General features: G+C 62.9%; 62 protein-coding genes and 1 pseudogene (1 of these 63 only partly in view). 29 read left to right on the forward strand and 34 right to left on the reverse strand.

Going from position 1 to position 53,952, the window contains the following annotated elements:
* From BM083_RS19045 to BM083_RS19060, 4 genes and pseudogenes are all read right to left on the reverse strand, one after another.
* Positions 1 to 164: pseudogene (locus BM083_RS19045) on the reverse strand (IS5/IS1182 family transposase); the annotation flags it as partial.
* 137 nt (positions 165 to 301) lie between these two features.
* Entirely contained in the window at positions 302 to 1,084 is a 783-nt protein-coding gene (locus tag BM083_RS19050) for an ABC transporter ATP-binding protein (protein ID WP_245756950.1), read from the reverse strand.
* Entirely contained in the window at positions 1,081 to 1,962 is an 882-nt protein-coding gene (locus BM083_RS19055; protein WP_089871677.1) for an ABC transporter permease, read from the reverse strand. Before BM083_RS19055 ends, BM083_RS19050 begins: the two co-directional genes overlap by 4 nt.
* Entirely contained in the window at positions 1,959 to 3,029 is a 1,071-nt protein-coding gene (locus BM083_RS19060; RefSeq protein WP_089871680.1) for an ABC transporter substrate-binding protein, read from the reverse strand. Before BM083_RS19060 ends, BM083_RS19055 begins: the two co-directional genes overlap by 4 nt.
* 264 nt (positions 3,030 to 3,293) lie before the next feature.
* On the opposite strand from BM083_RS19060, the gene BM083_RS19065 reads away from it, so the two are divergent.
* Positions 3,294 to 4,415 (forward strand): pyridoxal phosphate-dependent aminotransferase, encoded by a 1,122-nt coding sequence (locus BM083_RS19065; protein WP_089871683.1) that lies wholly within the window; start codon positions 3,294 to 3,296, stop codon positions 4,413 to 4,415.
* A gap of 56 nt (positions 4,416 to 4,471) precedes the next feature.
* On the forward strand, positions 4,472 to 4,777 hold the full coding sequence (locus BM083_RS19070; RefSeq protein WP_089871685.1) for a hypothetical protein: 306 nt from the start codon (positions 4,472 to 4,474) through the stop codon (positions 4,775 to 4,777).
* 57 nt (positions 4,778 to 4,834) lie between these two features.
* Here the strand turns inward: BM083_RS19070 and BM083_RS19075 are convergent, their stop codons facing one another.
* The 3 genes from BM083_RS19075 to BM083_RS19085 all read right to left on the reverse strand — a co-directional run bounded on the left by BM083_RS19075 (position 4,835) and on the right by BM083_RS19085 (position 7,157).
* Entirely contained in the window at positions 4,835 to 5,632 is a 798-nt protein-coding gene (locus BM083_RS19075; protein ID WP_089871687.1) for a DUF7537 family lipoprotein, read from the reverse strand.
* A 93-nt stretch (positions 5,633 to 5,725) separates the two neighbouring features.
* On the reverse strand, positions 5,726 to 5,905 hold the full coding sequence (locus BM083_RS19080; RefSeq protein WP_089871689.1) for a hypothetical protein: 180 nt from the start codon (positions 5,903 to 5,905) through the stop codon (positions 5,726 to 5,728).
* Positions 5,906 to 5,975: 70 nt separating this feature from the next.
* Positions 5,976 to 7,157, reverse strand: coding sequence for a redox-regulated ATPase YchF (locus BM083_RS19085; protein WP_089871691.1), 1,182 nt, complete (start codon positions 7,155 to 7,157; stop codon positions 5,976 to 5,978).
* Between the two features lie 204 nt (positions 7,158 to 7,361).
* Here BM083_RS19085 and BM083_RS19090 point away from each other — a divergent pair, with 204 nt between their 5' ends.
* Positions 7,362 to 7,571, forward strand: coding sequence for an HVO_0649 family zinc finger protein (locus BM083_RS19090; protein WP_009365519.1), 210 nt, complete (start codon positions 7,362 to 7,364; stop codon positions 7,569 to 7,571).
* 4 nt (positions 7,572 to 7,575) lie between these two features.
* On the opposite strand, the gene BM083_RS23520 is transcribed toward BM083_RS19090, so the two are convergent.
* On the reverse strand, positions 7,576 to 7,746 hold the full coding sequence (locus BM083_RS23520; RefSeq protein WP_177197706.1) for a hypothetical protein: 171 nt from the start codon (positions 7,744 to 7,746) through the stop codon (positions 7,576 to 7,578).
* Between the two features lie 162 nt (positions 7,747 to 7,908).
* Here BM083_RS23520 and BM083_RS19095 point away from each other — a divergent pair, with 162 nt between their 5' ends.
* Complete coding sequence (locus tag BM083_RS19095) at positions 7,909 to 8,661, forward strand: AsnC family transcriptional regulator (protein WP_089871693.1); 753 nt, start codon at positions 7,909 to 7,911, stop codon at positions 8,659 to 8,661.
* A 144-nt stretch (positions 8,662 to 8,805) separates the two neighbouring features.
* Here BM083_RS19095 and BM083_RS19100 read toward each other — a convergent pair whose 3' ends face one another.
* Both BM083_RS19100 and BM083_RS19105 read right to left on the reverse strand, forming a co-directional pair.
* Positions 8,806 to 9,120 carry a DUF8055 family protein gene (locus BM083_RS19100; RefSeq protein ID WP_089871695.1) on the reverse strand — a complete coding sequence of 105 codons (315 nt, stop codon included), beginning with the start codon at positions 9,118 to 9,120 and terminating at the stop codon, positions 8,806 to 8,808.
* 120 nt (positions 9,121 to 9,240) lie between these two features.
* Positions 9,241 to 10,098: a polymer-forming cytoskeletal protein gene (locus tag BM083_RS19105; RefSeq protein WP_089871697.1), complete on the reverse strand. Its 858-nt coding sequence runs from the start codon at positions 10,096 to 10,098 to the stop codon at positions 9,241 to 9,243.
* Between the two features lie 115 nt (positions 10,099 to 10,213).
* Between BM083_RS19105 and BM083_RS19110 the strand changes: the two genes are divergently transcribed.
* The gene (locus BM083_RS19110) at positions 10,214 to 10,417 is read left to right on the forward strand and encodes a DUF5800 family protein (RefSeq protein WP_009365514.1); all 204 of its coding nucleotides are present in this window, start codon (positions 10,214 to 10,216) and stop codon (positions 10,415 to 10,417) included.
* Between the two features lie 92 nt (positions 10,418 to 10,509).
* Here the strand turns inward: BM083_RS19110 and BM083_RS19115 are convergent, their stop codons facing one another.
* The 3 genes from BM083_RS19115 to BM083_RS19125 form a co-directional block, all read right to left on the reverse strand.
* On the reverse strand, positions 10,510 to 11,685 hold the full coding sequence (locus BM083_RS19115) for a DUF3179 domain-containing protein (protein ID WP_089871699.1): 1,176 nt from the start codon (positions 11,683 to 11,685) through the stop codon (positions 10,510 to 10,512).
* Positions 11,686 to 11,759: 74 nt separating this feature from the next.
* Positions 11,760 to 12,017, reverse strand: a complete 258-nt coding sequence (locus BM083_RS19120) for a DUF8002 family protein (RefSeq protein WP_009365511.1) — start codon at positions 12,015 to 12,017, stop codon at positions 11,760 to 11,762.
* A 47-nt stretch (positions 12,018 to 12,064) separates the two neighbouring features.
* A complete protein-coding gene (locus BM083_RS19125) occupies positions 12,065 to 12,808 on the reverse strand; it encodes a ribonuclease H-like domain-containing protein (protein WP_089871700.1) in 744 nt (247 codons plus the stop codon).
* 118 nt (positions 12,809 to 12,926) lie between these two features.
* Between BM083_RS19125 and BM083_RS19130 the strand changes: the two genes are divergently transcribed.
* Positions 12,927 to 13,640: an SOS response-associated peptidase gene (locus tag BM083_RS19130; RefSeq protein WP_089871701.1), complete on the forward strand. Its 714-nt coding sequence runs from the start codon at positions 12,927 to 12,929 to the stop codon at positions 13,638 to 13,640.
* 40 nt (positions 13,641 to 13,680) lie between these two features.
* Here the strand turns inward: BM083_RS19130 and BM083_RS19135 are convergent, their stop codons facing one another.
* The 5 genes from BM083_RS19135 to BM083_RS19155 form a co-directional block, all read right to left on the reverse strand.
* Positions 13,681 to 14,856, reverse strand: coding sequence for an AI-2E family transporter (locus BM083_RS19135; protein ID WP_177197707.1), 1,176 nt, complete (start codon positions 14,854 to 14,856; stop codon positions 13,681 to 13,683).
* Positions 14,857 to 15,435: 579 nt separating this feature from the next.
* Entirely contained in the window at positions 15,436 to 16,512 is a 1,077-nt protein-coding gene (locus BM083_RS19140; protein ID WP_089871703.1) for a tyrosine-type recombinase/integrase, read from the reverse strand.
* Complete coding sequence (locus tag BM083_RS19145) at positions 16,502 to 16,891, reverse strand: DUF5805 domain-containing protein (RefSeq protein ID WP_089871959.1); 390 nt, start codon at positions 16,889 to 16,891, stop codon at positions 16,502 to 16,504. Before BM083_RS19145 ends, BM083_RS19140 begins: the two co-directional genes overlap by 11 nt.
* A gap of 367 nt (positions 16,892 to 17,258) precedes the next feature.
* Positions 17,259 to 17,738 (reverse strand): DUF7970 domain-containing protein, encoded by a 480-nt coding sequence (locus tag BM083_RS19150; RefSeq protein ID WP_089871706.1) that lies wholly within the window; start codon positions 17,736 to 17,738, stop codon positions 17,259 to 17,261.
* On the reverse strand, positions 17,738 to 18,598 hold the full coding sequence (locus BM083_RS19155) for a ParA family protein (RefSeq protein ID WP_089871708.1): 861 nt from the start codon (positions 18,596 to 18,598) through the stop codon (positions 17,738 to 17,740). The genes BM083_RS19150 and BM083_RS19155 overlap by 1 nt, the downstream gene beginning before the upstream one ends.
* A gap of 747 nt (positions 18,599 to 19,345) precedes the next feature.
* Between BM083_RS19155 and BM083_RS19160 the strand changes: the two genes are divergently transcribed.
* Positions 19,346 to 19,774: a CopG family ribbon-helix-helix protein gene (locus tag BM083_RS19160; RefSeq protein ID WP_009365503.1), complete on the forward strand. Its 429-nt coding sequence runs from the start codon at positions 19,346 to 19,348 to the stop codon at positions 19,772 to 19,774.
* Positions 19,775 to 19,777: 3 nt separating this feature from the next.
* Here the strand turns inward: BM083_RS19160 and BM083_RS19165 are convergent, their stop codons facing one another.
* Positions 19,778 to 20,677 carry a phosphoribosyltransferase HisG-related protein gene (locus BM083_RS19165; protein ID WP_089871710.1) on the reverse strand — a complete coding sequence of 300 codons (900 nt, stop codon included), beginning with the start codon at positions 20,675 to 20,677 and terminating at the stop codon, positions 19,778 to 19,780.
* A 99-nt stretch (positions 20,678 to 20,776) separates the two neighbouring features.
* On the opposite strand from BM083_RS19165, the gene BM083_RS19170 reads away from it, so the two are divergent.
* Entirely contained in the window at positions 20,777 to 21,619 is an 843-nt protein-coding gene (locus tag BM083_RS19170; protein ID WP_009365501.1) for a DUF502 domain-containing protein, read from the forward strand.
* A gap of 32 nt (positions 21,620 to 21,651) precedes the next feature.
* Here BM083_RS19170 and BM083_RS19175 read toward each other — a convergent pair whose 3' ends face one another.
* The 3 genes from BM083_RS19175 to BM083_RS19185 form a co-directional block, all read right to left on the reverse strand.
* Positions 21,652 to 23,415 (reverse strand): coiled-coil domain-containing protein, encoded by a 1,764-nt coding sequence (locus BM083_RS19175; RefSeq protein ID WP_089871712.1) that lies wholly within the window; start codon positions 23,413 to 23,415, stop codon positions 21,652 to 21,654.
* A gap of 196 nt (positions 23,416 to 23,611) precedes the next feature.
* Complete coding sequence (locus BM083_RS19180; RefSeq protein WP_089871714.1) at positions 23,612 to 24,547, reverse strand: pre-peptidase C-terminal domain-containing protein; 936 nt, start codon at positions 24,545 to 24,547, stop codon at positions 23,612 to 23,614.
* Positions 24,548 to 24,722: 175 nt separating this feature from the next.
* Positions 24,723 to 25,556: an MBL fold metallo-hydrolase gene (locus BM083_RS19185; protein WP_089871961.1), complete on the reverse strand. Its 834-nt coding sequence runs from the start codon at positions 25,554 to 25,556 to the stop codon at positions 24,723 to 24,725.
* A 290-nt stretch (positions 25,557 to 25,846) separates the two neighbouring features.
* Here BM083_RS19185 and BM083_RS19190 point away from each other — a divergent pair, with 290 nt between their 5' ends.
* Together BM083_RS19190 and BM083_RS19195 are read left to right on the forward strand one after the other, a co-directional pair.
* Positions 25,847 to 26,611 carry an NAD-dependent deacylase gene (locus BM083_RS19190; protein WP_089871716.1) on the forward strand — a complete coding sequence of 255 codons (765 nt, stop codon included), beginning with the start codon at positions 25,847 to 25,849 and terminating at the stop codon, positions 26,609 to 26,611.
* 76 nt (positions 26,612 to 26,687) lie between these two features.
* Positions 26,688 to 27,131 (forward strand): TIGR00725 family protein, encoded by a 444-nt coding sequence (locus BM083_RS19195; protein WP_089871718.1) that lies wholly within the window; start codon positions 26,688 to 26,690, stop codon positions 27,129 to 27,131.
* A 225-nt stretch (positions 27,132 to 27,356) separates the two neighbouring features.
* On the opposite strand, the gene BM083_RS19200 is transcribed toward BM083_RS19195, so the two are convergent.
* From BM083_RS19200 to BM083_RS19210, 3 genes are all read right to left on the reverse strand, one after another.
* Positions 27,357 to 27,818, reverse strand: a complete 462-nt coding sequence (locus BM083_RS19200; protein WP_089871720.1) for a CBS domain-containing protein — start codon at positions 27,816 to 27,818, stop codon at positions 27,357 to 27,359.
* Between the two features lie 217 nt (positions 27,819 to 28,035).
* A complete protein-coding gene (gene dph2, locus BM083_RS19205) occupies positions 28,036 to 29,082 on the reverse strand; it encodes a diphthamide biosynthesis enzyme Dph2 (RefSeq protein ID WP_009365491.1) in 1,047 nt (348 codons plus the stop codon).
* An 86-nt stretch (positions 29,083 to 29,168) separates the two neighbouring features.
* Positions 29,169 to 29,957, reverse strand: coding sequence for an HpcH/HpaI aldolase family protein (locus BM083_RS19210; RefSeq protein ID WP_089871722.1), 789 nt, complete (start codon positions 29,955 to 29,957; stop codon positions 29,169 to 29,171).
* 635 nt (positions 29,958 to 30,592) lie between these two features.
* On the opposite strand from BM083_RS19210, the gene BM083_RS19215 reads away from it, so the two are divergent.
* The 6 genes from BM083_RS19215 to BM083_RS19240 all read left to right on the forward strand — a co-directional run bounded on the left by BM083_RS19215 (position 30,593) and on the right by BM083_RS19240 (position 35,269).
* Positions 30,593 to 31,249, forward strand: a complete 657-nt coding sequence (locus BM083_RS19215) for an alpha/beta hydrolase (RefSeq protein ID WP_089871724.1) — start codon at positions 30,593 to 30,595, stop codon at positions 31,247 to 31,249.
* A gap of 93 nt (positions 31,250 to 31,342) precedes the next feature.
* On the forward strand, positions 31,343 to 31,717 hold the full coding sequence (locus tag BM083_RS19220; protein ID WP_009365488.1) for a YlbF/YmcA family competence regulator: 375 nt from the start codon (positions 31,343 to 31,345) through the stop codon (positions 31,715 to 31,717).
* A gap of 68 nt (positions 31,718 to 31,785) precedes the next feature.
* Complete coding sequence (locus BM083_RS19225) at positions 31,786 to 32,685, forward strand: glycosyltransferase (RefSeq protein ID WP_089871726.1); 900 nt, start codon at positions 31,786 to 31,788, stop codon at positions 32,683 to 32,685.
* Positions 32,686 to 32,737: 52 nt separating this feature from the next.
* Positions 32,738 to 33,400 carry a MinD/ParA family ATP-binding protein gene (locus BM083_RS19230; RefSeq protein WP_089871963.1) on the forward strand — a complete coding sequence of 221 codons (663 nt, stop codon included), beginning with the start codon at positions 32,738 to 32,740 and terminating at the stop codon, positions 33,398 to 33,400.
* A 21-nt stretch (positions 33,401 to 33,421) separates the two neighbouring features.
* Positions 33,422 to 34,048 carry an RAD55 family ATPase gene (locus BM083_RS19235; protein WP_089871728.1) on the forward strand — a complete coding sequence of 209 codons (627 nt, stop codon included), beginning with the start codon at positions 33,422 to 33,424 and terminating at the stop codon, positions 34,046 to 34,048.
* A 138-nt stretch (positions 34,049 to 34,186) separates the two neighbouring features.
* Positions 34,187 to 35,269, forward strand: a complete 1,083-nt coding sequence (locus tag BM083_RS19240) for a hypothetical protein (protein WP_089871731.1) — start codon at positions 34,187 to 34,189, stop codon at positions 35,267 to 35,269.
* Positions 35,270 to 35,328: 59 nt separating this feature from the next.
* On the opposite strand, the gene BM083_RS19245 is transcribed toward BM083_RS19240, so the two are convergent.
* The 3 genes from BM083_RS19245 to BM083_RS23525 all read right to left on the reverse strand — a co-directional run bounded on the left by BM083_RS19245 (position 35,329) and on the right by BM083_RS23525 (position 37,489).
* Positions 35,329 to 35,601: a DUF8049 family protein gene (locus tag BM083_RS19245; protein WP_009365483.1), complete on the reverse strand. Its 273-nt coding sequence runs from the start codon at positions 35,599 to 35,601 to the stop codon at positions 35,329 to 35,331.
* Positions 35,602 to 35,663: 62 nt separating this feature from the next.
* On the reverse strand, positions 35,664 to 36,638 hold the full coding sequence (locus BM083_RS19250) for an FKBP-type peptidyl-prolyl cis-trans isomerase (protein ID WP_049893403.1): 975 nt from the start codon (positions 36,636 to 36,638) through the stop codon (positions 35,664 to 35,666).
* 95 nt (positions 36,639 to 36,733) lie between these two features.
* Positions 36,734 to 37,489, reverse strand: a complete 756-nt coding sequence (locus tag BM083_RS23525) for a YbhB/YbcL family Raf kinase inhibitor-like protein (protein ID WP_177197708.1) — start codon at positions 37,487 to 37,489, stop codon at positions 36,734 to 36,736.
* A 96-nt stretch (positions 37,490 to 37,585) separates the two neighbouring features.
* On the opposite strand from BM083_RS23525, the gene cyaB reads away from it, so the two are divergent.
* From cyaB to BM083_RS19285, 6 genes are all read left to right on the forward strand, one after another.
* Positions 37,586 to 38,137, forward strand: coding sequence for a class IV adenylate cyclase (gene cyaB / locus BM083_RS19260; RefSeq protein WP_089871733.1), 552 nt, complete (start codon positions 37,586 to 37,588; stop codon positions 38,135 to 38,137).
* A 59-nt stretch (positions 38,138 to 38,196) separates the two neighbouring features.
* Positions 38,197 to 39,429 (forward strand): methionine adenosyltransferase, encoded by a 1,233-nt coding sequence (locus tag BM083_RS19265; protein WP_089871735.1) that lies wholly within the window; start codon positions 38,197 to 38,199, stop codon positions 39,427 to 39,429.
* Positions 39,430 to 39,455: 26 nt separating this feature from the next.
* Entirely contained in the window at positions 39,456 to 40,643 is a 1,188-nt protein-coding gene (locus tag BM083_RS19270; RefSeq protein WP_089871737.1) for a tRNA sulfurtransferase, read from the forward strand.
* A gap of 52 nt (positions 40,644 to 40,695) precedes the next feature.
* Positions 40,696 to 40,953, forward strand: a complete 258-nt coding sequence (locus tag BM083_RS19275) for a hypothetical protein (RefSeq protein WP_009365477.1) — start codon at positions 40,696 to 40,698, stop codon at positions 40,951 to 40,953.
* 62 nt (positions 40,954 to 41,015) lie between these two features.
* Positions 41,016 to 41,468: a DUF5804 family protein gene (locus BM083_RS19280; protein WP_089871739.1), complete on the forward strand. Its 453-nt coding sequence runs from the start codon at positions 41,016 to 41,018 to the stop codon at positions 41,466 to 41,468.
* 30 nt (positions 41,469 to 41,498) lie between these two features.
* The gene (locus tag BM083_RS19285) at positions 41,499 to 42,380 is read left to right on the forward strand and encodes an alpha/beta fold hydrolase (RefSeq protein WP_089871741.1); all 882 of its coding nucleotides are present in this window, start codon (positions 41,499 to 41,501) and stop codon (positions 42,378 to 42,380) included.
* Here the strand turns inward: BM083_RS19285 and BM083_RS19290 are convergent.
* A complete protein-coding gene (locus tag BM083_RS19290) occupies positions 42,377 to 43,297 on the reverse strand; it encodes a PLP-dependent cysteine synthase family protein (RefSeq protein ID WP_089871743.1) in 921 nt (306 codons plus the stop codon). The two genes, BM083_RS19285 and BM083_RS19290, sit on opposite strands and share 4 nt — an antisense overlap.
* Before the next feature lie 232 nt (positions 43,298 to 43,529).
* Between BM083_RS19290 and BM083_RS19295 the strand changes: the two genes are divergently transcribed.
* From BM083_RS19295 to BM083_RS19310, 4 genes are all read left to right on the forward strand, one after another.
* A complete protein-coding gene (locus tag BM083_RS19295; RefSeq protein ID WP_089871745.1) occupies positions 43,530 to 43,895 on the forward strand; it encodes a thioredoxin family protein in 366 nt (121 codons plus the stop codon).
* A gap of 263 nt (positions 43,896 to 44,158) precedes the next feature.
* Positions 44,159 to 45,082, forward strand: coding sequence for an SMP-30/gluconolactonase/LRE family protein (locus BM083_RS19300; RefSeq protein ID WP_143085774.1), 924 nt, complete (start codon positions 44,159 to 44,161; stop codon positions 45,080 to 45,082).
* Positions 45,083 to 45,158: 76 nt separating this feature from the next.
* The gene (locus BM083_RS19305) at positions 45,159 to 45,392 is read left to right on the forward strand and encodes a hypothetical protein (protein ID WP_089871749.1); all 234 of its coding nucleotides are present in this window, start codon (positions 45,159 to 45,161) and stop codon (positions 45,390 to 45,392) included.
* A gap of 100 nt (positions 45,393 to 45,492) precedes the next feature.
* Entirely contained in the window at positions 45,493 to 46,455 is a 963-nt protein-coding gene (locus BM083_RS19310) for a winged helix-turn-helix domain-containing protein (protein WP_089871751.1), read from the forward strand.
* Positions 46,456 to 46,464: 9 nt separating this feature from the next.
* Here BM083_RS19310 and BM083_RS19315 read toward each other — a convergent pair whose 3' ends face one another.
* The 3 genes from BM083_RS19315 to BM083_RS19325 all read right to left on the reverse strand — a co-directional run bounded on the left by BM083_RS19315 (position 46,465) and on the right by BM083_RS19325 (position 50,229).
* Positions 46,465 to 47,190 carry an archaeal proteasome endopeptidase complex subunit alpha gene (locus BM083_RS19315; protein ID WP_177197709.1) on the reverse strand — a complete coding sequence of 242 codons (726 nt, stop codon included), beginning with the start codon at positions 47,188 to 47,190 and terminating at the stop codon, positions 46,465 to 46,467.
* Positions 47,190 to 47,891 carry an Ntn hydrolase family protein gene (locus BM083_RS19320; RefSeq protein ID WP_089871755.1) on the reverse strand — a complete coding sequence of 234 codons (702 nt, stop codon included), beginning with the start codon at positions 47,889 to 47,891 and terminating at the stop codon, positions 47,190 to 47,192. The genes BM083_RS19315 and BM083_RS19320 overlap by 1 nt, the downstream gene beginning before the upstream one ends.
* Positions 47,892 to 48,048: 157 nt before the next feature.
* The gene (locus BM083_RS19325) at positions 48,049 to 50,229 is read right to left on the reverse strand and encodes a thioredoxin domain-containing protein (protein ID WP_089871757.1); all 2,181 of its coding nucleotides are present in this window, start codon (positions 50,227 to 50,229) and stop codon (positions 48,049 to 48,051) included.
* Between the two features lie 166 nt (positions 50,230 to 50,395).
* Between BM083_RS19325 and purD the strand changes: the two genes are divergently transcribed.
* The 3 genes from purD (at position 50,396) to BM083_RS19340 (ending at position 52,839) form a co-directional block, all read left to right on the forward strand.
* Positions 50,396 to 51,679 carry a phosphoribosylamine--glycine ligase gene (purD, locus tag BM083_RS19330; protein ID WP_089871759.1) on the forward strand — a complete coding sequence of 428 codons (1,284 nt, stop codon included), beginning with the start codon at positions 50,396 to 50,398 and terminating at the stop codon, positions 51,677 to 51,679.
* A 79-nt stretch (positions 51,680 to 51,758) separates the two neighbouring features.
* Positions 51,759 to 52,187 carry a hypothetical protein gene (locus BM083_RS19335; protein WP_089871762.1) on the forward strand — a complete coding sequence of 143 codons (429 nt, stop codon included), beginning with the start codon at positions 51,759 to 51,761 and terminating at the stop codon, positions 52,185 to 52,187.
* A 109-nt stretch (positions 52,188 to 52,296) separates the two neighbouring features.
* Positions 52,297 to 52,839, forward strand: a complete 543-nt coding sequence (locus BM083_RS19340) for an acyltransferase (RefSeq protein ID WP_089871763.1) — start codon at positions 52,297 to 52,299, stop codon at positions 52,837 to 52,839.
* A 17-nt stretch (positions 52,840 to 52,856) separates the two neighbouring features.
* Here BM083_RS19340 and BM083_RS19345 read toward each other — a convergent pair whose 3' ends face one another.
* Both BM083_RS19345 and dacZ read right to left on the reverse strand, forming a co-directional pair.
* Positions 52,857 to 53,627, reverse strand: a complete 771-nt coding sequence (locus BM083_RS19345) for a mechanosensitive ion channel family protein (protein ID WP_089871765.1) — start codon at positions 53,625 to 53,627, stop codon at positions 52,857 to 52,859.
* A gap of 1 nt (position 53,628) precedes the next feature.
* Positions 53,629 to 53,952, reverse strand: the end of a protein-coding gene (gene dacZ / locus BM083_RS19350) for a diadenylate cyclase (RefSeq protein ID WP_009365465.1). 486 nt of this gene lie beyond the right edge of the window; only the last 324 of its 810 coding nucleotides appear in the window; its start codon lies off the right edge, out of view; it ends in the stop codon at positions 53,629 to 53,631.

A 53,952-nucleotide genomic window follows, 5' to 3' on the forward strand; every position in this document is an offset into this window, starting at 1 on the left:
CGATATGATTTCCCGAATTCGATGCGGAGTGCATGAAGCGCGAGCATCGCCCATTCGGCGAACCCGCCGCCCCCTGCGGGGGCGGCAGGTTCGTCAGGATTAGCGACAACTAGTTTAGCTTTCGCGACCGCATTACGGGTGAAGAGGCGGATCTCAGATACCACAGCAATCTGCCTCTTCGTATTCTACGGCAATAACGCGGTTGTAGCCCTTCCGTCTAGCGAAGCTACAGAGCCCTATATTCAGCACACAAAACCAGACAAAAATTTGGCATTCCCATCTCCCCGAAACCGTACTCCGACTACTCCCCGATGAGCCCTCGAATGTGCTCGACGTACTCTGCGAACTCGGCGTCAGTTCGCTCGCGGGGGCGAGCCAAATCCACGTCGACGACTTCGCGGACACGTCCGGGGTCGGCGGCCATGACGACGACGCGGTCCGAGAGCGTCACCGCCTCCTCGACGTCGTGGGTGACGAACAGCACGGTCTTCTCCGTCTCCGACCAGATGCTCAGTAGCTCCTCGTGGAGCATGTCGCGGGTCTGGGCGTCGACTGCGCCGAACGGTTCGTCCATCAAGAGAAGTTCCGGGTCGACGGCGAGCGCCCGAGCGATGCCGACACGTTGTTTCATCCCGCCGGAGAGCTCCCGCGGGTAGGCGTCGGCGAACTCGTCGAGGCCGACGAGTTCCAGCATCTCGCTGGTCCGTCGGCCACGCTCGGCTTTCTCGACGCCCTGCTCTTCGAGGCCGAAGGAGACGTTCTCCCGGACTGTGCGCCACGGGAAGAGGCCGTACTCCTGGAAGACCATCCCTCGGTCCGTCCCGGGGCCTTCGACGGGCGTACCGTCGAGGCGAACGGCCCCGGTAGTCGGGTCTTCGAGACCGGCGATGAGTCGGAAGAGCGTCGTCTTCCCACATCCCGAGGGGCCGACGATACAGACGAACTCGCCGTCGTCGACGCCGAAGTTCACGTCCTGCAGAGCCTGAACGGTCTGTCTGTCGGACTCGTAGCGCTTGCCGAGGCCGTCGACGTGGACTTTCTGGGCGTTCTGGGCGTTCTGGACGCCCTGTTCTTCCGTGCTCATGCTCTCCACTCCAGGACGTTCTGCTCGACGCGCCGGAACACGCCGTCGCTCACGAGGAACACCGCACTGATGACGAGCATGTAGGCGACCGAGACGTCCATCGAGAGGTTCTGTGCGGCGTTGATGATCTGAAAGCCGACGCCGGGCGCGCCGAACAGTTCGGCGGCGACGACGATCATCCAACACTGACCGATGCTCGTTCGGATGCCCGTCATAATCGAGGGCGACGCGGCCGGGAGGACGACCTTCCGAATCATCGTCAGGTCGTCGTCGACGCCGAGGCTGGCGGCGACTTCCTTCAGGTCCGTCGGGACGCCTTCGACGCCCGAGTAGGCGTTGTAGAAGTTGATCCAGAACGCGCCGATGCCGACGATGAACGCCGCGCCGTTGTGGTTGACGCCGAGCCAGATGATGGCGAAGGCGATCCACGCCAGCGGCGGAATCGGTCGCAGGACGCGCGTGACTGGTGTCAGCGCCGCGTCGAGCGACCCACTCCACCCCATCGCGACGCCCGAAGCGATACCGAGAACGCTCCCAATGAGGAGACCCGGGATGTAGTGATAGAGGCTCTCGACGAGTTTGACCGGGAGCCTCGTCGCTGGAATCTCCGTCCCGAGGACGGGGAGCACGAACGTCACCGGCGCGGTGAGTTCCGTTAGGAACGCTTGGGCGACGGCGAGCGGCGTCGGCAGGAGAATCCCACCGACCGCGAGCGCCCCGAGGTGCCAGACGAGGAGGAAGGCGACGGTGCCGAGGAGACCGAGGCCGACGTTGCGGAGGCCGGACTCGTCACCGAACAGGCGAGAGCGAAGCGACTCCTCGTCGCCCGCACCGACACTCACACCCGCGACACCGACGGTTCCACTCTCCTTGCTCATAGTGAGTCGTAGACGCCGTAGTCGAACATCTCGTCGACGGTCAACTGTTTCTCTATCTTGCCAGCGCGCTCGGCGTACTCGCTGAAGATCTTCGCCCCATCTTCGATCTCGTGGGGGTCGGTGATGAACGCCGACGCGCGCGACTCCATCGCCTTTTTCGCCGTCTCGACGGGGAGCGCCTCCTCGCCGATGACCGTCGAGGCGTGCTGTGCCGCTTTGTCGGGACTGTTCAGCGCGAAGTCCGTCGCCTTCTGGTGCTGCTCGACGAACGCCTTCGCGACGTCGGGGTTGTCCTCGCGGAGTCGGTCGTGCATCAGCGTGACCGCCGCCGGTTGGCCGGGCATGAAGTCACCCGCCCACGCGATTGGCTGGAACGGGGCGTCCCGCGACTCGATGACCGTCGGCACGGGTTCCATGATGCTCGTCCCGTCTATCTTGCCCGAGAGGAGCGCCTGTCGAACCGGGCCTGCGCCGCCGAGCGCCGTGATCTCGACGTCGTTCTCGGGGTCGACACCGACCGTGTCTTGGAGCCAGTAGCGGAGCAGGATGTCCGGTACCGACCCCGGCGGGAACGTCCCGAACTTGAACTTCCGGCCCTTCTCCTCTTCGAACTTCGTGAACGCCTCCTTACCGTACTCGTCCCACATCCCGGCGAACTCGTCGGTGGCGAGAATCTCCATCGCGTCTCGGATGTTCGCGGCGGTAATCTTCGAGGGGATGCCTTTGTCCATGACGATCATCGCCGGGACGATACCGAACATCATCACGTCGAAGTTCCCCTTCGCAGACGCCTGCACGATGCTCGGGCCGTCGGAGAAGAGTTTACCCGAGACGTCGACGGAGAGTTCGTCGAAGTACCCCTCTTCCTGCATGACGAAGTACTGCATATCCGGATAGATGGGCATGTAAGCGACGTTGAGTTCGTCGAGGCCGCCCCCGCCGCTTCCACCACTGCCACCGCCGACCGCTCCGGTACAACCAGCGAAGCTAGCCAGTCCTGCTGCACCCGCCGCCTGCAAGAACCGTCGTCGTGAGCGCGATGCGCCGCTACTGCGTGAGTCAGTCATTAGTCCGTGTTAGCGGTGAGTACTTAATCCGCACTCGTCTGCGGTAACTGTCATGGCAAAGCTGTCGTCCCGGGAAACGGCGGAATACGACGGTATCAGCCCGTCAATCCCACAGAATCCAGTGTTCGGCTGGTCTCGTTCGTCATAGCTATCGGCAATAGTTTCCCCATATTGGGGTGGATAGAGTACTCCGTTTGAGAGGTTCGCGGTGAAGAGACCCCGTAGGTGGCAAGAACTATCTCGGCGGAGGACGCGGGGTAGCGTATGACGACGTTCTCCAACCGCGTCGAGCAGATTTCTATCAGCGGCATCCGCGAAGTGTTCGAGGCAGCGGGCGACGACGCCATCAATCTCGGACTCGGGCAACCGGACTTCCCAGCACCCGACCACGCCCACCAAGCCGCCGTCGACGCTATCCAAGCCGGGAAAGCAGACGCCTACACGGAGAACAAGGGGATGTACGAACTACGCGAGGCTATCTCGGCGCGCTACAGCCAGGACCTCGACGTCGACGTCGACCCGGACGACGTCATCACCACCGCCGGCGGGAGCGAAGCGCTCCACCTCGCGATGGAGGCCCACGTCGAAGAGGGGGAGGAGGTCATCTTTCCCGACCCCGGCTTCGTCGCCTACGACGCGCTGACCAAACTCGCCGGCGGGAAACCGGTTCCCGTCCCGCTGCGTGACGACCTGACCATCGACCCCGAGGCAATCGAGGAGGCAATCACCGAAGACACGGCGGCGTTCGTCGTCAACAGCCCCGGGAATCCGACGGGTGCGGTGTCCACGGAGGAAGACGTTCGAGAGTTCGCCCGCATCGCCGACGAACACGACGTGCTCTGTATCTCCGACGAGGTCTACCAGTACTTCGTCTTCGACGGCGAGCACTACTCACCCATTCAGTTCGCCGAATCGGACAACGTCGTCGTCGTCAACGGCTGTTCGAAGGCCTACTCGATGACTGGCTGGCGACTCGGCTGGATTACCGGGTCGAGTCGCCGCATCGAGCGTATGATTCGCGTCCACCAGTACATCCAGGCGTGTACCTCCGCACCGGCGCAGTTCGCCGCCGAAGCGGCCCTCTCTGGGTCCCAAGACGTCGTACAAGAGATGAGCGACACGTTCGAAGAACGTCGTGACCTCGTCGTGAACGGTCTCGAAGAGATGGGACTCGACGTGCCGACGCCGAAGGGTGCGTTCTACGTGATGCCCGAGGTACCCGAGGGGTGGGTCGACGAGTGTATCTCTCGCGGCCTCATCGTCGTCCCCGGCGAAGCGTTCGGCGAACAGGGTGAGGGCTACGCGCGACTCTCCTACGCGACGAGCACGGAAGAGTTGGAAGAGGCGCTAGAGATTATGCGCGAAGCGACGGAAGCGGTGCAGTAAGTCGGACTATCCTGTCGTTGCGAAGTCACTTTGTACACGCCGTCTGACAGCCAGCTATGGCCCTCCCGTCACTGATAGACGCAGTCGAGATGTTCGTGTTCGTCGCGTGGGGTGGAATCCTCGGCGTGACCGTCGTTCGGTATCGGCGTAAAGCGATACGGCGAACGAAAGCGTACGGTCTGGGAGCGGTGTCGGTTCTGTGGCTCGCGTACAGCCTGTTTCAGCTTTCCGAGCAGGTAGCCGGAGTCACCGCGCCAGCAGTACAACTGGTTGGGTTAGTCGTCTTTCTCGCCGGCCTCGCTATCGGTGTTCTTTGGTGGCAAATCCGAAGCGCCGAGTCGACCACGGCGGCTTCTAACTGACGTTAAAAAGGATCACACCTCGTTTCCGCTGAAATATCCCGATTGTTCAGGTTTCGTTCAGGCTGCCGTCCGGTTGGCGAGTGCCCTGTCAGACCACGACGGTCGCTCGACCGTCTGGACGCTCGTCTCCGTGAGTTTGTAGCGGAGGTCCACCGTCTGGGTGCCCTGCTGGCTCTCGACGACGGCGTGTTGCGTCGCCTCGTGGATGCGGCCCGACGACCCGACGACGAGCGTCGCGTTGTAGGACGTCACACCCTCCAGTGTCGCGTTCGGTTCCGTCGCGGTCAGCGTGACGAGTGTCTCGCTGCCCGAGCGGTCGACGCCGGTGACGGAGAAGTTGCTGGCGCTGATGACCTGTTCGAGGTACTGTTCGTCGGGTGCGTACAGTTGGTTCTGGCCCGGAATCTGGTCGAGGGCGACGTACTGGGTGCTCCCGCCCGACGAGATGCGTGCGAGGGTCGTCGAGTCGTTCCACCAGTAGGCGACGCCCTGCGACTGGTTCCCCATCGCGCTAGAGATGTTCGTCCGGGCGGTGACGAACGCGGGGCGACCACCTGCCTCTGCACGAGAGGTCTGTGAGAGACTCGTCTCGTAGGCCGTCGAACTCTCGTTTCCGGACCCGGTGGCGACCGTTCCACCGAGGGTGATACGGTAGGCGTAGCCCGATTCGTTGAGCGCGTCGGTGTGGGCGGCGACGAGCGCCGAGGCGTTCTCGACACCGGACTGCGAGACGCCGGGCGGGAGTTCTTCGTCGGTCGGTTCGTTCGGACTGGTCAACTGGTTCGTACCCGCACAGCCTGCCAGCGTGAGGAGGACTGCCAAGAGCACGGGGAGGACCGCCTGTCTACGTTGCATTCGTCGAGACTTTCCGCTCCTCGGATAAGTGTCTTCGGAGCGGTCGACGAGGATGGTCACTCGTCGCCAGTGGATGACTGACAGCGGGAGGTGCTAGTCCGCAATCGACGGTTCTGGGTCGCGTTCGATGTCCTCGTTGAGGAGCGCGATGAGGTTCGTGTACGGGATGAACGCGAGGAACTCGTCGTCTTCGTCGTAGAGGTCGACGCCGTAGTCGGTGTGTTCGTAGCGGTCACACTGGATGTCGCCGTCGGGGAAATGTGCGCGGAACATACCTCCTGTGTGGACCGCCAGTTGCATCAATGTGTGCCCGGGGGAGTGTGAAGTGGTTCAGTCGCCTCGGTCACTTCGCCGTACTCACGATTTTGACCACGTCACCCTCCTCCAGCACGTAATCGTCGGAGATACGCCGACTGGACTTGGCGTTGACCGCGTGCAGGTAGCCCTCGCCGATGTCCGAGTGAACGGCAAAGGCGAGGTCCTTCGGCGTCGACCCCTGTGGGAGCAAGAACGCGTCTGGAAGGACGTTTCCCGTGCCGTCGGTCCACTTCGACTCGTTCTGGACGGGGAAGGCGGTGAGGTGGTCCAGTAGGTCGTAGACGGCGGTATCGAGCGCTTCTTGGACGCCCGTCCCACCGTACTCGGCCATCACGTCCCGAATCTGTTCGAGGCCCTTCTCTTGAGCACCGCTGAGGTCGCCGAGAATCTCGAAATCCGGGTCGCCGGGGTCGTAGTCGACGACGCCCGCCTCGACGCCCTTGCGAAGCGCGAGTTCGCCGTCGGCCGTCGTCGGGATGACCGGTTTCCCCGTCTCACGGAGGCGCTCGATGTTCTCCTCGGGCGCGATGTCGGCCTTGTTGGCGACGAGGATGATGGGCTTGGTCCGAGCGCGGATGTCGCGGGCCAGTGTCTCTCTGTCCTCGTCGGTCCACGACAGCGGACTCTCGGGGTAGTCGAGGTCACGGAGACTGGCGGCGACTTCGGCCTCCGTCGCACCGAACCCGGTGAGCAGTTCGGTCAACGTGTCGTCCATGTCGAAGTCGGGCGAGCGAGACTTGCGCTCGACGGACTCCCAGTTGCGGTCGATGATGCCCGCCAGCCACTGGTCCATCTCCTCCTCGATGAAGTCGACTTCCTCGACTGGGTCGTAGGTGCCGACTTCGACCGGTTCGCCCTCTTCGTTCGTCCCGCCGGAGGCGTCGACGACGTTGATGATGACGTCGGCGTTCGTCAACGCGTCGAGGAACTGGTTGCCCAGGCCACGCCCCTCGTGTGCGCCGGGGACGAGTCCGGCGACGTCGAGCAATTCGACGGGGACGTACCGTTTCCCGTCGTGGCAGTGCTCGTTGCCGCAGCGTTCCTCCTGTTCGAGACAGGGACAGTCGGTACGAACGTGGGTGACGCCGCGGTTCGGGTCGATAGTCGTGAAGGGGTAGTTCCCGACGTCGACGTCGGCCATCGTCGCGGCCTTGTAGAACGTCGACTTGCCCGCGTTCGGTTTGCCCGCGAGCGCGATAGACAACATAGCCCTCACTTTACCCGTCCGGGAAAACTGCCTTTCGGTCCCGCCGGCCCTCGGAGCGCACGAGAGGGAGCGTCTGTTTGGCGCGGTGTCACGTCTTCGAGGACGACCACGGGACAACTTAACTCAGCCACTCCTGAGCACATCTATTGGATTTACTGCAATATACCCCCAGACTTATTCCATTGAATCCATTCTACTCGAGTGATGAGTCAGAACAGAGATCACGAACGTAGCCCGTTCGAGAAGTTGAAGCATCACTACGAAGAGACCGACCTAGAGTGCCACGAGTGCGGGTACGACGATACGGAAGGTGAGTGGCAGACGCAGACGACCGGAGATACCGTCGAGTACCGTCACGTCTGCCCGAGTTGCGGCGCGATTCAGCGAAGAACTCTCTCAGTTGGAGAAGAGTAGACGCTCACTCACCGAAGTACGAACAGTTCGTACGACCCGAACAGCGGTTCAGCGGGTCGAGAGCGGCGAGTCCCGTACGGACGAACAGACTCTCGCGAAAGAAGAGCAGCCACGACTCGGATAACTCCGGGTACATCTCGTTTGCGTCGAAGGTAGCCGCCCATGAGAGGAACATTCAACGCGGTCTCTCCGTCGGTCTTCCAGACCGAGTCGTTCAGCGACCCAACAGACATAGCGTCCTTGGCCCGACTCCGGACTGCTCTCACAGCGTCACTGTTCGGTACTTCTCTCGGAGATATTCCGAACGTATTCGTCGCTGGCTCTTCAACCCTGTTGCATGACGTACCGGTTGGACGAAATCGACAAACGCATTCTCTATCATCTCGCTCGGGATGCACGAAGAACGACGGCCAGAGAGATCGCCGCAGAGGTCGACGTTTCGCCTGGTACCATCGGAAATCGAATCGAGAAACTGGAGGACCAGAAGATAATCGAGGGGTACCACGCCACAGTGAATTACGAGAAGGCGGCGAACTTACTCACGCATCTCTACATCTGCAACGCGCCGAGTTCCGAAAGAGAGCGTCTCGCGAGAGAGGCGCTCGAAGTGCCAGGCGTGATAAACGTCCGGCGGGCGATGACCGGCCGGGAGAACCTCCACGTGATGGCCGTCGGAAAAGACACGAAAGACATCGGTCGACTCAGCCAAGCGCTCACAGAACTCGGTTTGAAAGTCGAAAAGGAGGGCCTTCTCGAAGAGGAGTACTTCCATCCGTACCATCCGTACGGTCCAGATAGTGACCCCGGCCAGGCGGGGAAGAGCTTCATGAGTCTCGCAGGAGATGCCGAACTCACGGAACTCCGTCTTCTAGAAGAGGCACCTGTCGTGGGCGTCACCATCGCCGAGGCCGCGACTGATGGTATCTTGTCCGACGACGTACTCGTCGTCGCGATCGAACGAGGCGATTCGATGGTGACACCGAAAGGTGATGCCGAGTTCCAGCGCGGAGACATCGTCACCCTCCTGTTCCGAAATGGCATCAAAGATGGCGTCGTGAAGGCCTTCGGCGGCGACGTTGTCCATCGATAGGTACTGTCTGACTCTCCTACAGCCGTCGTCTATCCAGATTGGTGTTCGTGCAGTTCCCAGCGTCGCGAGTCCAACCGATACAGCGACAACTCGAGTCGGTCTGGACACTTACGGTCGAACGTTCGGAGGCGTTGCTGACGTCTCTCAGAGACCCAAGAGGTCGTCGACGGTCGCTCGGAGTTCGCCGTGGGCCGCGTAGGCGACGGCGAGTTCGTGGACCGTAAAGTGCGCGTGAAACGCGGCGTCGTGACCGGCCGCGTAGAGCGAGAGCCAGTCGTTGAGCGCGCGTTCGAGGAGCGACTGTTCGACTGGCGAGAGCGCGTCGTCGTCGGCCTGTCGAACCTCGACGTAGAGCGCGACGATGGGTTGGATGCCGCGAGTGAGACAGCGCTGTGGGTCGTCGGTTGCGGGGTCGAACGCTGCACACTCGCGTCGTGACTGCTCGACGAGTCGGGCCACCCTCGGCCACCGTGTCGAGCGACTCACCCGAACGCTCCTGTGATACCCGTTGGCATACGCTACGCGCTTCCTTCGAGGCGTCGGATATAAAGACTGTACGTTTACACGAACGCGACCGAACTACTCGGCATCCCGGGGTGTCTTCTTCCGCACGAGTTTCATGTCGCCGGTGGCGCGGACGGTGCCGTCGATGGTGCCGCCGTCGTAGAGACGCAGGTCCCCGCAGGAGACGTCGCCGAGAATCTGCGCCCCTTTCTTGATGGTGACCGACCCACTTCGGGTCGTCACGTCGCCGTGGACGCGCGTCCCCGACCCGACGGTGATGTCACCGCGGGCGCGGAGACTGCCGAAGATGTTGTTGTCCTCGCCGACGTCGATGGTCGACGCGCGGATGTTGCCGTGGAGTCGACAGCCGTTGCCGATGGTCGCGGGCGTCGAGACACGCCACGCGTCGTCGGAGACGCTGGCCCCACGCGGGATGACGAGCGGCGAGACGTCGTCGTCCTCGTCGTCCGAGAGCGCGGTGGCCAGTTCGTCGGCGGCGTCTTGCTCGCCGAGACGGAGCAGTTGCGAGAGGACGATGAAGTAGAAGACGAGCGTCGGAACCGGGTTACGGATGACGATCCAACCGTTGGCCTCGAAGCCTTCGTCGATGTCGACGTCGTCGCCGATGTCCAAGTCGCCGGAGACCATCAGGCGGCCGTCGATGGAGACTCGTTCGCCGAGGTAGGCGTCCTCGCCGACGAGGACGTTTCCGTCGACCGAGCACCAGACGTCGAGTCGGCAGTCGCCTTCGGCCTCGATGCCACCGCCGAACTGGACGCGTTCGCCAGCGATGACGTTCCGGCCGCGGACGCCGAACTCGACCGTCCCCTGCCCGCCGACGATAACGTCACCGTCCGTGACGAGGTCGTGCTCCTCGACGGTCGTCCCGTCGGGGATGCGGAGTTCGTCGAGTGGGTCCTGACCGAGTGACACAGAGCGAACCTGTACGTGGCTCCTATTAAACGGCGCGCAAGACGTGCGTCTGACGATATAACTGAGACGTCCTGCTGGTGATGCCCTTTTATAGCAGGCTGTGCAACGAGCGACTATGACTGTTCTCTCGTTCGACGACGACGGCGTCGACGTGGTCTACGAAGGCACCGAGTTCCGACTGGAGAAGGCACTCATCGAGGAGGCGACGCAGAAGTCCTACCCCGACGTCACCGACCACGACGTGCTGAAGATGGTCGAGAAGAACCCGGACCTCAGCGGCGAACCGCGGCGCGTCCAAGACATTCTCAAAGCGTCCTGAATCGGCGTCTCTCCTCGTCGCACTATCTTCGGCACTCGATGGGTCGTCTCTCGCCGGTATCCTGTTGCCAAGGTGTAAATATATCTGTAAAGCTATCCAAATATGTTTCCATATATCTCTGTCTTCGGGTAGAGGTTCGCCCACGCGAACCAGTACAATGGGGAGTGACCAGTGACACGAGTGAGCCTCGTTCCTTCGTGCGGGCCGTCCACCGCCCTTCCGCTCACGAGAGGCCACCGAGACCCCCCGGCGACGAGTTCGTCGCCGTCACGTTCGAAGTCGAGGGCGCGTCCGCCGACCCGACGGTCGTAAGCGACTAACGACCCGGCACGAGTCGCGGCGACGACGACGGGCAGCGTCCCGACGGTGTCGTTGACGACGCCACGTCTCTCGACGCTAGCGAGCGGATACGCACAGGCGGCCCCTCCAGACGTGACGCCGACCACCATCGTCTTGGGATGGAGTCGCTCGTCGACGCTTCGGCTGTCGCCGACGCCGACGCGCTCCGAGCGGTCGTAGCCGACGTACGGGTTCCGGCCGTAGTCACGCGACTGCCAGCCCTTCACCGTATCCGACGCTGGCGGTGGAAGGAGTACGACCGTCGTCGGATGTTCACGACGCCACTCGCCCCACGTCGCGATGGTCGAAGGAAGACGTGTGAGTGCGGTCCCAGTGAGCGGCCCCCGGATGGCCGTCGCCGAGAGTTGGCTCCAGAGCGACTCGGACTCGACGTCGTACAGCACGAGACCCGACTGCCAGAGTAGCCCCGACACGCCGAACGTTCGGACCGCACCCGCGACCGTCCTGTCGGTGACGACGCTACTTCCGCAGAGCGGACAGTAGGTGACGAGTAGTGGGCGGCCGAACGCCGCGTCGGCTGGAGTCCGACCGTCCGTCGAGCGTGGTTCGAAGACGTCGTTGACGGCTTCGTGCCAGTTCAAGATAGCGAGCGGGTAGGCCCGTGCGTCACCGCCGATGTCGATACCGACGACGAGTTCCTCCTCGCCGAGCGTTTGCCCGACAGACGACCAGTCCGTGGCAAACACGGGGTCGGTGATGGCGGGAATGCCGTCTTTGGCCGCACCACGATGGAGTCCGTTCGAGGACAAAGAGACGTCTGCGTCGTTCGCACTGTCTCCACCGGAGAGAGGTGGCTGTGGGCCGACCACGTCGCTGCGCTCGTTCCAGTGGCGGACGTGCTCGTAACAGCCAGCGCTGGCGGCGAGACCAGCGAGACCGACGGCGCCGAGGAAACGACGACGATTCATACTCTACTAGTCGCGCGGACGAGAGATAGAGGTCACTACACGGATGTCACTACATGGGCCAGTACACTCGACAGCTACCCGAGTCCGCGGCCGTCGGGCTTGTCTTCGAGCGTCCCGGTCTGCTCGATGAGATAGTCCATCAGACGAATCGCCGACTCTTCGACGTCGGCGAGTTCGTCCGTCGCCTGCCCACTGACCTTGACGTTCAACTGATAGAGAGCGAGTTCGACTTGCGGAACACTCGGGTCGTGATTCTCCGACGTCTCGTCGTGCTGTCCGTCCGTCTCGTCGTCGCGTTCTTCCGCGTCGGAAGACGCCTGCTCGTCGGCCATAGAGCGTAGTCGGCACCGGGTCGGATAAGCCTAAGCCTCCGTACGTCTCAGGCGGACCCGACGAACGTCTCGTCGTGGAGCGATTCGGTGACGAGGTCCATGAGCGTCCGCAGGTTCTCGGTGTCGTCACGGTTGTACGAGACGAGGGTGTCGAGTGCCGCGTCGTCGCCGCGTTCGTACTGACGCCAGAGGCGGACGGCGTCGCGTCCCGAGAGGTCCGGGCGGTCACGCTCGATGCCGACGTCCTTCTCGACCTGTTTCAGTCCTCCAGTTAGACCGAGTCGCTTGCAGGGGTACAGCAGGTCGACGTGAGGGACGTCGATGGTGAGGTCGAACGACTGTTCGAGGAAGGGGACGTCGAAGCGTTTGCCGTTGAACGACACGATGAGGTCGGCGGGAGCGAACTGCTCGCGGAGAGTCGCCGCGGTGAGGTCGTCTCCCTGTACGAGCGTCGTCGTCTCGTCGCCGCGGTGGAACGTCACCGTCGTCACGTCGTTGCGGGCCGCGTCGAGACCGGTCGTCTCGATGTCGAAGAAGCACGTCGAGTCGCGGAAGTTCTCGTAGAGTCGCCAACGCTCCTTGCTCGGGAAGGCACCGTCGAAGAACCGCGCGTCGCCGTCGGCGAGTCGTGGGGCCGCCTCGTCGACGAACTCCGCGATACGCCGCGCCGTCGTCTCGCCGACGACTGACCCGTCGAAGTCGTCCCAGTGGGTGATACCGTGTTCCCAGAGGCGACGTTCCGTCTTCGCGCCCACGCCGCGGACCGGGATGAAACTGTTCTCGATTCGCACGTCAAGATACCACTGCCGCGACGACGTAAACCTCTCGCACTCGCCCGCGTACGGAACCCCGACTCTCGGTGTTCGAGGTTCGGGGTACCCTTTTGCCCGTCGAACGCCTCTCTCGGGTATGTGCGGACGCTACACGCTGTTCACCCCGCAACCGACGCTGGAGGAGCGGTTCGACGCCGAGGCCGAGTCGCCGCTGGAACCGCGATACAACTGTGCTCCCGGTCAGCGTCTCCCCGTCATCACGAACGACGCGCCCGACACCATCCAGACGCTGAAGTGGGGACTCGTCCCCTCGTGGGCCGACAACGAGTCGGTCGGCAACAAACGCATCAACGCTCGCGCAGAGACCGTCCACGAGAAACGGAGTTTCGCCGAGGCGTACGAACAGCGTCGGTGTCTCGTCCTCGCCGACGGCTTCTACGAGTGGGTGAAACAGGAGTCGGGAAAACAGCCGTACCGTGTCGCGTTCACCGACGACCGACCGTTCGCGATGGCGGGGTTGTGGGAACGATGGACGCCGCCGCAGACGCAGACCGGTCTCAGCGACTTCGATGGTGGTGTCGCACCCGACGCCGACCCCGAACCGCTGGAGACGTTCACGGTCATCACGACCGAACCCAACGGACTCGTCTCGAAACTCCACCACCGAATGGCCGTCGTCCTCGACGAGTCCGAAGAGGAGACGTGGTTGACCGGTGACGCCGACGAAGTGCAGTCACTCCTCGACCCGTATCCCGACGACGCGATGGAGGCGTACCCCGTCTCGACGCAGGTGAACAGTCCGGCCAACGACGGACCAGCGCTCATCGAAGAAGTCGGGACGGGAGTGTGACACTGAGATGGTTCGAGGAGAGAGCAGTCGAGACAGGTCGTCAGGAGGACGACTCGGTGTCGTCGCTCGCTCCGTCCGACTGAGTGTACTCGTCTCGAAGGTTGGTTGGGTTCGACCCCACTTCCGCTGCCAACATCGGTTCGGCGTCGAGCGTCTCGCCGTGAACTAACTGCGGAAGGACGATTCGAACCGCCTCGAAGAGGAGGACGACGACGATGGGAAGCAGGAAGAACCCGTACCAACCGAGGAGAATCGGGCCGAGGACGTACGCGAACAACAGGAGTATCGTGTCGAACTGTCGCCCGGAGAGATACGGCTGGATGAACGACTGCGGCAGGATGTCCAAGACGAGCGCGTAGACGAGGAATGCACCGCCCACGAAGGGGAGATGATTCCCGCTCGTACGCGTCGCTTGGAGTGCGAGATACGCGACGACAGGGAGGTAGACCACCTTCCCGACGACGATGGGGATGAGACTCGCGAGTCCCGTCAAGAACCCCAACGCGAGTATCATCGGAACCTGTAGCCCCTGCGGGGCAACGACGTTCGTCGCCGCGTACAGCACCGTCGCGATGACGGCCATGACGACGACGAACACCAGGTTTCCGAAGAAAACCGACTCCAGGTCGTCGTCGACGGCGCGGGCGTACGCGTACGCCGTCGTCTCACGACCGCCGACCAACGTGACGAACGTCTCCGCCAGCGCATCGTCCCGTTCGAGGAGGACGTACGAGAGCGTCACCGAGAGTCCGAGGAGGATGACCGCTCCGAACGCCGCTTGCACGACGCTGAGGCCGTTCTGAAGCAGCGACCAGAGAGACCCTTGGAGCGTACTGCCCGAGAACGGGTTGTCGAGCAACGAGAGGAGTCGTGTCTGCCCCGAGGCCGGGAAGCCGTCGATACCGAAGAGGCGTGCAGCGAGCATCGACGCCGCGTTCCCCCCGAGTTGCTGCTGAACCTGATGGACCACCTGCGTACCGGTGTACAAGACGAGTACCAGCACTGGAAGCAACACCACCAGCACGGTCAACGTCGCCGCGAGTCGTTCGGAGTCGACAACTCGGCCGAGTCGGTCACAGAGGGGCCGAGTCGCGTAGTAGCCGAACACCCCGAGGACGAAGATACCGACGAACGAGTACGTGAGATACACCGCGACACTGGCGAGGACCAGCATGTAGAGCCACCACCCGAGGCGCTCTCGACTCGGCTGGTTCACAGGATGGCTCCCTCGCTCCGAAACGCCTCGAAAGCAGATGTATCGAACGATACCGTCGTGAGTGTGTCGTTGTTGTCAATCACAGTAACGTAGTCGCCTCGTTCCCGAGATACTCACCGAGCCACGTCCGAAAACGAACGACGTGTCTCGGTCCGAGTGCGGCGTCTTCTCGTCGGGCAGTCCGCACCCGAGGATTCCCTCAGTCTGCTACCGTTCGAGTGGGAGACGTAGTAAGGTTGTGGTCCCGATTGCATATAGCAATATAGAGTATATCTGGTGGAGAACAGACGATCACACCCAGACACTCACTCAGATTACAGGAACACGTCGCGGAGAGCAAGTCGAAAAACAGCACTCGGAACCCGGAGAGAACGAGATGTGAGACACGAGCAACCGAAGGCACCATCGAATCGTCTCGTTGTCAGCAGTCGATAAACCCGCTCGTAACACGACAGTAACTTGTCACGTGATAGTGGTGCAACCAAACAGAGCGAAACCCAAGACCGTGCTCCGAGAAGGGACACAACATCGAGCACGTAACTCCGGGGGTAAAGGTTGGGAGCTCCCGCTTCGAGGCGGTTACGTCGAAGCGGGGAGAAGCGAGTAGATGTTGGCTTCGTACGTCTCTCTGACTTTGTCGCCCCAGTTGTGGGTGTAGGTGTCGATGATGTCGTCGGCGACGTCGCCGCGGAGGTACTTGACGATTCCTCTATCACCGGTCCGGTCCCGGAGGTGCGTCGTGAAGAAATGTCGGAAGTAGTGCGGTGTGACGTTCTCGCTCGCTCCACCGCCAGTTCGGTACCATCCCCAGTCGCGAGCGTGCATCTCGACGATGTGTCGAACCGACTCGGGGTCAAGTCGTTCGCCCCATCGGTCCGACGTACCGACGAACAACGGGTCGGCAGGTGAAACCGCATCCGGACGTACCGCAAGCCATCGGACGAGGACGTGTTTGAGTTCGGCGTCGATAGGAACGACCGTCGCCCGTTTTCGTTTGTTCGACGCCGTCCGTTCCTCACCGTTCGTCGACTTTCCGAACGACGGGTCGGGTGAGACGAATATCGAGTCGGGGCGACCGTCGAGTTCTGCTCGATTGCCGAGTTCGTACGCACGCTCGGCATCGGTGTGGGTGAGAGCGACGTCTCGAAGGTCGAGATTGCAGAGTTCACCGACACGCATCCCAGTCTTGAGGAGTGTGACGACGACCGCTCGATGGAGTGGATGGCCGAGGTCCGCGACGAACCGCCGCATGGTGGGGACGTCGATTTCGCGCCGAGTCGGGTCTTTGTCGATGGTCTCGTCCATCTCCTCCATCACGAGCGTCATCGGATTCGATTCGAAGACTCCGACCTGCGTCATATACGCGTAGAACCGGTGGAGATACGCTGCGTACGTGGCGACCGTACTCGATTCGACGTCGCCGCGAAGGGTGTGGACCCACGCCATGCAGTGTCGGTGCGTCGCGTCGGCAGGGAGAATCGACTGCCCAAACGGGTTCGCTTCGGGTGTCGCCAGAAACGACTCGAATCGCCGAAGGACTCGTTCGTACGACTGTCGCGTCCGTTCGGTCTTTCCGTGAAAGACGAGGTCTTGGAGGAAGTATCCGACCGGATCTTCGGTCTCCTCCGAATCCTCGGGTGTCGTTTCAGTTCCCATCGGTCACGAGTGTGTAGCCACCGTGGCGACCACTGTATCTGATTCGATTCGACCCTTGGAGTTCACCGAGTGCGTCGTCGAGTCTGTCCTCCATATCGTCGGTGAGTGCAGAGACGAGTTGATCCCACGACATGTAGTCGTGGTCTTTAAGTACTGAGAGAAGGCGTGTTTCGAGGCCGCCACCCCTGGGGTCTGTGGTAGGAGGAGCACCTTCCTCGGGGTCGAGGTCGAACCCCTTTCGACCGGCTTGTACCATCGTGCGAACGAACTCACTTTGGCTCATTCCCATCTCGTCGGCGTGGGCTTGCCACGCGTCTTTTTGATAGGCTGGCACGTACGTCCTGACAGCACTCCGACTCGTGTCTGGATCCTCGCCCATGACTGAGTCTCGGACGCGACTCACTTCACTCTATCCCCACACATCCGGATAAAGTCACTTATGCGGAGAGAAAGTCCCACAGAGGAGCAAAGTGATAAGCACAGATGTTCGCATAACATGCAAATTTGGCACAGATTTCGGGATATACATCGTCGGTTCTGTGGTGGGTTCAGATATCCAGATATAAGATTCATCGGTGGGAGAAACGAGAACGTTCCACAGCAATCGGCCAGTCGACCCGTCCTGGACAATCTCGAATCATGATGTCGAAAGAGAATCAGCACTGATTGACCTCGCCCCGGGCAACGAACAATGAAGAGAACGTATCGGTGATTTGCGTCAGAGACGACAGACTCTTCTAGTCGAGTTACTCCGAAAACGTAAACTGGACGTTCTCCAGACCGAACCCGAGCGACTTCGCTGCGTCGTCGTAATCTTCGGCGTGAGCGAGACCAGTTCGAAGGATAATTTCGAGCGCGTCCGTCTCCGAGAGGTTTTCGTCGTCGTACTGTTTGACGAGTTCGGCGACGGCGTCTTGCAGTTCGAATCGCGTCTCTTTCAACAACTGGAACTGCTTCTGTTGTCGGTCGTCGGTGACCTTGGAGCGAGCCATCGCGTACGGGAGGCCGTTTCGGGTGACGACACCGAGTGAAGGCGGCGCTGTTTCGTCTGCTTTCGACGTTTCGGAAGTAGAGCCGTCGTCGGACGAGTCAGTCGAGTCCGAATTCGGGACAGCCTCGTTCGTTTCGGCGTCGTTCGAGACGGCTGGTGAGTCCGAATTTTTGAACGGACTCTTCGAGTAGTCGGCATCGCTGCCAGCTGAGGAGTACTTGTCGTCTCGGGCCATCAGTTCGCCACCTCCGCTTCGAGGTCATCAGTTTCTGTAGCAGTCCCTTCGACGAGATCGGCGACGCTCTCGAAGGAGTCGAGAATGTCGAGTTGATAGTCGCGAAGTTCGTACTCGTCGTGGTAGCGGAAGACGCTCATTCCTTCTCCCCAGGCGTCGCTGATCTTACTCCGCTTGTAGACGACGAACGGGGTGATGAGTCGGTCGCTCGCTTCGAGTTCGGCGAACACTTCTTGCTGTTTGTTCGTTTCACGCTTCTGAACGCGGTTCGGAACGACACCGAGGATCGAAAAGGAGACATCGACGCCGGGAATCCGGTTGAACCCGCGTTCCATCGCGGCGAGTTCTTCTTCGAGGCCACCGATGGCGGCGATTCCTTTATCGGTCATCTCGGCGGGTGCGACGACGTTCTGTGTCGCGACCATCGCGTTGGAGACGAGCGTCCCCGTCGTCGCTGGGGGGTCGACGAGCACGTAGTCGTACAGTTCGGTCAGTTGCTCCATCTCGTGGTGGAGAAGCCAGTGTTTACTCCCGGAGTCGAGGCCGTCGGCGGCTTCGACTTTCGACTCGATGTTCGCGAGGTCGTTGTGCGTCGGAATCAGGTCGAACTCGGGCGTCTCGATGACGATTTCGTCGAGTCGCTGAGTCTCGTCGACGAGGAGGTCGGCGATGTTCTCGTAGTCGTCGCGACTTGCCCACTCACCGTACCCCATGTGGTCGGTCATCCCGGCGTTTTGCGGGTCGAAGTCGATTGCGAGGACGTCGTATCCACGGCGAGACAGCGCAGCGGCGGTGTTGACGGTGAACGTCGTCTTTCCCGTCCCACCAGCCTCTGTCCAGAAGGTAACTGCGTTCGGCATGGTTGTCTCTGCGCGAGAGTCACTAATAAAAACACGTCAGACAAGCGGGTCACAGAGAGAGGACAGTAGAGAGAACACGAATGCGCCAACAACCGTGAGAACTTGTTTGACGATTGTAAGACTATCCAGCAGCATTTCATACCATCTAAACATGTAGATAATAATGTAGATAAATGTCTAAATAAGAAAATACAGGGACAAACTATTCATTTGTACAGATCACGAGGAGAGAATAGAAGAGACGACACAAAGTGGGGCGCAGACGCAACCCCGTCTCACACCGTCGCTCGCACGGCGGTGGACGTAGCTGAAGCGGTCTGCGTAAGGGAGTGTCGGGTGAGACGGCTTCGAGACCTACGAACAGTTTCGTGGAAAGAAGTTCAAAGAAGATTGCTCGACGCTAGAACGCGTCCCAACAGGTTCGGTCACGCTGAAAAACAGCGTCGTCGTCGAGAATTTGTCGTCAGCTTTGTCATCGAGCAACGGTTCAACAGCGACAAATAAATTAGATACTGCTATACAGAATTGGGTGGGCAAGTGCTCAAAAGTAGTGTCAAATAGTTGTTCTTTTGATTCTCGAAGAACCGAGGACTCACGGTCTACAGAGCCAAGAAGTAGCCTCAGTGCCGCGAGAGAGTCCCACTCGTTGAATTCATCGACTGTGACACACCGAAATCGCTCGAGACGTCGCACACAGAGACCCCTCGATACAGAGAGTTTAACAAGATTCCCGCGCTGAGTTAATACATGACCGTCGTCAGTGTCTCCATGCCCGAAGAGCTACTCAACCGAATCGACGAGTTCGCCGACGAACACGGCTACACCGGGCGAAGCGAGGTGCTCCGCGAAGCGAGTCGAAACCTCCTCGGCGAGTTCGAGGACAAGCGGTTAGAGGACCGCGAACTGATGGGAATCGTCACCGTCCTCTTCGACTTCGAGACGACGAGCGTCGAAGAGCGAATGATGCGACTTCGTCACGAGCACGAAGATCTCGTCGCCTCGAACTTCCACAGTCACGTCGGCCACCACTACTGCATGGAACTGTTCGTCCTCGAAGGGTCACTCGAAGAGATTTCGACGTTCGTCGGGAAGCTCCGGGCGACGAAAGACACGCTCAGCATCGACTACTCGGTGATGCCAGTCGACGACTTCGGGCCGTTCAGTACTTCCGAGTGAACGTCAGGCTTCGATTGCCGTCTCTAGCTGTTGGTCGGTGAGGAGTTCTTTCACGTCTTCGGTGGCGTCGCTCGCCTCTGTCGGGTTCTCCATCAGTACCGTCTCGCTCGGGAAGAGGTGTTCTCCGAGGACGAGACCGTAGTCACGCGCCGTCGACCCAGTGACGGTGAGGTAGATACCGAGACCGGTGTCGGCGATGGCGGCCTCTTCTTCGTCGGCGTCGGGCGCAGGATACGCGAAGTCGACGTCGGTCAGTGCGTCGGTGCCGAGCACTGCCTCGACGAGCCGTTCGTAGCGCGGCGAGATACAGAGGTCACCTGTGTAGTCGGCGACGAACTCACGGTCGAGCTCCGCACCCGGTGGGAGTACTTCGGGCTTTGCCATCAGCGTGTGGTAGACCGTATCACCGAGTCCGGTGACGACGCGGACGTCGGACTCGCGGGGGTCGATACGGGCGTTCACGTCGGCGAGGCTGTCGAGACCGTCGGGCCGAAGCGAGACGACCTCTTCGAGCACGAGATCTGCACTGTCGAAGCCGAGGGCGAACTCGTGGGTCCGAAGCGACCGGAACGGCTCTTCACGGCCGACGAGCTGGACGTTCACGGCGTCGGTCTCGATAGTGACGCTGTCGAAGACGATACGCCGCGGTTTGCCGTCTCGGTCGTCTCGGAGGAGCGTGTACTCTGGCGACGTGGGGTCCGAGAGGTCGCTGTAGTCGGCCAGCCGTTCGTACACGTCGCGGTCCGGATGCTGTCGGCCCTTGGTGACGGCTTTCTCGTATCGAAGCGTCGAGGAGACCTCGTCTGCAAGTGCGTGAACACCTGCGCCGGCGGCGAGGCGTTCGAGCACTGCTTCGAGGGGCCGTCCCTTACGGGGCACAGCAACACAGACCGTTTCTGTCATTAGCGGACGCTAGTGGTCGCGAACTAAACCGGTTGCGCTTTCGGCAGCGTCTGGACAAGTGCCATAACCACTAACCGGCAGGTCTACGTGAGTCGCAGTATGGTACCGCAGCCGAGGGAGGAACACACCGAGACAGCCAAACAGGCGGGGCAGTCGGCGTATCGCGCTGCGCTGGACGTCGTGTTGACCGGTATCGCAGTTATCCTCCCGATTGTCGTCACTATCTATGTATTGAAAGCGGCGCTCGATATTCTCACGAACGCGTTGCGCCCTATCGTTATCCTGCTTCAACACTTCGGCATCGTCCGCGACGTCAGACAGACGTTCGTGGTCGCGGACATCCTCATCGACCTCAATCTGTACAGCGACGTCGTCTCTGTCATCGCTGAAATCGTCGCACTCGCCCTCTTGGCCGTCCTCGTCGTCGCAATCGGTATCGTCGCCCGCTCGCAGTCGGGTGACCGTCTCATCGACTACTTCGACTACGTCATCATGGCGATTCCGGGTATCGGAGCCATCTACAAGAGTTTTCGACGGATGGGGGATGCGATGCTCGAAAGCGACATGGACCACTTCCGGTCGGTGAAACTCGTCGAGTTCCCGCACGACGACACCTACGTCATCGGATTCGAGACGGCCCAGTCACCGTCGTCGGTGCAGGATACCGTCGGCGACGACGACATGGTCACGATGTTCATCCCGCTCGCACCGAACCCCGTGATGGGTGGGTTCCTCACGCATCTCCCGAGCAAGCGAATCAACGACATCGATATGACCGTCGAAGAAGGCGTCAGAAGCATCATCACGAGCGGAATCGCCACGTCAGAGAACTCACAGCAACAGGAGTTCTCGGCGTTTGGCGACAGTGACGGTGACGGGTTCGGCATCACACCCGACAACCTCCCCGGGTCGTTCGGTGACTCGAAACAGAACGAAGACTGAAAAGACTGAGAAGACTGACGGAGTTGTCCGACTCAGTTGTCGCCGCCGAACGCGCTGCCGAGGCGGTCACGGAACTGTTTCAACTCGACGAGTTCCGACTGAACGTCGTCCATCTCGTCTCTGAGTTCCTCGACGTCGGCGGCGAGACCCGCCTGCAAGTCGTCGACCTGTGTCGTGAGGTCGTCGCGAACCGTCTCTAGTTCTGCGTGTAGCTCTGCACGCGTCTCTGTCACGTCGGTGTCGACGTCGGCGACGTCGGCGCGGACGTCACCCATCTCCGTATCCAGTGAGTCGACTGTCTCCGCCAGCGTGTCGATATCGTCGGCGACGGCGGCCAACGCCTCGACTTCGTCGGCGACCGACGAGAGGTCCTGTGTGTTGGTCTCGACACGCTTCTCTACTGCCGTAACCGTCGTCGCGACGTTGTCGACGTCGTCGCGCAGGTCGACTCGGTCGGACTCGGCCGAGGCGAGCGCCGTCTCCAACATCGTGAGCGACGACGACACCGATTCGAGTTCCTCGCGGAACTCGCTGACGAGTTGGTCGCCCGTTCCCTCCTCGTCGATGAACTCCGACAGCGCGTCGCTGTAGGCGACGAGGTCGTCCATCTGTGACTGGAGGCGGCCGATTCGAACGTCCACGCTCGTCGGAACACCGATGTCGAGTTCGCGCTTCAACAGCGAGAGGTCGTCGTCGTCGACACTGCCTTCTCGAATCTCCGTGGCGAGCGTCGCAGCGATACTCGTCGACGTGACCGCTCCCGGTTTCGACTGGTCGGATGCAGGCGTGTCGATTACGTCGGCTGTTTCGGCTTCCGTAGCTGTCTCAGAGACGTCGCCCGCATCAGACTGAGCGGCGTCCGCCTGACCGGCCTCCGGGTCGACTTCGACGTCTTCCTCCTCGCTGGCGTCGAGTTCGGATTCCGTCTCGGTCGAACGGGCGACGACGGCAGGGACGGTGTCGGTCTCGATGGGACGTGGTTCGACCGTCTCGGCAGTCGAGGAGTCGGTCACTGGTTCGTCAGCAGATGCGTCTGCGGGGTGTGAGTCATCAGCAGCGAGCGGGTCGTCGAGTGCCAACGGTTCCATTGGCTCTGCTTCCTGTTCGTGCTCGTCGTCGACGAGTGGGTCTTCGACGTCGAGGTCCAGTTCCAAGTCCAACTCTTCGATGTCGTCGACGTTCTCTGCACGCTCGGCCGCTTCGACTACCTCGGCGGCGTCGACTTCGTCGAGTTGTTCGGCCGTCTCGATGTCGGCAGCGAGTGGGTCCTCGGTGTTGGCGTCAGCGTCGGCATCGGTATCCAGGTCCGAGTCCTCCATCCCCGGAACCGTGTCGGCGTCACCGGCCAAGACGTCGCGGACGACGTCGGTCGACTCCTCGCCGACGATGTCTTCGACGCCTTCGGCTTCGGGGCCACCACTCTCGTGAGTCGACACGAGGTCGAGGGTTGGTTCGACGAGGAACGCCGCACTCTCTTCGTCGGTCTCTTCGAGTCGGATACCGTAGACCGTCGTCACGGACTCTTCGGGTGCGAGCGTCCGGACGAACTCGACGCGGTGGTCCTCGTAGGCGGTCCAGTTGTCGTTCTCGTAGTCGGGGTGGAACCCGACGCAGTCCATCGGAAACGACGTCGGCACGTCGTCGGTCAGACGGATGTCGACCGCTTCGGTACTCGTCGACTGGATGACGAACTTGAGTGCGGGGACGGGAAACTCGTCGGCGACGAACGACTTCTCGACGGACACGTCACCGGCCGAGACGGTGAGTGGGCCTGCATGGGTCGGGTCCTGGCTCATGGAGAATACAAGCCATACAGACTACATAAATCAACCGAGCATCAGAAAGATGATAATTCAGTCAATAATTCAAGACATTATTTTTTGGCAGAATATGTCCTCACGCGGAGACTTTGGAAGTCACTCTAACGATGTGCGGTGGAAAAAGTCGAGATGAGAGAACCGGACGGATAGCCGTCGACAGTGCTCAGCGTCGTCAGCAGTCGTGGTCGTCCGGCGTGTCGCCCTCGGTGGGGGTGTCGTCAGACGTGTCGTCATCTGACGTGTCGTCGTCCGTCGACCCATCGTCGACCGGGTCCGTCTCGTCCTCACCGTCGTCGACTGTCACGGTCAGGTCGTACGGGTTGATGTCGTCGCCGTCGATGTCGCCGAAACTCGCGGCCGACTGGATGGCGATGTAGACGGTCCCGTCCTCGGTGGCGGTAAAGGTGACACCCTCACCGTCGCCGTAGTAGTCACCCGGGTCGTTTCCGAGAGACGTCCCGTTCGGAGCGGTGACTTGAGCCTCATGGGAGGTGAAGGCTTGCGTCGTCTCTTCGTAGTTCACGGTGACCGTGTCACCGGCGTCGACGTCGACGGCGAAGTGGTCGCTGTCGAAGCCGACGGTGAACGCCGAAATCGACGCGTTAGCGTCGAGTTGCGTGGCGTTCTCGCGGTCGTCGTTCGGTTCGTACGGGTCCGAGTCGATAGCCGAGGTGTTCAGGGTGTACCCCTGCGCACCCTCGTTCGACTCGTCGTAGGACGCGTTGACCTTGAGGTAGTACGTCCCCGGTTCGACGACACGGTGCGAGAGAGCGTGCTCTGCGCCGTAGCCGTAGAACAGAATCTTCGTCGAGCTGTACGAGAGCTGCTCTCCGTCCGCGTCGTACAGACGGAGTTCGAGGTCCCGGTTCTCTGCTTCGCGGAAACTCTCGGAGATGTTCCGCGCGGCGACGGACGCGATGAACGTCTGGTTCTCGGAGACGTCGACCGTGTACCAGTCGGCGTCGTCCGTCGACTCGATGGTCCCGTTCGTCGAGTCGCCGACGTCGATGGCCGTCGCGTTCTCCATACTGTCGCCTCCGTCACCGGCGTCTACGGCGGCGACGCCCCCGACGAGCGCACCAGCCCCGAAGACGGCGGACGCGAGCAATACAACAACTAGTGTGGCAGTTCCGAATTTCGTCGATATACTCATGTGTCAGGCTGTATCCACAGCGACCGGGCGTCCAGTCAACGAGGACACAGGTCGTCCTACTCGAAGATGGAACTTTCTTATAGACTGGATAAACGGGAGGAACAGAAGCAACGCTTATACGAGCGTCGGCTTACAGGTCGACTCGGTCGCCGATTTCGGTGACTTCGAGCGTCTTCGGGTACTCGTAGCTTCGAGCGTGGTGGTGCAGTACCTTCGGGTCCGACGTCATCCCTTTCCACATGTCCCAGTGGCTGGGAACGAAGCGGTCGAACTGGAGGTCGCTCGCGGCCTTCACGACTTCGTTCTCCGACGAGTACCACTTCGTGCGGACCGGTTCACCGGTCTCCTTGTCCGGGATGTTACCAATCGCGCCGAACGCGAGGATGCCGAGGTCGATGTCGTACTTACTGCCTAGGTCCGGGAAGTCCTCGTGCGGTTTGGTGTCGCCACCGTGGAAGATGGTGCCCGACTCGTGTTCGAAGACGTAGCTCACCGGATGCGTCGAGTCCGAGTCGTCGGCGAACTCGACGTGGACGGTGAACTCGCCGAGTTCGAGCGTGTCGCCCTCTGCGACTTCGTGGAACTGGTCTTCCGAGACGTCCCAGTTCTCGGTCCACTCCTCGTCGTCGAAGGCGACGTCGAGGCTGTCGTCGGGCGCGTAGAAGTCACAGCCCGTGTTTTCGAGAATCGGGGCCTGACTCGGTCCGTGGACGTGGTCGGTGTGCTCGTGCGTCGCGAGGATTGCATCGACTTCCGCCACGTCCTCGGGGTCGAACGGGACCGGAATCATCCGGACGGTCCGCGGTGGGTCGCCGAGGCCGACGTAGGGGTCGACGTAGAGCGTCGTTCCTTCGCTACCCTTGATGACGAAGCCGTTACAGCCGAGGTACCAGACGGCGACGGTGTCCGGTTCGGCGTCTTCGACGGCACGCGGGAGCCAATCGCCCCAGTCACTGACGGTCATGTCCGGGAGTGCGTCGGCCGGGAGGCTAAGCGTTGTGGACGCGGCGTCACCTACCGAGTGCATGGGACCATCTGGCGGAGAAGTTAGCCAATAATTATATCTTTCAAGACTGTGTGTATCGATAGCATGAACAACCATCGTTCGTCCGAGCTGACGCTGTCCTACGCAGAGATGGTCCGAGCCATCCAAGAGGTGACCACGTCGTCGGTCGGACCGTTCGCACCCGACCCGTGGGTGGGGTAAAGCGGGCGTTCCGGGGACGTTACGTCACCGCGCCGTCCAGTGAGACCATGGACAGCACCGACCACATCGAGACGGTCGCAGATGCGCTTCTCACTGCGGACACTGTCGTCGCACTCACCGGTGCAGGGATGAGTACCGCGTCCGGAATCCCGTCGTTCCGCGGCGACGACGGTATCTGGCGAACACAGTTCGACCCCGACGACTTCGACATCCGACGACTCGACGCCGACCCCGCCGGGTTCTGGCGTGACCGCCTCGACCTCCACGAGGCGATGTTCGCCGCGAACCCCGAACCGAACGCCGCCCACGACGCACTCGCCGCCCTCGAACGCACGGGTGTTCTCGACACCGTCGTCACACAGAACACGGACGGACTGCACGCCGCTGCCGGTACCGAATCACTCCTCGAACTCCACGGCAACGCCCACCGCGTCGTCTGTCGGTCGTGTGGCCACCGCAGCGACGCTGCCGACGCCCGACAGCGTGTTCGAGACGGTGAGGTGCCGCCACGCTGCTCGGACTGCGGCGGCGTCCTCAAACCCGACGTCGTCCTCTTCGGCGAGATGCTTCCGCGAGAGACGCTCCAAGCGGCACGGCGACTCGCCCGCGACAGCGACGTGTTTCTCGCCATCGGGTCGTCGCTGACGGTCGAACCCGCCGCGTCGCTGCCGGGTCTCGCCGCCGGGGGCGGGATGCTCGTCCTCGTCAACCTCGACGAGACGCCGTACAGTGGGCGTGCGGACGTCGACCTTCGAGCGGACGTGACCGACGTCCTCCCGAGACTTGTGGACACCGTCGAGCGTCAGCGATGACCGACGGGATTCGGTGATAGCGGGCGAATACCGACTCCATCGAAACCGTTGACTCCCAACGCCGCAAGCGACGACTATGCGCGTCAGTGTCATCGGCGGCAGTCGTATCGGCCCGAGCGACGAAGCGACGGCCGTCGAAGTCGGAAAACTCCTCGCCCAACGGGGACACACTGTCGTCTGTGGCGGCCTCGGTGGCGTCATGGAGTCGGTCTGCCGCGGGGCGAAGGAGGCCGGGGGGACGACTATCGGTATCCTCCCCAGCGAGTGGCGAGCGGACGCGAACGAGTACGTCGACGTCGCGATAGCGACGGGTCTCGGCCACGCGAGAAACGGGCTCGTCGTGATGAACGGTGACGCCGTCGTCGCCATCGACGGTGGCGGCGGAACGCTCACGGAAGTCGGATACTCACTCGTCTTCGACAAACCCATCGCGGGAATCGGGACGCACGACGTCGAGGGAGTCGAGGCCTGTGCAACGCCCGAGGAGGCGGTAGAGTTCGTCGAATCTGCGAGGGAGTGAAGTACGGGTCTGTGGCGCTTTGGACGCGCTAGTCTACTGCGTTCGGATGCGTGACACCACGAATCAGTTACCAACTCGGTCGGAGCCGACGGGCGATGCAGCGCCGCGAGTCGTCGAGTACGAAGGAGTACAGTATCGTCTCAGCGCGGAGGAGTCGTCGGCGTCAGCAGGTGGAGACGAGCAGTGAGCGAGTGAGGTAAGTGAGAATCGAGAGAACGAATCGAATCAGTCGGCGACCTGTAGTTCTGGGTCGTCGGTCTCTGTGACGTCGGACGCGCTGAACGGCTCGCCTTGCCACGTGATTTCGAGTCGTCGACGGGAGACGTACGGGACCAAGTCAGAGGCACTGACGAGTCCACGGTAGGAACCGTCGGCGACGACGGGGAGGTGTTTCACGCCCGACTCACGCATCAGTTTGGCGGCGGTCAGCACGCTCGTCTCTGGCGTCGTCGTGACCGGCGGGGAGGACATGAACTCGGCGACGGTGAGTTCGGTACGCTCCTCGGCGATGAGGGCGACGATGTCCGACTCGGTGACGATGCCGACGACACGGTCCGTCTCGTTGACGACGACGAGCGCGTGCGTCTTGGGTGTACGCAGTTGTTGTGCAGCATCCGCCGCCATCGTAGTCGGCGAGACGGTCGGTGACGAGTCCGTGAACAGTCCATCCAGGCTAGTCTCTATCATGGATAGTGTTACCAAGTGACTCTTTTGACTTAGTACTCCCGTCTAGATGAATACACACACATAGTATTCCTAGTAGATTTTCACGCCTGCCGCGATTAGGAGTTCCATTTGGACAATTTCGCGCACGGTTGCTGCGCTAATCGGCATATCTGGATAGTAGAAGAGAGCGGCTCGGAAAGCAGAGAGGAAGAAGACGGAGACTCAGCAGAACGGCGAGTTACCAGGTACCGTGGAAGGTGTCGAACTGGAGGTTCTCCAACGGCTCTTCGCCGATGGCAATCTTGTACTCCTGCGGGGTGAGCATCGGTTTGTGGAAGCGCGGGCCGTCGTCGGTGGTGATGCGCGGACAGCCCGTGTTGACGAAGGCGTCCATGTTGAAGTTCCGAAGTCGGTCGGGCGTCACCTCGTCCATCGTGATGAGGTAGGCGTTCTCGTTGTTCTCGACGATCTCCTCGGCGATTTCCCAGCGCCCCTGCCCGATCTTCGTACAGAAGATGACGCCCCACTTGTCGGCGTCCATCGCGCGGTGGACCGCGCCGTAGCGCTGTTTCATGAACTTCTCCGTGTCGGCGACCTTGACGACGTTGTTGACGGGGTCGGCGATGACGACTTTCTTGTCGGGGTGCTCCATCGCCAGTCCGAGCGGGTGGAACTTCCCGCCGCCGACGTACATGATCTGGTCGGCGTCGATGTCGGCGGAGGCGTAGTTACAGCCGAGCACCTGTCCCTCGTAGGTGAGACGGTCGTCGCCCTTGCGGGTGTGGACGTCGTAGCCGCGCTCTTCGAGCCAGTCGACCATGTCGCCGAAGAGGTTCATGTGCTGGGCCGTCGTGACGAGACCGACGTTCGGGTCGTCGTCGGGGTCGGCGAACTCTTCGAGCGAGTCCTCCATGATGGGGTAGGGGTCGACGTTGGAGAAGAGCGGGACGTAGATGATCTTGTCCGACTCTTTCATCGGCGAGTGCCCGAAGTGGACGAAGACGTCCGTTCGGCGCATCAGATAGGTGTCGAGGTCACAGGCACCGTAGCACGGTTGTCCGGAGAGGAGGAAGGTCACGTCGTCGTCGCACAGTTCCCGGAGGTCGTCGGCGACGGCCGGGCCGCGGCGCTTCAGTCCCTCGGGGAACTGCAGGCCGACCTTCTTCGCGTCGCGTTCTTCGACTTCTTCGACGATGCGTTCGAGTTCGTAGTCCCACTCTCGGTCGTGTTTGAGCGACATCCCGGTGTTTCGGAGGTCACCCTCCGAAGCGGCGTCCTGACTCATTGATGGGGCCTAACCGGTCAGGAGGTTTAACGTCGGCGTTTCGACGGGCCGAGCGCGAGTTGCGTGAGCGACGGGAGTTACGGGAGTTACGGTCGGTCGACGTCGTCGAGCCACCCGGAGACGACACCTTGGAGTGCGCCCGTCGTACTCCCGAGATTCAGCAGTTGATAGCCCTGCTCGATCTTCTCGTTCACGTCGTCCGTACCGAACCCGAGACCGCCGACGGGGATGCCCGCATCCGTTGCCTTCTGTCGAATCGTCTCGACGGCGTCGACGACGTCAGGGTGGTCGAGTTCGTTCGGGTGGCCGAGCGACACCGAGAGGTCGAGCGGACCGATGAACACGAAGCCGAGATGTGGGACGTGAAGAATCGCGTCGAGGTTCTCGACCGCTTCCTTCGTCTCGATAGTGACGCCGACGAGCGCCGACTCGTCTTGCGTACGCACGTAGTCGTCTGCGAGTCCCCACCGCCGAGCGCGCGGACTGGCGAGTCCGCGGTCACCCGGTTCGCCGTCGTACTCGAAGTACGCCGCGCGAATCGCGTGCTCGACCTCTTCGACGGATTCGACGCGAGGGAGGAACAACGACCGGACACCGGCGTCTCGGACCTTGCGAACCACACTCGGGTCGAGCGTGGGGAGTCGAACGAGTGGTTCGATACCGGTCCGTTCGGCAGCGCGGAGCAACGCTTCGAGTGCGGGCGCGTCCCACGGACTCGGCCCGGCGTGTTCGAGGTCCAGCCAGACGAAGTCGACGCCGAGTTCGCCGTAGAACTCGACGAGCGAGGGGTCGTAGACGTTGTCGAGGACACCCAAGAGAACCTCGCCGTCGGCGAGTCGGGTACGCATCGTGTGAGAACGGTCAGACGAAGACATGACATACCATCGACCGCTGAGAGATTAACCGTTGCTGACGACCGGCTAGACGCCGGACTCGACGAGACGAGAGTAAGGCGCTAGAAGAGCGGGACGCTCGAAGTTCCAGTAGCGTGTGAGTCTCTGGTGAGTCTCTAGAACGGATGTCACTGTGCCAGCGTCGCCGAACGCCGCTGCAATCGCGAGTCCAGGACGGCCAGCACGCGACCGAGTAGGGGATGCCCCGTTCGAGGCATCCCTTCGGTGGTGACATTCCGATTGTACCTATGCAATACGCATAGGTGTAGGACCGAAAGTGACTAGACATGATAGCTTTGCCGATTATTGCTGTATCCGCCACTAGCTAGAAGATGTGAACGAACGGCTACGAGCGTACTGATTACGGTAAAAAGACGTCCACGCTAGGTGGACGTCTCGTAACCGGAATGCCGCAATTTGCGTACCAAAACTCCTGACAGCGAACTGCCGGGCAAATTGCATCTATACAAAGGTGCGTCACCGGGGTACTCGTGGTGCCTAACTGTATAGGCTCACGTCGTGTCGGGGAGAGAGTCGAACCTCGACGAGAGCCGTTCAAATCGGTAACACCGACGTCACTCGGGTATTGAAACGACTGGAGACAGTAGGTGGCAGTGATGAGTGCCGACCTGCCGCTGGACCACGTTCACGTCGAACCGTCTGAACCGACCGACGGACCCGCACCCGCCGTCGTCGTCCTCCACGGGCGCGGTGCCGACGAAGAGGACCTCCTCCCGGTCGCACAGCACCTTCCCGACGAACTCCACGTGCTCAGTCTGCGCGCGCCCGACCGTCTGATGGGCGGGTACACGTGGTACGAACTCGACACTTCCGCCGGCGGACTCCACCAGAGCCAACCGCACGCCGACGAGTACCGCCGCAGTCTCGACCTCGTCTCCGAGACCATCGACGCGGCTATCGAGGCCTACGACCTCGACGCCGACCGCATCGGGCTTCTCGGATTCAGTCAAGGCTGTATCACGAGTCTCGGCCTCCTGCTCGAAGCGCCCGACCGATTCGCGTGGGTCGTCGGACTCCACGGCTACCTCGCCGAGTCACACGCCGACCTCGAACCCGACGGCATCGAAGGGAAACCCGTCTTCCTCGGCGCGGGCGCGTCCGACCAAATTATCCCCGCCGAACGCGTCGAACGCGCCGCCAATCGTTTGAAAGAACTCGGCGCAGACGTGCGCTACGACGTCTATCAAGCCCCCCACGGAATCGGCCAACAGGAACTACAAGAGTTGGTGGCGTTCGTCGAAGAACAGTACTGAGCCACTGTTTGTCGGTGTGTGTACTCCGCTCACCGGTGTGCCAAAGAGAGACACATTCGGCAAGCCTAAACGAGTCGAGTCCTAAGCCGGGCTATGAGCGTCGAAACCACCTCACTGGAGTCGCTCGGACGTGAACTCGGAGACGCAATCGCGGAGTCCCCCGAGTACGAGCAGTTCGAAGAAGCGCGACAAGCCGTCGAGAACGACGACGAAGCCCAAGCGCAGATAGAGGAGTTCGAGCAACTCCGACAGGAGTTCATGATGGCTCGTCAAACCGGACAGGCCAGTCAAGAGGACGTCAAGGAAGTCCAACGTGCACAGGAGAAACTGCACCGCCTCCCCGTGATGTCGGAGTTCCTCGAGGCGAAGAGTGAGCTTCAAGGTCGACTCGAAGCCATCAACCGCGCCGTCTCCGAACCGCTCGCCGTCGACTTCGGCGGCGAGGCGGGCGGGTGCTGTCAGGACTAGCCGGGCGCTCTTCGCCCGTGTGTAGACGTAGCTACTAACTCTTCTTCACTCGAAGTAGTTCTCCAGCCATGGTCAGTGTCCTCCTCCCCACCGTCGAGTGGGGCCTCGCCTGCGAACAGGTCGCGAGCCAACTCGGAGCGGACGACGAGTTACTCGTCGTCTGTGACACCGATGCAGACCCCGTCGCCGGCCACGACCCACCCGAGCAAGTCCGTATCCTCGTCGCCGGCGACCCCGAAGACTGTTCGGGGAAGGCCAACGCCCTCGCCTACGGGATGGAGCGAGCGACCGGCGACCGATTTCTCTGGACGGACGACGACTTCGACCACGGCGACGACTGGCTGAACCGAGTGAAAGCACTCGCCGACGAACACGGCGTCGTCACCGGCGTCCCCGTCTTCGTCGGCGAGGACTGGTGGCGACTCGCCGAACCGTTCTCCGCACTCACCGGGTCGCTGGGGCTCTATCTCGGCGGACAGGTGTGGGGCGGTTGCGTCACCTTCACCCGTGACGACGTAGACGTAGAGCGACTCGTCGCGGACCTCAGACGGACCGTCAGTGACGACGGGTTGCTCTCGGGGCGTCTACACGACGTGACCGCCGCGAGGAGCCTGACCGAACAGATTTACGTCGACGGCGACGTCGAGTCCGTCCGCAACCGGATGGTTCGCTTCACGCAGACGGTGCGGTTCGAGGAGACGTCGAGTACGGCCGGCCTCGTGTTCAGCGTGTTCGCGTTCGCCCTCGCCGGACTCCTGTGGCCGATACCGGTCGCTGGCCTCGCGACGGCCACCGTCGCTGCCGTGTACTGGTTCTTCGGTGTGCGCCGTTCGACGTTTCTGCTCGCGTACCCCGCGCTCCTCGTTGCGCCGTTGCTCGTCGCCTACGGACTGCTCGCCACCGAGTTCGAGTGGGGTGGCCGTCGCTACCGCTGGCGCGACGTCTACGACGTGACCGTTCTGGAGTAGATGCGATGAAGTGAGAGAAGAGTTCAAATCGGAAGCCGCGACCATCGACGGTATGCTCGCAATCGCCGGTGGGAAGGGAGGAAGCGGGAAGACCACCACGACGCTCGGTCTGGCCGCGGCGTTCGACGGGCCGACGCTCGTCGTCGACGCCGACTGTGACATGCCGAATCTCCACGCACTCGCTGGCGTCGACCGGACGCCGACGCTGGCCGCCGTCGACGACGAGACGGAACCAGCGTGCGTCGCTCACGACCACCCCGACGAGTCGCACGTGAGCGTGTTGCCCGCGCCGACACGGAGCGACGCCGAAGCGACGGCCACGACGAGAGACGACGAGATGCGACGAGTGCTCGGTCGTCTCCAGTGCGAACGAGGTGGGGTTCGGACGCTGGTCGACTGCCCGGCGGGGGCCAGTGTCGACGCCGTCGCACCGCTCCGCGTCGCCGACGGCGTTCTCGTCGTCTCGCCGCTCTGTGCGGCCGCCCTCCGCGACGCTGCCAAGACAGCCGCGATGGCACGAACCCTCGGTACGCCCGTCGTCGGCGCGGTGCTGACGCGGACTCGTCTTCGCCCACCCGGTGTCGCAGACCTCCTCGACTGCTCGGTGGTGGCTTCTATCCCCGAAGTTCGTCCACCGGTACTCGACGACCGTGTCGTGCGTGCGGCGTACGCGCGGCTTGCGTCGACACTCACTGCGGAGGAAGACCTATTATGACTGCGTCGCCAATACGGACGTATGTCTGGCCGCCTGCCGACCGGAATCACGGTGCTCGACCGGCGCCTCGGCGGTGGCATCCCTCCCGGGAGTATCGTCCTCCTCGAAGCACCACCTGCCAGCCAGTCCGAACTCTTTCTCTACGAGTTCACGGCCACGCGCGGGACGCTCTATCTGACGACCGTTCGCTCGGAGGCGGCCGTGTCCGACGCGCTCAAACGGGCGAACACCCGCGTCGGCAATCCGACGATTCGCGACATCGGCAGCGACGCACCGCTGGACCACGCGAACCGACTCGTCGGCGCGCTTCCCGAGGGGGCGAACCTCATCATCGACGTCGTCGACGTACTCGAAGAAGCGGAACCGGCGCGCTACCGGAGTTTCTTGAACGAACTGCAGACACAGATCGTCAACACCGACGGTCTCGCGATTCTGCACGCGATGAAAGGTCGCTCCATCCCGAAGAATCGGGACCTGACCGAACATATGGCCGACCTCGTGTTCGACCTCCAGACGGACATCAAGGGTCAAGAGATAGTCAACCGACTCGCCGTGCCGAAGTTCCGTGGCGGCGCGGCGATGGAAGAGACTATCAAGCTGAAACTGGCCGAGCAGGTTGCCGTCGACACCAGTCGCGACATCGCCTGAGCCGGGGCCCTCTTCACCCGAGAGGAGAGACGGCGGTTATCTGCGAGTCCGCGATAGCGCAGTCGGACGAACGGTTCGACGTTTCTCTCAGCATGTAGTTGAAGAAAACTTATCACGAAACACAAAGAACGCCTCCCCATGCCTCGTTCACGACGCGCCCTCCTCGAAGCGACTGGTGGTACACTCGGTAGTCTGGCGCTCGCCTCGGTCGCCGGTTGCCTCGCCGGTGCACCAACTGGCGGCGGCGCTGGGCGAGACGAGTCGACCACGGAAGCGACGACACAGACGCAGACCGACGAGCCAGAGACGTCGGCCGAACCGGAGCAGTCCACGGCGACGACGTTCGACACGTTCGAGCAGTGGCTCCCTGACCCGACAGAGACACTCCTTCCCGATGGCTACGGTGTCCAGTGCTTCGACGTGGCGAGCATTCGGGCACGTGAAGCCGACATCCATCCACGGTCCTACAGCCGACTCGAAGACGAGATGTCGGCGACGCTCCCCCACAGGTTCGTCGACGTCGACGACGTCGATGCGGCACTGCAGGTCGACTTCGTGATGAACGTGGCGCTCGGGTCGTTCGACCCCGACGCCATCGGCGAGAAGATTGCGAGCGAACGGCAGTCGAAGCCGACAGCGTCGACGGCGACGACGCCGACGCGAACGCCGACTCCAGAACCGGAACTGAACCAGTACCGAGGGTTCGATTTGTACGGCACGGAGCGTATCTACGCCGTGTCCGAAGACGCCGTGATGAACGTCTCACCGATGCACAGAGGCGACCCACTCGACTTCACGAAGGCGTTCGTCGACGCGCAGGCCGGAGAAGTGGGTCGCTACGCCGATGGAAACGAGTACGTGGCGTCCATGTTCGAACTCGTTGACGACCCACACGCGTGTTGGTGCTACCCGGAGGCGATGGACGGGTCGACGTCGCGCGGGTTCCGCGAAGACGTCATCACGGGCGAACTCAAGACGTGGCGCTTCGGAGCCGAGACGACACGGCTCACCTTCGCGAACACCTACCCCGACGCCGAGGCGGCGGCGAACAGCGGCTTCGAGGCGTACATCGAGAACGAGTCCGACCGCTTCGGAGCGTACGACGGTCTCGACGTACAGACGGAAGACCGGTTGGTCTGGGTCGAGGGAACTATTCCGACAGGCGAGTTCGACCACCTCTCGGCGGGCGGGCCGGGCGACAGCGTGAACACGCCGAACTGAGGGACGCTGACTCGACACGGGCAGTGACAGGTTGGGACTTCAGGAGCCGGTAACGACGCTCAGAGCGCGACGAACCCGAGGACGCCGAGCGTGACGACGACGATGAGCGCGACCCACGTCCACAGCGACGAGAGCGGGCCGGAGTCGGCGTTCTTCTTCACGAAGAGGTAGACGAAGTAGGGAAAGATGGGGACGAGTCGAACGAGGAGACTCGTCGATTGGCCGAGGACGAACCGGATGACGAGCGAGAGGCCGACCGTACAGACGGCGGCGACGAGGGCGACCCACACGTCGTCGGGAATCGAGAGCTCTGTCTCCGTCGTGGAATCCATACCGGAGGCTGGTCGGGAAGCGCTAAAGAAAACGGTGATTTGTGGTCAGCGAGGAGACCGAGTTACTCTTCGGTCTCTTCGGCTTCGGAGGCTTCGAGTTCGTCGACGATTTCGTCGGCGTCGACGTCGACGTCTTCGAGAGCGTCCTCGATGTCGGCAGCGCCGCCTGCACCGCCAGCGCCACCCATCATGCCGCCCATGCCGCCCATCATACCGCCGGAGCCGTCGATGGTCTCCTGGACGATGACGCGGTCGATGCCGAGTCGCTGCATCATGTCCTGTGCGATCTGCTGCTTGGAGAACATCCACTGCTGGTTCATCGTCATCTGCGGCGTGGCCTCGATGTAGAGCGTCTCCTTCTCGACGGTGACCGTCTCCGTCTCGGGCTCTGCATCCTCGTCCTCGTCGTCAGATTCGACGACCTGCTCCTCTTCGACCTCGTCGGTCTCAATCCAGACCTCGGGCGACTGCTGGAGGTACATACCGAGCAGACCCTGTGCCTGCTCCTCGCGGTCGTCGACGATTTCGACGATTTCGTACTCGTATTCGAGGTCCTCACCCGCGAGCGGGTGGTTGAAGTCGACGCGTGCGCGGCCGCCGATGATGGTCTCCAGTCGACCCTGCTCGCCGTCGATCTGGACCTGTGCACCGGGGTAGCGGTTGTCTTCCGGAACCTTGTCGGCGGCGACCGTCTTCACGTCGTCGGGGTCGAACGCGCCGAACGCCTCTTCGGCGGGGATGTCGACGCTGCCCTCGTCGCCGACGTCCTTGCCCATCAGGTCGTCGTCGACGCCCTGGAAGACGTGGCCTGCACCCACGACGATGACGCGCGGGGCGAACTCGTAGTCGTCGTCGTCGATTCCGGCCTCTTCGGCGACGTCCTGTTTCGTCGTGTCGACGACGGTTTCGTCCTCTTTCGTGCGAACCGTGTAGTCCAGCTTGACGAAGTCGCCGTCCTGAATTCCCGATTCTGTCTCTTCGACCTCTTCCTCGGTGTCCGGCGCGTCGGCCGTCTCCGCCTGCTGTTCGTCACTCATGGTTCGAATGTCTCCCGTGCTACCCTTAAGAATCACGTTTCGGGCTTCGCGTCTCGAACGCCCGGAGAGTGAGACAGATTCGCCAGTAGCGACTCTCACTGGCCCTGTTGACGGGCGTACGTTCCCACGAGCGTCGTCGTATCGAGTTGGCGCTCGGCGAGTGACCCCGAGAGGTCGTCGCGCGTCGCACCAGCCTCGACTGACAACGTACTGTCGAGTGCGTAGAGGACCAACCGGTAGCGATGCGGCGAGTCGCCGACGGGTGGACACGGCCCGGTGTAGCCGACACTCCCCGCGTCGTTCGTCCCCTGTCGAGCACCGCCGAGTCCCTCGACTGTCTCTGTCTGGGGGACGTTCACGGGGATACGTTGCGTGTCACCCGGGACGTTCCAGAGCAACCAGTGGACGAACGGGTCGGAACGCGGCGCGTCCGGGTCGTCGACGACGAGTGCGAACGCCTCCGTCGCCGACGGCGGGTCGGCGATATCCAACGCGGGCGACACGTTCTGGCCGTCACAAGTGAACGTCTCCGGAATCGGTCCCCCATCCTCGAACGACGGTGACGACAGCGAGAACGCACCGCTCGGTGTGGGTGAGGGGTCGTTCGTCTGCGTCGCGTTCTGTGGTGTCTCCGTCGTCTCTGCTGTCGCTGTCGTCTGTGGGGAAGTGGTCGAACGAGCGGTCTCAGTCGACGTCGGCGTCCCGGTGGCCGTTCGCGTCGTCTCCGTCGGTTTCGTCGCCGTCGGCGAGTCGGCCGGCGACGACGTCTGGGGTGACGACTCCGAACAGCCCGCTATCGTCGCGAGCGCGAGCGACGTCGTCGTCACGAGTAGCTGTCGGCGAGAGGGCATACGTCCCCGTTAGGACTGCCAGTAACATGAGCGAGGGGGCCGCAGCGAGACGGTCGAGAGACTATCCTTTTGCCGGCCCGCCGCTTCGGCCGAGACATGTACGAGGTCGAAGTGAAAGTCGAAGCAGACCACGAGCGCGTTCGAGAGCGACTAGGGCAACTCGACGCCGAACACGTCGGCAGCGTCGAACAGGTCGACACCTACTACGACGCGCCGCATCGGAACTTCGCCGAGACGGACGAAGCACTCCGAATCCGTCGTGAGACGAACCGAGACAGCGGTGAGACGACGACGAAAGTGACCTACAAGGGGCCGCTCGTCGAGGCAGAATCGAAGACGCGACAGGAGTTCGAGACGGCCGTCGACGACGACGACGCGATGTCTGGCGTCCTCGACGGACTCGGATTCGACCCGGCGGCCGTCGTCGAGAAAGACCGGGAGTTCTACACCGTCGACCGCTATACGATTACACTCGATGCCGTCTCGGACCTGGGTGCGTTCGTCGAAGTCGAGCGTGAAGTCGAGGAGTCAGCAGTCGACGAGGCCCGTGAGGGCGCGTTCGAGGTACTCCGTGATCTCGGACTCGACCCGGACGACCAGATTCGGACCTCGTATCTCGGCTTGCTGCTAGAAAATACCCACGAGTAATTACTCGACTGTCGGAGGTTTCCGCAAGTTATAGCACCTCCCCAAGCCAAGCCCGAACAATGACCGAGCGGAACATCCAAGTTGCGGAACTCGACCGCCTCGCTGTCGAAGACCAGGAGGTCGAGATCGTCGAGCGGAAGGGTATCGGCCATCCCGACTCCATCTGCGACGGCATCGCAGAGAGCGTCTCGCAGGCGCTCGCACAGGCGTATCTCGACCGCGTCGGCAAGGTCCTCCACTACAACACCGACGAGACCCAACTGGCCGCCGGAACGGCCGCTCCACGCTTCGCCAACGGCGACCAACCCGAGGGACAGAAAGGCGGCGAAGTCATCGAACCCATCTACATCCTCGTCGTCGGCCGCGCGACGAAGGAGTACCAGGGGACGCACATCCCCGTCGACTCCATCGCGCTGAAGGCCGCCCGCGACTACCTCCGCGAGCACTTCCCCGCACTCGACCTCGAAACCGACGTCGTCGTCGACGTCAAACTCGGCGAGGGGAGCGGTGACCTCCAGACCGTCTTCGGCGAAGAAGGCGGTCAGATTCCGATGGCCAACGACACGAGTTTCGGTGTCGGCCACGCACCGCTCACCGAGACGGAGCAAATCGTCCACACCGCAGAGCGCGAACTCAACACGACGTTCCACGACGAGCATCCCGCACTCGGACAGGACGTGAAGATAATGGGCAAACGCGAGGGCGACGTCATCGACATCACCGTCGCCGCCGCGATGGTCGACCAACACGTCACCTCCATCACCGACTACACGGAGACGGTCGAAGCCGTCCGCGAGTTCGTCACCGAACTGGCACAGAAGTTCACCGACCGTGACGTCCACGTCGACGTCAACACCGCCGACGACGTCGAAAACGGCTCTATCTACCTCACCCACACCGGCACGAGCGCCGAGCAGGGTGACGACGGCTCTGTCGGCCGCGGCAACCGCGCCAACGGACTCATCACGCCGAACCGACCGATGAGTATGGAAGCCACCTCCGGGAAGAACCCGGTCAACCACATCGGGAAGATATACAACATCCTCTCGACGGACATCGCCGAGACAGTCGTCGCCGAAGTCGACGGTATCCGTGACCTCCAGATTCGTCTCCTGAGCCAGATCGGTCGTCCCATCGACGAACCACACGTCGCCGACGCGCAGGTCGTCACCGAAGACGGCCTCGCCGTCTCCGACATCGAAGCAGAGATTCGCGCCGTCGTCGACGAGAAACTCGCAGACGTCACCGACGTGACCCGACAGGTCATCGAAGGCGACATCTCCACGTTCTAAATACTCCCGACCGACTCTCTCCGGGTATGGAACACGGCCCGGGCACCGTCCTCGTCCGCTACGGCGAAATCGGGACGAAGAGTTCGAAGGTCCGCAGTGACATGGAGCGACTGCTCCGCGAGAACCTCGAATCGATGCTCGCCGCCCGCGACGTCGAGGCGGCCATCGACCACGAGTGGTCGCGAATCCTCCTCCGAACCGACGACGCGGACAACACCGACGCGGCGGTAGCGGCCGCCTGCGACACCTTCGGCGTCGTCTCCGCGAGTCCGGCCCGAAGCGTCGACCCGACGAGCGAGGCCATCTGCGAGGCGCTCGTCGCGGCCGCCGCCGACCACCCCGACGGGGCGACGTTCGGCGTCCGGGCCAGCCGTGCCGGGTCCTCGGAGAGACATCCGTTCTCCAGTCGTGACCTCGAAATCGACGGCGGCAGCGTCGTGGAGGCAGAGACGGGTGCGACCGTCGACCTAGACGACCCCGACCGAACCTACTACGTCGAGTGTCGCGCCGAGGAGGCGTTCGTCTTCACCGAGAAACGACCCGGACCCGGTGGGCTTCCGCTCGGCACGCAGGGACGGGCCGTCGTCCTTCTGAGCGGTGGACTCGACTCGCCCGTCGCGGCGTGGGAGATGATGAAGCGTGGGTGCCGCATCGTCCCGGTCTACGTCGACCTCGGCCCCTACGGCGGCGTCGACCACCAAGCGCGGGCGCTGTCGACGGTCGGCGAACTCGCTCGTTACGCGCCCGACGACGACCTCTCGCTCCGTATCGTTCCCGCCGGACCCCTCGTCGAGACGCTGATGGCGGAAGTGGGGTCGACCCGGATGCTCTCGCTTCGGCGCGTCATGCTCCGCATCGGCGAAGCCGTCGCCCGCGACGTCGGGGCGCACTCGGTCGTCACCGGCGAGTCGCTCGGCCAGAAGTCGAGTCAGACCGGCGGTAACCTCGCGGCCACCGACGCGGCTACCTCGCTGCCGGTCCACCGACCGCTCCTCACACGCGACAAGACGGATATCGTCGACCAAGCGCGCGCCATCGGAACGTTCGACGATTCGACTATCACGGTCGGATGCGAGCAGGTCGCACCCTCCCACCCGGAGACGAACGCGACGCCCGCGGAAGTCGCCGCCGCCGAACCGGACGACCTGTTCGACCGCGTCGAAACGCTCCTCGACCGTGTCGAGGTGGTGACGCCCGAAGAGACCCGTTCTTGAGACTGTCCTGTAGCCCGAAACTATTTCTACTACTGTGACAAACATACACACAATGTCTAAGTCAAGTCGCGGTGCAGCAGCACCCTCCCTCGGTCCCGGCTGGACGGTCCAGCAAGTCGTCGAGCGGTCGTTCAACAGTGGCGGAACCGATACGTGTACGAAGTGCGGGGCGTCGGTCGACCTCGGTGAGCGGCACCACCGAGTCGACGTCGCACAGGACGTCGAGTTGACGGGGCGTCGCCTCCGGTCGAAGCACGAGCAACTGGTCTTCTGTAGCGCCGACTGTGCCGACGGGTGGATACAGCAGTAGCGTCGCGCGCAGACGAGAGACGGAGCGGAACCCCTTTTACCGGACACGCCGACAGGTCGACCGTGACGCGGGTCTGTCTCGTCGGCGCACCTGACGTCGACCTCAGCTACGAGTTGCTCTCCAGAGAGACGGCCCGAGCGGCCCTCTCGACCTACGAGTTGGCCGAACCGTTCTACAACTCGCTCGCACTCGACACCGTCAGCGTCGGTGCGGCGGTGTCGCTCATGAACGACCTCAACTGGTATCTCGTTCGCTACGTCGACGACGCACTCGTCCGCGAACCGAGCATCAGTGCCGACGAGTGGCTCTCACGGAAACTCGCGACGGCGATTCGAGAGAGCGAGGTCGACCCGAGCGAGACGGAGAACTTACTCAAAGTGTACGGCGTCGTCGACGGCGAACTGGTCGAACCGATGTTTCTCACGCGTGTCGGCGGCGAAGTCCCCGAGTACGACCTTCGCGACGTCGACGACACCGTCGTCGTTCGCGTGACCGAAGCCGAGTTCAGCGGCTGACTTTTTGTCGTCGGCGAGCGTCGACTACCCATGAGTCGACACGGCTCTCGAATCTCTCATCGCAATCTTCCCGGTGCGACGACGCGCCGCGTGTTCGTCGACGACCACGACGTCTTCTACCACGTCGCCGGCGACGGCCCGCCGGTCGTGTTGCTCCACGGCGGCGGGTGGGACTCGGCGGCACTCTCGTGGCGCGAGACGATACCCACGCTCGCAGAGACACACACCGTCTACGCACCGGACTTACCGGGGTACGGCGACAGTGACCTGCCCGAGGGGACGCCGAGCGTCGACTCGTACGGCGCGTTCGTCGTCGGCTTCCTCGACGCACTGGGTATCGACACGGCGGCGCTGGTCGGCGTCTCGCTCGGCGGCAGCGTCGCCCTCGACGTCGCACTCACCCGTCCCGAACGCGTCTCGCGACTCGTCCTCGTCGACAGCTACGGTCTCGGGAGAGAAGTTCCCGGCGGGCCGCTCAGCACACTGTTCCTTCGGATTCCGCGGCTTCCCGAAGCCGTAGAACACGTGCTCGCCCGACATTCGCGACTGGTGGCGCTCAGTCTCCGCGGCGTCGTCCACCCCGCGAACCTGACGCCGGAACTCGTCGACGAGGTGTTGGCCGTCGCCCGCGAGCACGACGGCCGGGCGTGGCGCGCCTTCCAGCGGAGCGAGGTCGGATTCGACGGCGTCCGGACGAACTACGTCGACCGACTGCCGGACCTGTCGGTGCCGACGTTGCTGATTCACGGCGAGGCCGACTCGCTCATCCCGGTCGAGTGGTCGGTTCGCGCCGGGACGCTGATTCCCGACGCCGAGGTGCGGATACTGCCTCACTGCGGCCACTGGCCGCCGCGAGAGATGCCAGAGACGTTCACTCGCTTCGTCGCCGACTTTCTGGACGGGGACGCTTAGTCGAACATCCCGGTCGACATGTAGCGCTCGCCAGAGTCCCAGTAGACGGTGATGACCAACGGCGCTTCGTCTCTGTCGTCTGCGACACCGTCTTCGACGAGTCGCTCGGCAACGTCCTTGGCTGCGAGGTTGGACGCGCCACTCGACTGCCCGACGAGGATACCTTCCTCGCGGGCGAGACGGCGACACTCGTCTTCGGCGTCGTCCAGCGAGACGGTGATGACGTCGTCCAGCAAGTCGCGGTCGAGATTCGGACTGACGAACCCCGGCCCCATCCCCTGGAAGCTGTCGCCCTCCGGTTCGCGTCCCGACAACACGGCGCTGTCCTCGGGTTCGACGGCGACGACGTCCATCTCGGGGAACTCCTCTCGGAGGCGGCGGCCGATACCCGAAATCGTGCCTCCTGTCCCGACGCCTGCGACGAGGGCGTCGACGGTTCGGTCGCCGACCTGTTCGACGATCTCCTCGCCCGTCGTCCGGTAGTGTGCCTCGGGGTTCGCCGGGTTCTCGAACTGCCGCAGTTGAACTGCGCCTTCCGCTTCTTCGAGTTCGTCGGCGCGGTCCTTCGCGTCGGAGATGTCGCCCTCGACGAGCACCAACTCGGCTCCGTAGGCCTTCATTATCTGCCGACGCTCCGGCGACTTCGAGGCGGGCATGACGATCTGCACGTCGTAGCCCTTCGCCGCGCCGACGACGGTGATACCGATGCCCGTGTTGCCACTCGTCGGTTCGACGATGGTGTCGCCCGGTTCGAGCGTCCCGTCGCGTTCGGCGGCCTCGACCATCTGCAGGGCGGGTCGGTCCTTCGCGGACCCGCCGGGGTTCTTCGACTCGATTTTGGCCGCGACTGTCGCGCCCTCGGGTGCGTCCACCTGCACCAGCGGTGACCCGATGGTGTCGAGGATGCTCTCGTCCATTGGTGGCGGCTACACCGTCGAGACTGATAACGACTACTGTAACTGTTTGCCGGTCCGACCGCATACCGTCGTGTGGTCGGACCGGTACTGACTCACAGAAGTCATTATAAAAGCCATGGCGACCACCGGCAACATTGGTGGCTGGTATCTCCCACCAGACTTCGGCTTCCGAGACACGAGAACGTCGCCGCCAACGCGCGGTTTAACTTCGACTGTCCCAAACCGGGTGACAATGCAACTCGAAACGATGCAGCCGAATCCGACGTGGGACCCCGTCGCGTACAGAGACGCCATCGACACGCTCGGGTCGGCGGAGTACGTGTTCAAAGTGTGGGGCGGCGACTGGTGTAAGGACTGTCGGGCGCAGTTACCGGACTTCGCCGCCGCACTCGACGCCGCGGGTGTCCCCGAGAACCGCATTGAGCACTACCCGGTCGAGAAAGAAGACGACGGGTCGAAGACCGGCCCCGGCGTCGAAGAGTACGGCATCGAACTGATTCCGACCGTCGTCGTCGAGTTGGACGGTGCAGAAGTCGCCCGCTTCGTCGAAGAGGAGGACCTGCCGATTTCGGTCTATCTCGCAGAGCAGTTGGAGTAACAGGTCGACGAACGAGGTAGCTTCGAACGATTCCTGTTGTCGGTTTGATGGATGTCGAGAGCGTGCCAGACGGTAGACGACGTCGGAGATTGAGAACGTCTCGGCGGCGGATTCATCTTCTGAGGGACGAGGTAAACGAAATTCGACTGAAGCCGACATCCCGACGAGAACCACCGTATCGTCTGGGGAAGTATACAGATTTCGCTCGCGGGGCTGCTTTCCGAGAGCTGTACCGATATGTGCTCACAGCCGATGGTGAGCGTGTGCAACACATCACACGGAGAGCGATGCTCGGAGCGATAGGAGTCACTGTCGGTAGCGGGTTCGTCGGGAACGCAACCGCCCGTCGCGGCGGTGCAGTCGACCGGGTTCTCTCGACGGGGAGTCCAGTACCGGAGAACATCGGCTTCGACGACGACGGGAACCTCTACGTCGGCATCGTCGCAGGGAGCGTCCGTCGGCTTCCCGCCGACCGAACCGACGAGAGTGGCCTCGGACTGGACGCGACGACCGAAGTCGCGACGTATCCGGGTGGGGTCGCGGGCGTGCTCGTCAGCGACGGAACGCTGTACACTGCGGTCAACGGCGAATCGGGGGGCGTCTACGCGGTCGAACTCGACAGCGACGACGGCCCGAACGAACTGGCGACGCTGCTTCCAGACGGAGAGGGGTTCGTGAACGACCTCTATCGTGACGGCGACAGACTGCTGGCCACCGAGTCGTTCGGCGGAACCGTCTACGAGATACCGCTCGACGGCGGCGACCCGGGAGTGTGGGTACAGGACCCGCTTCTCGACACGTCCAGTTTCGGAGCGAACGGTATCACCCGAATCGGCGGCTGTGTCTACGTCGCCGTCACCCGCGCCGGCGACAGCGGAAGAATCGTCCGCGTACCGGTGAACGACGACGGGAGCGCCGGGGCGCCGAGAACCTTCGCAGAGGGGACGGAACTGTTCGGTGCAGACGGCCTCACCGCACGGGGCAGACAGCTCTACGCCGCGCTCAACAGCCAGAACCGAATCGTTCGGCTGACACCGTCCGGAGAGGTGAAGACGGTCGTCGAGGGTGACCCGCTGTCGTTCCCGTCGGAAGTCGTCTTCGACCCGACCGAACCCGGACGCGCGTTCGTCTGTAACTTCTCACAGGAGAATCCAGAGCGTGCAGGTGTCCTGCGGACGCATCCGTAGCACCCGCCATCGCCGGTCGGCGTCGAACGATGGCTGAGGGAGAACGGCTTTGTACGGTCCTCGCGACTGTCCGCCGATGCCCTCCCACGACTCGACAGACAGGACTCTTCGGGCGGTCGGTCCGGTCGAGATACGCCCTCGGTCGGTGACTCGTCAACTGTGCGGGTTCGTCCTCGCGTTCGTCGGCTACAGTATCGTCGATTGGGCGACGTCGCCAGCGACACCGCTCGTGCCGACCGTTCTCTACACGGCGTTGGGGACGTTCGTCGTCTGCAACGGCCTCTACGTCGGCGGCGTCCGGTTCCGCTAGAGGGTAGCATATCGAGCGGGACGCTGTCGTCTGCGTACAGACGATTTACCCCACTCGACCGGGCGGCAGAGCTTTTGTCGACGCCGGACTAGGAGCGAATATGGCAGACGAAGCGGGGTCGACTGCGCCCGCGAGTGACGCGTTTCAGGCACTCGGGAGCGAGAGTCGGATGGCGGTGCTCCGGTCGCTCGCCGACGACGAACCGAAGACGTTCTCGGAACTGTTCGACGCGTCCAGCGAAGATACGACTGCGGGGTTCGCGTACCACCTCCGACAACTCACGGGGCTGTTCGTCCAGAAGCGTGACGACGAGCGGTACGAACTCACCTACGCGGGGCGCGCCGTCGTCCGTGCGATTCCGTCCGGGACCTACACCGAGAGCGTCGACCGAGAGGACATCGGTCTCGACGACGACTGCCCGTTCTGCGGAGAGACGGCACTCGCGGCGACCGTCGAGGACAACGTCACGCGGGTGTTCTGTCGAGACTGTGACTCGCCGGTGCTTCGGTTGTCGTTCCCGCCGAGTGGCTACCGGGGGCGAGACGAGGCCGACCTCGCCGCCGCGTTCGACGCCCACCATCGCCACCGAATCGAAGCGTTCGGGGACGGCGTCTGCCCCGAGTGCGGCGGTGTCGTCACCGCGAGACTCCGGCCAGTCGAACCGGTCGAGAGCGACGACGAGGCGTCCACGGACGAAGACCACGTGCCGATTCAGGCGGCCTTCGACTGCGAGACGTGTGGGTCGAGTCTCCGCTGTCCCGTCTCACTGACCGTCCTCTCACATCCCGCCGTCGTCGCCTTCTACCACGACCACGGCGTCGACATCACGAGTCGACCGCTCTGGAACGTCGGAAGCGAGTGGCGCGAGCGACGCATCTCCCGCGACCCGTGGTGTCTCGGTATCAGAACGCGACTCGACGACGAGGAACTCCACCTCTACGTCGCCCGCGACGGCCGCGTCGTCGACGCTCGACGGCAGTCCGTCACGGACAGAGAGACCGAGAGCGAGGAGACGAACGACGCCAGCGAGGACGGCACGACTGTCGACGGCGCGGCAGCGTAGCAGACGACGCTACGACGCGGGGCCGAGACCCGCCGCCTCGAACGCCGCGCGTCGCTGGTCGAGGGCGAGTGACGTGAATCCGTCTGCGTCCATCGTGGCGACGTCGACGTCGACAGCGTCGAGTTCGCCGAGACTGTCGGCGAGCGCTCGGAGCACGAGTGTCGTCCCCGTGTCGAGCGCGAGACCATCCTCGTACTCGGCTTCGAGGAACGCGCGAACCTCTCGGCTCTGGTTGCCGACCGCTACCGCTCGCCACTCGGCGGGCGTCCCCGACGGGTCGACTTCGAACAGTCGCGGTCCGTCGTCGTCGACGCCGCCGACGAGGAGCGCCGTCCCGAACGGCCGCGTCCCGCCGGTCTGCGTGGACTCTTGGATGTAGTCGGCAATCGCCTTCGCGACGGGTTCTGTGTCGGGTGCGTCGCCGTATCGGAGTCGCTCTTGGTGTGCGTACCGTCGACCGTAGTCGACCAGTCGGCGGCCGTCGGCGACGTGGCCCGTCGTCGCCATCCCGATTCGTCCGTCGACGTCGTGGAGTTTCTCGATGCTCTCCGGTTCGAGCAGTGGCGACCGCCGCGGGCCGTTCGACGCGAACACGACGCCGTCGGCGGTTCGGACGCCGACCGTCGCCCCACCGCGTTTGACTGCCTCGCGGGCGTACTCGACCTGATAGAGACGACCGTCGGGTGAGAAGATGGTCGTCCCGCGGTCGTACGCCCGCTGGTCGTTCGACTGCATCACCGCACCTCCTCGGGGTCGTCGGCCCCGTCGATGTCGACGCCCTCGGCCGTGATGGTGGCGACGTGGACGCCGTTGCCGCTGGCGGTGTCGCGTTCGCTGGCCGCGGCGACGGCGTCGACGGCGGTCCGTCTGGCGCTCTCGGTAGACGCATCCGGGTCGAACCGGCGTTCGAGGACGCCGTAGGCGACTTGCATCCCACTGCCGCCCGCCGCGTAGTCGTCGCGCAGGACGCTCCCGCCGCCGTCGAGTTCGTAGACCTGTGGCCCAGTCTGGTCGACGCCCGCCAACAGCGGTGCGACGGGCAGTCCGGAGACGAGGTGGCCGGTAGTCTGAGAGAGCCCTCGCAGACTCATCGGTTCGCCGCGTCGAACTTCGTACAGGTTCGCCTCCGTCCGGAGCGACTGAATCAGCCGCTGGGCGGGGCCGACAGAGCCAGAGATGGCGATAGCGCCCGTCGGGTGGACCTGTTCGACCTTCTGGGCGTTCTTGTTCGCGGTGAACCGGCCGCCGAGACTCATCCGCTGGTCTGCGGCGAGGATGGCGGCGTCGGCCGTCGTCACGCCGACGATAGTCGTCCCGGTGGAGTACGTCACACCGTCGGGTGCCGTTGAGTGATGCTGTTCACCCTCGGGCGGTCGAAGCCAGTCGTGGTTCAGTCGGTCTCTCCTGCCGTCGTGGTCTGTTCGAGTTAGTTCCATCGTCGACCGACCGTTGGAACGGGGTTAAAAAATATGTTAGCTAAAATATATTTTAGCCGGGGAGAGAAACATACCCTCAGTTTCGACGACTTTCGAGCGCTACGTCAGCGCTTTTTCGCGCAGTGCGGGGGAAGCCCAAATTTCAGAACCGAGACAGTTAGTTCTTCGTCGCCCAGTCGAGTGCCTGTCGGATGTCCGTCTGCGGTGGAGAGCAGGCGAACGACTCGCAGGCGTACACCGTCGCCTTCCCGTTCTTGCCGTCGCGGCCCGCCCAGATGGGCGGCACCTCGTCGAGACCGAGCACGTCGAGCCACTCGTCGAGTTCGTCGTCAGAGTGTGGGCGCTGTGAGACGACCGCACCGGGGAGATATCGCCCGGCGAGAACCTCCCACCAGTCGTCCGGGAGTTCGTCGACGGCGAGTGTCAGTTCGAGGCCGCCGCGGGCGAACTTCTCGGCGGCGAGTGCCAGCGAGACGTGTTCGAGCGGACTCCCGCGAATACGGTCTGCGTGCGTCTTGAGGACGCGTTCGGCGATGTCACCGAAGTCGGCGTCCGAGTCGAAGTGGTCGAGGTCGACGAGGAGGTCGGTCGCGACGCCGAGACTCGACGGCGTCGACGAGTCGGTGAGTTCCTGCGGTCGCGTGACGAGTTGCTCGCCGCTCGCAGGGGTGAAGTAGAGCGTCCCCTTCTCGTCGTCCCAGAACTCGGCCTCGATGACGCGAGCGAGGTCGAGTGCGAACGCGAGGTGGTCGACGTCGCCCGTCGCCTGATAGAGGTCGAACGCGCCGCGGGCGAGGAACGCGTAGTCTTCGAGATAGCCGTCGCCTTTCACGTCTTGGTCTTTGAACCGCCGAGAGAGTCGCTTCGCGTCGTCGTCCCAGAGATGTTCGCGGACGAACGAGAGCGCGCGTTCGGCGGCACCCGCGAGTGCAGGGTCGAGGACGCGAGCGCCCATGGCGAACGACGAAATCATCAGGCCGTTCCACCCGGCGAGCACCTTCTCGTCGCGTGGGGGTCGTGGTCGCTCCTCGCGAGCCTCGAACAGTGCCACTCGGGCATTCGTCAGTCGCTCGGACACGTCCGCGCGGTCGATGTCGTACTCTTCGGCGAGTTCCTCGACGGGAGTCGAGATGTTGAGGACGCTCGTTCCGTGTTCGAAGTTCCCGCGCTTCGTGATGCCGTAGCGGTCGCAGAACAGTTCTGCGTCCTCCTCGTCGAGTACCGCTCGAACTTGTTCTGGCGTCCAGACGTAGAACGCGCCCTCCTCTCGTTCGGCCTCGCCGCCCTCACTGTCGTCGCCGTCGGCGCTCTCGGCGCTCTCGTCGTTCTCGTCATCGAACCCTTCGCTCTGTGCGTCGAGTGTCGAGAAGAACCCGCCGTCGGGGTGCGTGAGTTCACGCTCGACGAAGGCGAACGTCTCCTGGGCGATGCGGGCGTATCGTGGTTCACCCGTGACCTGATAGCCCGCGAGGTAGCTCTTGGGCAACTCGGCGTTGTCGTAGAGCATCTTCTCGAAGTGCGGGACGGTCCACGAGCGGTCGACCGTGTAGCGGTGGAAACCGCCACCGACCTGGTCGTACAGGCCGCCGTTGGCCATCGCGTCGAGTGTCTCGGTGGCGACGTTGAGTGCCTCGCCGCGGCCGCTTCGGTCGTAGGTTCGGAGGAGGAGGTCGATGCGACCCGGATGGGGAAACTTCGGTCCCTCACCGCTGCCGAACCCGCCGTGTTCCCGGTCGGCACCGCGGAGCGCGGCCTGCGCTGCCGTCCCGAGCACGTCGACGTCCGGCGTCTCGTCGGCGGGGTCGGGCGTGTCCGCTAGCTGGTCGTCCAGTGCCGTCGTCCACTGGTCGGCGCGGTTCTCCATCTCCGCGCGGTCCTCTTCACTGTCCCACGAGTTCGAGATGTTTCGGAGGAGGTCGAGAAAGCCCGGCGCACCCTGTCGCGCCTGGGGTGGGAAGTACGTCCCGACGTAGAACGGTTTGCCCTCGGGCGTCAGCCAGACCGAGAGCGGCCATCCACCGCGCCCGGAGACGAGTTGGCAGATGGTCTGGTAGACCCGGTCGAGGTCCGGGCGTTCCTCTCGGTCGACCTTGATGGGAACGAACTCGTCGTTGAGTACGTCGGCGACGGCTTCGTCCTCGAAGCTCTCGTCGGCCATGACGTGACACCAGTGACACGCGGAGTAGCCGATAGAGAGGAAAATCGGCACGTCACGCTCTCTCGCCTCGGCGAGCGCGTCGTCGTCCCACGGTTGCCAGTTGACGGGGTTGTCCGCGTGCTGACGGAGATACGGGCTCTGCTCGTCGCCGAGTCGGTTGTGGCCCGTAGGAGTGGTCATACCCCCCCTACGAGCGCCCCATTGTAAAGCCTGTAGGCACGTCAGTTGCGCGCCATCTCTACCCGTGGGTGTGAACGTCTGACGAGACTGTCGTATGCTCGTTCGTGCACACTCTCGTCTGCGCCAAGGACAACCTTTACACCGATGTGCGTACCCACCTCCGGGTATGACGGAGACCGTACTCCTCGTCGGCGGCGGCGGACGTGAGCACGCCATCGCCCGCGCACTCGCCGACGACTGCGACCTCTACGCCTGCGCCAGCAACCGCAACCCCGGCATCGCGTCACTCGCAGTCGGGTTCGAGTCACTCGACGAGACGGCGAGCGAGGACATCGTCGCCTACGCCGAGGACGTAGGTGCGACGCTCGCCATCGTCGGCCCGGAGTCCGCCCTCGCCGCGGGCGTCGCCGACGCCCTCGACGACGCCGGCGTCTACACCTTCGGTCCGCAGGCCGAACAGGCCCGCATCGAGACGGACAAAGCCTTCCAGCGGCAGTTCATGGACGACAACGACGTTCCCGGGAATCCGGACTTCGAGACGTTCGACGACACCGAGGCCGCCTGCGACTACATCGACGCCTACGGCGGCGACTTGGCCGTCAAACCCGCCGGTCTCACGGGCGGGAAGGGCGTGAAGGTCATCGGTGACCAAGTCGACAAAGAGGGGGCGAAGGAGTACCTGCGCGAGGAGCAGTACGACCGCATCGTCCTCGAAGAACGCCTCGTCGGCGAGGAGTTCACCGTCCAAGCGTTCGTCGCCAACGGTGACCTCGTGACGACGCCCGCCGTACAGGACCACAAACGCGCCTACGAGGGCGACGAGGGGCCGAACACCGGCGGCATGGGCAGTTACAGCGACACGACGTTCGAACTCCCGTTCATGACCGAGGAGGACTACGCCGATGCCGTCTCCGTGCTGGAGGCCGTCGTCGACGCTCTCGACGGCTACAAAGGCATCCTCTACGGCCAGTTCATGCTCACGAGCGAGGGACCGAAAGTCATCGAGTTCAACGCCCGCTTCGGCGACCCGGAGGCGATGAACACGCTCCCTGTCCTCGAGACGCCGTTCCTCGACGTCCTCGCCGCCGCCCGCGACGGCGCGCCGATTCCCGAACTGGCGTTCGCCGAACAGGCGACAGTCTGTAAGTACGCCGTCCCCGAGGGGTACCCGACGGACCCCGACGCAGGCGCGAAAATCGAAGTCGACGAGGAGAGTGCAGGAGACGCGTTGCTGTTCTACGCGAGTGTCGACGAACGCGACGACGGGTTGTACACGACTACCTCGCGCTCGTTCGCCGTCGTCGGCGTCGCCGACAGCATCAGTGAGGCCGAGGAGAAAGCCGAGAGCGCCCTCGAAGCGGCAGGCGACGGGTTCCACATCCGCCACGACATCGGCAAGAGTGAGTTGGTGCAGCAGCGCATCGACCACATGAACGAGTTGCGGGAGTAGAGTCGCAGATCACGTTTGGGACCAAACGTACTGTTCGACAACACTGTTGTGTCGTTGAACCACACAGTGAGACCACCACATGGAACTCGTGCTTCTGGCTCCGGACGACATTGAGACACCTCGACTCGTTAGAGCGTACCATGCATTCTGTGCAGAGAAAGCAAGTGACCCCGACGAACGTGAGAAGCATCTCTCTGTTGGGGAGGTGCTGGCCGAAAACGTATCTGAAGGGTTCGACATTATCGAAGACATCCCACGTATCGTCGTCGAGACGTACGGTGGACGGCCGATATACAGCGTGTTCGAATCTGCTTCCGGACAACGAGAGCCAATCGAAGGTCGTCGCATCATCGACCTGATTCAACTACTTCGGGAGGCGGGCACAGTGTCTAAGGAGCAAAAGGTCGGCCCTGACTTCTGGGACCCGTTGTGGAGCATGGAGCGCCGCTCCATCGCTCTGTGTGAGTTCGCACTCGAAAACGACTATTCGGTGGGGGTCACAGACTGACACCCCAGATTGAGTTGTTCGCTTGCTTCTCGTCTGTAGAACTAACGAGCGTAACTTTCGCACTGCCACGCCGCCTGCAGTTTTATCCCCGGCCGTCGAATCCCGTGACGTGACTGACACTGACGACACCTCCCGCCACGACCGGGTCACTCGCCACCCCACACCCGGCCCGCGAAACTCGCTGCAGTCGTGGACGAACGCTCGCTCACCGCTCGTCGTCGCGCGGAACTACCTGCTCGTGTGGCTCATCCGCATCTCGCCGAGTCTGAAGCTCAAGAACTACCTGCTCAAAGCCATCGGCGTGACCGTCGGGACAGGCGTCTCGTGGGGCCTCGAAGCGACGCCGGACGTGTTCTGGCCGAACCTCATCACGCTCGAAGACCACGCCGTCGTCGGCTACGACGCCACCCTCCTCTGTCACGAGTTCTTGCAGGACGAGTACCGGACGGGAGAGGTGGTTATCGGCGAACGGGCGATGATTGGCGCGGGAGCCATCGTCCTGCCGGGTGTGACCGTCGGCGCGGGGGCACAAGTCGCCGCCAACTCGCTCGTCACACGGGATGTCCCGCCGGGAGCGACGGTTGCGGGTGTCCCCGCACAGGAGATGGGCCACGCTGGCGACGTTGGCGACAGTGACGAGAACGAAGCGTAAGAAGCGTAAGCGACGAACTACCGGACGCGGACGATGCCCTGATTGAACACCTGACGGTTCGGGATGATGTACTCCTCTCCGTCGGTCTCGACGCGAGTGACCAGCACGTCGACTTCTTGGACGATACCGTTGTGCTCGCCGATGCGTATCTCGTCGCCGATGCCGTAGGTTTGCGTGAGCAGGAGATAGGTCCCGGCGGCGGCCGACTGCAGCATCGGGCGGAGCGCGACGAGACTGAACAGGACGATAGCCAGCGCGTAGACGCCGAGGAGGACGATGAGTGCGAGTGTCGCGACTTCGATTTGGCTCAGCGCGATGAGTGCGGCGACGTAGAACACGCTGTACTTCGCGAGTCGCGGCAGGAAGTTTACCTCGGGAACTTTGACCCCGCGCAGTCGCTCTTGGACGAGGAGTTCGACCTTGTCCCCGACGACGATACCGATTATGAGGATGAGGACGGCGAGGAACAAGCCGGGGAGGAACCCGACGACGCCGCTCCAGAAGAGCGTCGTGTACTCGATTTGCGCCACCGTCAACGCGACGAACAACGTGAGCAAGAAGACGAAGTAGCCACTGAGTTTCGCCACGATAGAGACGGTCGACGTCCCGAGTTCGTGGGCCATCCGCTCGAAGGCGGTTCCCTCGATAGCGCGAGGGACGCCCGCCCGTTCGAGGAGTCGTCGGTTGACGACGGTGACGACGTAACTGAGCAGGATGCCGATGAAGAGGACGGCGAGTGCCAGCCACCACCGTGGTGGTACCTCGGTCAGAAACTGCTGCGCTTGCATCTCAGTACTCCTCCGGGTCGATTTCGAGGACGAGTTTCCCGCCCTTGAACGCCCGGACGAGGCCGTCGGACTCCGAGAGAACGATGGCCGTCGCGTTGGTGTCGCGCGTGATGGCCCCGCCCGCCATGTGTCGTGCGCCGAGTCCCTTCGGAATGTCGACGCCCTCTGCAGATGGTTCGAGATAGCGGTAGGCGGAGACGATTTTCCCCGAGTCGCTCACGACGAACGCGCCGTCGAGTCGCGAGAACTCCTTGAGCATCACGTTGACGATGGGGTCACCGACGTGGACGTGGGACTTCTCGAAGGGGTTGTACGAGAGAGGGCG

This window comes from Halogranum rubrum, assembly GCF_900114455.1.
In the GTDB taxonomy this organism is placed as follows: Archaea; Halobacteriota; Halobacteria; order Halobacteriales; family Haloferacaceae; genus Halogranum; species Halogranum rubrum.

Excerpts from the sequence above, each read along its gene's own strand:
- BM083_RS19115 (WP_089871699.1), bottom strand. The coding sequence starts at position 11,685 with ATGAATCGTCGTCGTTTCCTCGGCGCCGTCGGTCTCGCTGGTCTCGCC.
- BM083_RS19200 (WP_089871720.1), bottom strand. The coding sequence starts at position 27,818 with ATGATAGAGACTAGCCTGGATGGACTGTTCACGGACTCGTCACCGACC.
- BM083_RS19315 (WP_177197709.1), bottom strand. The coding sequence starts at position 47,190 with ATGCAGTCGAACGACCAGCGGGCGTACGACCGCGGGACGACCATCTTC.
- BM083_RS19215 (WP_089871724.1), top strand. The coding sequence starts at position 30,593 with ATGAGTGCCGACCTGCCGCTGGACCACGTTCACGTCGAACCGTCTGAA.
- BM083_RS19145 (WP_089871959.1), bottom strand. The coding sequence starts at position 16,891 with ATGGGCGAGGATCCAGACACGAGTCGGAGTGCTGTCAGGACGTACGTG.
- BM083_RS19155 (WP_089871708.1), bottom strand. The coding sequence starts at position 18,598 with ATGCCGAACGCAGTTACCTTCTGGACAGAGGCTGGTGGGACGGGAAAG.
- BM083_RS19150 (WP_089871706.1), bottom strand. The coding sequence starts at position 17,738 with ATGGCCCGAGACGACAAGTACTCCTCAGCTGGCAGCGATGCCGACTAC.
- BM083_RS19290 (WP_089871743.1), bottom strand. The coding sequence starts at position 43,297 with ATGGACGAGAGCATCCTCGACACCATCGGGTCACCGCTGGTGCAGGTG.
- BM083_RS19130 (WP_089871701.1), top strand. The coding sequence starts at position 12,927 with ATGTGCGGACGCTACACGCTGTTCACCCCGCAACCGACGCTGGAGGAG.
- BM083_RS19310 (WP_089871751.1), top strand. The coding sequence starts at position 45,493 with ATGGCAGACGAAGCGGGGTCGACTGCGCCCGCGAGTGACGCGTTTCAG.
- BM083_RS19050 (WP_245756950.1), bottom strand. The coding sequence starts at position 1,084 with ATGAGCACGGAAGAACAGGGCGTCCAGAACGCCCAGAACGCCCAGAAA.
- BM083_RS23525 (WP_177197708.1), bottom strand. The coding sequence starts at position 37,489 with ATGCCCTCTCGCCGACAGCTACTCGTGACGACGACGTCGCTCGCGCTC.
- BM083_RS19335 (WP_089871762.1), top strand. The coding sequence starts at position 51,759 with ATGGAACTCGTGCTTCTGGCTCCGGACGACATTGAGACACCTCGACTC.
- BM083_RS19095 (WP_089871693.1), top strand. The coding sequence starts at position 7,909 with ATGACGTACCGGTTGGACGAAATCGACAAACGCATTCTCTATCATCTC.
- BM083_RS19075 (WP_089871687.1), bottom strand. The coding sequence starts at position 5,632 with ATGCAACGTAGACAGGCGGTCCTCCCCGTGCTCTTGGCAGTCCTCCTC.
- BM083_RS19325 (WP_089871757.1), bottom strand. The coding sequence starts at position 50,229 with ATGACCACTCCTACGGGCCACAACCGACTCGGCGACGAGCAGAGCCCG.
- purD (WP_089871759.1), top strand. The coding sequence starts at position 50,396 with ATGACGGAGACCGTACTCCTCGTCGGCGGCGGCGGACGTGAGCACGCC.
- BM083_RS19070 (WP_089871685.1), top strand. The coding sequence starts at position 4,472 with ATGGCCCTCCCGTCACTGATAGACGCAGTCGAGATGTTCGTGTTCGTC.
- BM083_RS19250 (WP_049893403.1), bottom strand. The coding sequence starts at position 36,638 with ATGAGTGACGAACAGCAGGCGGAGACGGCCGACGCGCCGGACACCGAG.
- BM083_RS19140 (WP_089871703.1), bottom strand. The coding sequence starts at position 16,512 with ATGGGAACTGAAACGACACCCGAGGATTCGGAGGAGACCGAAGATCCG.
- BM083_RS19275 (WP_009365477.1), top strand. The coding sequence starts at position 40,696 with ATGTCTAAGTCAAGTCGCGGTGCAGCAGCACCCTCCCTCGGTCCCGGC.
- BM083_RS19295 (WP_089871745.1), top strand. The coding sequence starts at position 43,530 with ATGCAACTCGAAACGATGCAGCCGAATCCGACGTGGGACCCCGTCGCG.
- BM083_RS19220 (WP_009365488.1), top strand. The coding sequence starts at position 31,343 with ATGAGCGTCGAAACCACCTCACTGGAGTCGCTCGGACGTGAACTCGGA.
- BM083_RS19345 (WP_089871765.1), bottom strand. The coding sequence starts at position 53,627 with ATGCAAGCGCAGCAGTTTCTGACCGAGGTACCACCACGGTGGTGGCTG.
- BM083_RS19210 (WP_089871722.1), bottom strand. The coding sequence starts at position 29,957 with ATGTCTTCGTCTGACCGTTCTCACACGATGCGTACCCGACTCGCCGAC.
- BM083_RS19160 (WP_009365503.1), top strand. The coding sequence starts at position 19,346 with ATGACCGTCGTCAGTGTCTCCATGCCCGAAGAGCTACTCAACCGAATC.
- BM083_RS19175 (WP_089871712.1), bottom strand. The coding sequence starts at position 23,415 with ATGAGCCAGGACCCGACCCATGCAGGCCCACTCACCGTCTCGGCCGGT.
- BM083_RS19235 (WP_089871728.1), top strand. The coding sequence starts at position 33,422 with ATGTCTGGCCGCCTGCCGACCGGAATCACGGTGCTCGACCGGCGCCTC.
- BM083_RS19305 (WP_089871749.1), top strand. The coding sequence starts at position 45,159 with ATGCCCTCCCACGACTCGACAGACAGGACTCTTCGGGCGGTCGGTCCG.
- BM083_RS19245 (WP_009365483.1), bottom strand. The coding sequence starts at position 35,601 with ATGGATTCCACGACGGAGACAGAGCTCTCGATTCCCGACGACGTGTGG.
- BM083_RS19085 (WP_089871691.1), bottom strand. The coding sequence starts at position 7,157 with ATGTTGTCTATCGCGCTCGCGGGCAAACCGAACGCGGGCAAGTCGACG.
- BM083_RS19080 (WP_089871689.1), bottom strand. The coding sequence starts at position 5,905 with ATGTTCCGCGCACATTTCCCCGACGGCGACATCCAGTGTGACCGCTAC.
- BM083_RS19110 (WP_009365514.1), top strand. The coding sequence starts at position 10,214 with ATGACTGTTCTCTCGTTCGACGACGACGGCGTCGACGTGGTCTACGAA.
- BM083_RS19065 (WP_089871683.1), top strand. The coding sequence starts at position 3,294 with ATGACGACGTTCTCCAACCGCGTCGAGCAGATTTCTATCAGCGGCATC.
- BM083_RS19270 (WP_089871737.1), top strand. The coding sequence starts at position 39,456 with ATGGAACACGGCCCGGGCACCGTCCTCGTCCGCTACGGCGAAATCGGG.
- BM083_RS19165 (WP_089871710.1), bottom strand. The coding sequence starts at position 20,677 with ATGACAGAAACGGTCTGTGTTGCTGTGCCCCGTAAGGGACGGCCCCTC.
- BM083_RS19190 (WP_089871716.1), top strand. The coding sequence starts at position 25,847 with ATGGACAGCACCGACCACATCGAGACGGTCGCAGATGCGCTTCTCACT.
- BM083_RS23520 (WP_177197706.1), bottom strand. The coding sequence starts at position 7,746 with ATGTTCCTCTCATGGGCGGCTACCTTCGACGCAAACGAGATGTACCCG.
- cyaB (WP_089871733.1), top strand. The coding sequence starts at position 37,586 with ATGTACGAGGTCGAAGTGAAAGTCGAAGCAGACCACGAGCGCGTTCGA.
- BM083_RS19230 (WP_089871963.1), top strand. The coding sequence starts at position 32,738 with ATGCTCGCAATCGCCGGTGGGAAGGGAGGAAGCGGGAAGACCACCACG.
- BM083_RS19225 (WP_089871726.1), top strand. The coding sequence starts at position 31,786 with ATGGTCAGTGTCCTCCTCCCCACCGTCGAGTGGGGCCTCGCCTGCGAA.
- BM083_RS19060 (WP_089871680.1), bottom strand. The coding sequence starts at position 3,029 with ATGACTGACTCACGCAGTAGCGGCGCATCGCGCTCACGACGACGGTTC.
- BM083_RS19120 (WP_009365511.1), bottom strand. The coding sequence starts at position 12,017 with ATGGCCGACGAGCAGGCGTCTTCCGACGCGGAAGAACGCGACGACGAG.
- BM083_RS19265 (WP_089871735.1), top strand. The coding sequence starts at position 38,197 with ATGACCGAGCGGAACATCCAAGTTGCGGAACTCGACCGCCTCGCTGTC.
- BM083_RS19240 (WP_089871731.1), top strand. The coding sequence starts at position 34,187 with ATGCCTCGTTCACGACGCGCCCTCCTCGAAGCGACTGGTGGTACACTC.
- BM083_RS19185 (WP_089871961.1), bottom strand. The coding sequence starts at position 25,556 with ATGACCGTCAGTGACTGGGGCGATTGGCTCCCGCGTGCCGTCGAAGAC.
- BM083_RS19170 (WP_009365501.1), top strand. The coding sequence starts at position 20,777 with ATGGTACCGCAGCCGAGGGAGGAACACACCGAGACAGCCAAACAGGCG.
- dph2 (WP_009365491.1), bottom strand. The coding sequence starts at position 29,082 with ATGAGTCAGGACGCCGCTTCGGAGGGTGACCTCCGAAACACCGGGATG.
- BM083_RS19090 (WP_009365519.1), top strand. The coding sequence starts at position 7,362 with ATGAGTCAGAACAGAGATCACGAACGTAGCCCGTTCGAGAAGTTGAAG.
- BM083_RS19055 (WP_089871677.1), bottom strand. The coding sequence starts at position 1,962 with ATGAGCAAGGAGAGTGGAACCGTCGGTGTCGCGGGTGTGAGTGTCGGT.
- BM083_RS19320 (WP_089871755.1), bottom strand. The coding sequence starts at position 47,891 with ATGGAACTAACTCGAACAGACCACGACGGCAGGAGAGACCGACTGAAC.
- BM083_RS19195 (WP_089871718.1), top strand. The coding sequence starts at position 26,688 with ATGCGCGTCAGTGTCATCGGCGGCAGTCGTATCGGCCCGAGCGACGAA.
- BM083_RS19285 (WP_089871741.1), top strand. The coding sequence starts at position 41,499 with ATGAGTCGACACGGCTCTCGAATCTCTCATCGCAATCTTCCCGGTGCG.